Below are 54,786 nucleotides of genomic sequence, written 5' to 3'. Positions count from 1 at the left end.
GTTTTTTTGTGGGCAGGTAACAATCGGCGGGACTTGTCAGATAAATGTTCTCTCACGTAGCCGACCATATATTCAGCCGCCTTATTCAACCGCGGCATTCATCCCTGAGAGTCGGGCCTGCTGTTCACCACGCTTTTCCAGCGCCGAACTCATAGCGAGGGAGAGCGCCTCCAGCTGGCCGTCGAGGCTGGCGTCGATGATCCCCACCTCGGTCTCGAGAATGCAGCCTCCCTGATCGAGGCGGGCATCGGCGGAGATCTCGAGATAGCCAATTTCGGGGAAATCCTTGTGTACCCTGGCGATCTGGTCGCGCACCGCCTGCACCTGCTCGGGGTGAACCCGTATCGTCACCTGCTTCTGGTTGCTCACCAGCGAGAGCGCCTCTCGTACCACCTTGAGGGTGAGCGCTACCTGATCGTAATCGTGCAGGATCTTGCGTACCGCCTGCAGCACCACCTCGCTCATCTGCTGCTCCACGGTGCGATAGTACCCCTGGCACTGTAACTGGGTCTGGTGGATCAGCACCGCCTGTTCGCGCCGGGCCTCGTCCATCCCGGCTTGCCAGCCAAGGCTCTTCTGCTCTTCATAGACGGCGCGGGCCTCGGCCACGATATCGGCCGCCTGGGCACGAGCGGCCTCTACCAACTCCTGTGCGCTCAGGTAGGAGAGGTAATCCTGGCTACGCAAAATACGCTGGCTTGGCGCCAGTTGCAGATGGTTACTCTTTATTTCAACAAATGGCAGCATTGGGGAGTTACCTGTTTGGCAATCTTGAGACAAAGCGCCCGGGCCAGTGGCAGCTGGTCAGCCGCCAAAGGCCATGATGGCCCGGGTGGCGCTGGGGGAAGTCGCAGGGCGAGACGACGGGCCCAGTCGGGGTAGCCTTCCCCGGCCGCCGCCAACCAGAACTGCAAACCAGCCTCTTCCAGCACCCCCTCATCGAGCTGAGCGGGCAGAGGCTGCTGCCAGCCAGCGGGCCAAGGTCCAATCAACAAGTCGAGCTGGGAGAGTACGGCTCTGTGCCCCTCCTCCCCCAGCAAGGCGATGATCTGGCGCAGCATCGGTGCCAGCAGACAGCGACGGATCGACTCACCGTGCAGCACGGCCCCCAGACGGCGCAACAACAGCACCAACTCACTTTGGGGAAAGAGCGCCAATCCCCCCAGTGGCGCGGGCATCTCATAGCCAATTCCCAATGCCAGCGCCTCGAGCAGGGCGCCGTTACTGGCTGGCTGCGTCCGCCACTCGGGAAAAAGTTTCGGCACCTGCGCCCAGGATGAGGGCAGGTGCGCCTCATGGAGGTAACTGGCCGGGCAAAAGCGCAGCTGATAGGGGGTCAAACCGACCGTCATCCGCGACTCCGGCTCCGGTGCCACATGTATTGCGCCAGGTTGCTGGTCACCACCAACGCCAGCAACAGGGCAATCAAGCCGCCCAACCGCCACTTTGAACCTTCGCTCACTTCAATGGAGAAGAGCGAGGTATTGCGCGGCATCAGCGGGCTCTGGCGCACATCCGCCGAGGGCACCAGCACCACGCTGATCCGGTCGTAGGCGAGCCCCTCGATACTATTGTTGACCAGCTGTTTGATCTGCGGAATGTAAGTATCGAGCTGGATATCCGCCGCATGTTTGATAAAGACCGAGGCCGATGCGGGAGAGGGTTTCTTGCTGATCCCCTCATTGCCCTCCGGCAGCACCACATGGACACGAGCCACCAGCACGCCGTCTATTTCCGACAGAGTATTGGAGATCTCCTGCGCCTTGGCATAGGTGAGGCGAGCCCGCTCCTCGGTGGGCGAGGAGATGAGGCCATCCTTGGGAAACACATCCTGCAGAGTGGAGAAGCTCTCTTTTGGATAGCCCTTGCGTTTGAGGGTCTCGATGGCCTGCGCCACGTCGGACTCCTCCACCAGCAGCTTGATGCGGCCATCCTTGTCCGGCTGCTTGTCCGAGGCGATCCCCTCGGTTTGCAGCAACGCCAGCATCTCGTTGCCCTCTTTCTGAGTGACCCCGGTATAGAGCTCCACTTTGCAGCCACTGAGCAGCAACGAGGCGCCAAGCACCCCCATCAGCATCGATCTCTTCACACTACCTCACTGGGTCTTCAACAGGGTTTCTACGTTCTGGCTCATCTTGCCCACTGTCTTGGCAATCAGCTCCTCCTGCATGGTGATCCGCATCAGCGACCACTGCATCTGCATCAGGCTGTTGGGATCATCCCCCGGGGTCGCCAGCTCGGCTTGCAGGCTCTGTTTGGCCTCGACAAACTGCTGCTTCAACTCCCCCAGCTCCCCGAGCAGGGAGCTCCCCATCCCCTGGGATGTGCTCCCCATCGCCTGTTCAAAACTGGCGACATGGGGCGAGGAGAGATCCACCGCTTTCAACTCATCCAGGCTGGTGACCACCGCCTGGGCAGACTGTGTAATTTCCATCACGCCTCCAGATCAAGTTTGTGCGAATTGCGCATCAGATTGTCTACCATGCCGTTGAGCGGGATCAGGGTCATCAGCTCGCGCCGGGCCAGTGCATCGAGAAATTGATGCCCCGCAGGCACAGCGCCCTGCCCGTCTCTGAGCTCGCTCAACAAGTTCAGCAACACCTTCTCCCGCCGCGACGCCAGGGGATCAAACTCCCGCAGGGTGGCTCGCAACTCCGGCAGATCGATGGCATCCACCACCGGCGACTGGCGCTCGCCAAAACGCGCGATCAGCTTGTCGGTGACCGGGGCAAACAGCTGCTTGCCAATATCCGGCGCCAGTTTGTCGCCCTGTTGGTAGATCTGCCAGAGCAGTTCACGCTTGGCGGCTGGTGTTACACCAGCAAGCAACCCCTCAAGGGGGGCCCCCTGTTGCCAGCGTTCGAACAGATCCGGCTCGGGGGTCTTGGCCAGCAGTCGTTCGAACTGGCGTTGAGCCATGGATTCAGGCGGGAGGGGCTGATGCAGCGGCTGCACTCCCCCCAGCTGATCGCTACCTTCAATCTTCATGACGCCATCTGCTCGCGCAGGCCTGCAGCAAACTGTTGCAAGGCGGGCTGGCCGCTCTGTTCCAGCCGCAGCAGCCGTGCGGCCAGCGCATCCTGCTGGCCAAGCCGCCACTCGCACAGGGCCAGCCAGGGCTCGATATCCGGTGTGCAGTGCTCGCCACCAAGCTGCAAAGCGGCCTGGTAATCCCCCCGGTTCATCAGGGAGGAGAGGCGAATGAGCGTTACACACTCGGTCATCTCCGGCGCACCAGCCAGCCAGTCGGCAATAATAGCCGCCTCCTGGTGACAATGGTGGCCGGTACCAGCCAGCGCAAGTTCGGCCAGTTGTCGCTTTAGTTCAGGGTTCATCATCAAATCTTCTGCAAAATACCCTGCATCAGGTCTTTCATGGCCCGAGTCACGGTGGAGTTGATGTTGTAGATCACCGACCATTTGTTGATCTTGTGCTGCAGCTCGGCCAACAGCGCCGGGTTATCCGGATTGGTTTTCATCGCCTCAATGGCCTTGTTGACCTCGGTATTGGCGTCATTGGCCTGCCCGGAGAGGTTCGATGCCACCTGATCGAGGGTGTTAGTAGTACCGTCCGCATACTTAAAGTAATCAGCCATGGTTGTGCTCCTTTAACTTGCCAATGATCGTGAGCCCCGCCTCGATGGCGTCGGCCTGTTGTTGCCACTCCCGATACTGTTGCGGGGTTCCACCACGCAGCAGTTGCCGTTTCACTTCACCCTGCGCCTGAACAAGCTGCTCATGCAGCTCACGGGCAAAGGCGGGATCAGCGCCGGACAGTCGCGCTTCCAAACTGGTCATCATGCCGCTCGGCTCCTTTTAATTTGACGATGTATTGCTGCTTGCCCTTGCTCACCACCACCGCATCGGGGCGAATAGCCAGCACCCGCACCCCGCTGGAGGTTGCGCCCCCGACCGGATAGCGCTGGTTGTCCGCCAGTACCACATAAGGCACCCGGCCAAACGAGACGCTGCGCACGTCGAACTCCAGCTCATCCTGACGCGGCGTTCTGGTCTGATTGATCAGCTCCAGCGTCGGGTGTGTACCGAACTCCCGGCGAAACTGCTGATTGACCTGCTGAAACTGGCCAAGTTGGCGCTCATCCAGCTGGCCGGAGAGTTCGAGTCGCCCACCCGCCTCACGCACCCGTAATGCACCAGCCAGCCCCTGCTCCTGCAGCAAGGCATCGAGGCGCTTGCGATAAGCCCCGGCAATCTGTACCTGATTCTCAACCCCCAGCAGGCCGGGTACCTCCTGCTTGAGCAGAGATTCAATGGTGCTCCATTTGCCATCCTGCCCCTGAATTTCACCGCTGAGCTTGAGCCAGCCAGGCTCCTTGCCATTGCGGATCTGCAGCTGTTCATAACCCAGCTTCTGCAAGATAAAGCCGGCCCCCTGCCGCAGATCTTCCATGGTGCGCAGCTCCAGCCGGTAGTTGAAACCCTTGCTATCGAGATACTGCTGCAAGGCAAGACGCGCGCTGTTCTCATCGACGTAACCCGAGAGTTGCCACAGCTCCGGATCACTGCTGTTCAGCACCACCTGACGGTAGTTTGGTGCGGCCAGAAAGCGCTTCAATGCCTGCTCACTACGAGCGGATTCGTTCTCGTCGGCGCCATGCCACCAGCCCGTTCCGAGCAGCAAGACCACGGCGACCACCAGACTCAGGCAGAGGACCCCCATCCAGACATCGGCGCCCGCTGCCCGCCGCCGCGGCGCACGAGAAGGAGCAACCACCGCCGCCAGTACCTCCAGCTGTTCGGGTAGCGAACGACTGTTGTCACAGAAGCTCCAGAGCAGCGGGCCTGCCTCCAGGCGCGTCCCCGCCCTGAGCGTCTCTCCCGCGGTCAGGGCGACACCGTCCTGAGTCGGGGTAATACCGTCCGCCCAGGCTTGCAGAGTGATCCCTTCCCCATTCACCAGCAGTACCAGATGCTCGGGGGCCATCCCCTCATCCACCAGCACCAGATCAGCCTTGAGGGGATCGGAACCGATGACCAGACGCCCCTCCGGCAGAGGAACTTCTACCCCGCGGTTGAGCCCGCGATATACGCGGCACTTCCAGCTCATCGGGTCGCGCCCTCATTGCCCGCCTGCACACACCAGCTGGCGGCCGGTGTACATTTTTGATCCTTGTTCATTTCGACCAGACGCCACCCCAGCTCATTGCCCATCCGGCACTGAGTGAGGGACGAGCTCTTGCCCCCCTGACGCAGCAGTTGCTGCACATCACGGGCTGCAGCCAGCGGCTGGCATTGCGCGCCCCCCAGCACCTTGCCAAGGGAGAGACTCAGATTGGAGATCTCATCAGCCCCGAGCACCCCAGCTCGCAAATCCTGACCATTGCCGAGGGCCAGATAGTGGGCAATACCGTCATCAATCAGACGAGGCTCAATGATAAATAGCCGCACCGAACGACGAGTCTGGGTGTCCTTGCTACGGAACAGCGCCCCCAGATAGGGGATGTCACCAAGGAAGGGCACCTTGCTCAGGTTCTCGCTCATCTCGTCGCGGTAGATACCGCCTATCAGCAGACTCTGGCCATGGCCGACCCGGGCGATGGTATCGACCACGGTGCGACTGATGGTGGGAATGCCATCGGCCCCCGCACTGTTGGGTTTCTGGTTGCCATCCTCGATGTGGAGGCTCAGGCTGATCTCGGGTCTGTCACCCATCTGGATCACCCGGGGCGTCATCCGCAACATGGTGCCGTAAGTGATCCCCTGCAGCTCGGCCACCCGCTCGCCGCTGATCTTCACGTAATAGGTTTCGCTGTGGTCGATCACCGCCTGGGTGTTTTCCTGGGTCAGCAAGGTCGGGCGGGAGACCACCTGGGCATTGCCTTCATTTTCCAGCAAGTTGACCCGGGCCAGCAGATAGTCGAGTCCCTTGGAGTCCACCAAACTGCCGAGCGCGGCGCCCCCTTCAATTCCTTTGCGATCGCCGGTGGTCTTGATAATCACCTGCTGGTTGGAACCGGTGCGGATCCCCACTCGCCAATCCACCCCCAGCTGGGAGAGATCCTCGGCATTGATGTCAATAATGGAGAGCGCCACCTCAATGCGGGCCGCCGGTTTGTCGAGCGCGGCGATCAGCTTGCCGTACATCGCCATCCGCTCCGGGGCATCGCGCACGATCACTGCATTGAGGGAAGGATCGGCCTGCACGATGGCCTGACCGGAGGTGGCCGTCGCTGCCTTGCTACCCTCGCCGTTAACCATCTGCACGCCAGCATCGCTCAGCAGCTTGGCCAGAATGGTCGCCACACCGGGCGCCGCCACATCGGTATCGCGGTACTGGATGGAGCGATCGGTCGCCGAGGCATACTTGAGGGGGAAGATCTCGATGGCCAGCGGCCCGGTCTTCTCGCTGCGCAGCTGGGACTGTTGCTCCAATGCCAGCGCGGTCTGCTCGATCAGCTCAAGGTAACGGGGCGGGCCGGAGACATAGACCAGCCGGTTATCCGCATCGGGGCGCCAGCCAAAGCGGGGCTCCCAGATCCCGGCTCGTTGCAGCGCCTGCTTGAGTTCTGCTGCGCCAGTCTGCTCCAGATTGATGAGACGGGACTGCACTTCGCTGTTCTTGAAGACGTAGAGCACATTGCCGTCGTAGTACCAGACCAGGTTATAGAGGGAGGAGAGCTGCTGCAAAAAGGCGAGCGGCTCGTCATGCTCAAACTGACCGTTGACCTGATCGTTGACCTTGTCGCTGACCACCACCGAGACCTCGTAGTTGGCACCGAAGTTGACCAGCACGTCGCGCAGACTCTCCCCTTCTGCCACATAGCTGTAAGGCATGGGCACCCAGTCCAGCTCCTGTGCCATGGCGGGACGCTGCCACGCCATCACGGCGAGGCAGATCCACAACAGGGGACGCAGCAGGGGTTGCACACTCAAGGGTGCCATATCATCTGTCTCCATTGGGGGGCCAAGGCGGCCTCGGTCAATTGGGGTTCCAACCGCTCCAGCAGGGCGATGTGCTGGCTCAGGCGCTCCGCCAGCAGCGCCTCATCGAGCCACTCCAGTGCGAGCCGCGCCTCCAGCTGCAAATTGCCAAGATCGTCCAGCACCAGGGCATGGGGGGCATGACGGCCCCAGGCCACCACCTGTTGCAACAGACGCTTTAGCAGCGCCGGATCATGGGCCTCAGCATCATTCCTCTGGCTGCTTGCAAGCGGGGTACTCAGCAGCAATTCACCGTTTCTGGGGGTCAGAAAGAGGGGATAACCATCGATCCGCAGATGGTACTTTCCCTGTGCGTCGGCAATAAAAGGCCCTTGGCCAAGGTTTGCGGCCAATCGATTCAGTAGCGTTTGCATAGTTCCTCGGGCTATCTAGGGCGCAAGAGGCTGCCAGTAGAAGTGATCCTGAACCAGGGCTATGCCCCGGCCGGCCAGCCACTCATGCAGGGTTAGGGCTGCCTCGTCCTGATGGGGCAGAGCCTGCAGGGCATGCCAGAATGTGCCGAGCTCAAGCGGTACCGGCATCAGGTGAACCGGGTCCCCCTCCTTGCTCGTTTGCGCATACCAGGCAGGCCAGGCCAGCTGGAGACGTGTCTCACAATCAGTCTGCAGCCGGGTGAGCTCCTGCTCGCGCAGGTTCAACTGCTCAAGCTGATCGGTGATCCGGCTCTCCAGATCCGCCGGTACATCGACCACGGTCTGCCAGAACACAGCCTGGGCATTGAGCTGGCGGCGCATCACCTGCAACTGCTCCAGTTCGTTAAGCCAGGCGCCGTAAAGTGGTTCAAGACGCTGAACCCACCAGCGGTGCAAGGGATAGAGCACCCAGTGCCACAGCAAGGGACGATCCGCCAGATTGATGCGGTCCCCCAGCTGCTGCATCCAGTCACAACGCTCGCTGCCTGCCAGACGCAAGATCTGTTGCAGCTCCTCACGCGAGACGGCCAGCGCGGCATCGAGACGGCGCTGAAACCAGATGGAGCCCAACAGGCTCTCCAGTCGGGTTCTTGGCAACAGTCGTTGCAACAGGGCCATCTGCTGCGAGGTGATCACGCCGGCATCCTGATAACGGAGCACGGACAGCTGGCCGACCAGACGATCCCGACTCAGGGTATCTGGCTGGACAACGGTAACCCGACGACCTGCAAACAGGCCCTGGTTAGGTGAATGGTGATCTTGCTGACTCATGCTATGCCTTGCTCATCTTGCTGCGGGCAATAATGGAATGATGTTTCGATATGCTGGCTATTCTATCCATTGCCTCGCTCCGCGGCTTATAAAAAACGTCAGATTATTTTAGTCCGGCGTTAATCTGTGCCGTGTCGGGCACGGCTTGGCGTACAGCCAAAACGACGACGATAACTCTGGGTAAAATAGGATTGGCTGGAGAAACCGGCCTCCATCGCAATATCGACGATGCTCATTTCACTATTGAGTAATAACTGATGAGCGAAAAGGATCCGCCTTTCACTGATCCAGGCGCGTGGAGAAACACCATATATCGAGCCAAACAGCTCCTTGAAAGTGGTCAATCCCATACCGAACTCTTTGGCGAATTCGCTGAGCTTCCACTCCATCAGATAGTGCTTTTCCATAAACTGTTGCAACCGCTCGACCTGGCGATTGCTCAGCTGGCGCAAAATAGACATCAGTTGAGGCCCCTGTTCGCCAAAAGCGAGCAGAAACAGCAACTCTTCGGTGCGTAATTGGGCCAGTGCGGGGGGATGTTCATGTTCGGTCAACCCGCGCAGCCCCTGAATACATTGGGTCAGCAAGGGGGATGAGTGAAACGGCAGCAGCGTGGGGGCCATCCCCTCCAGCCGGGGGACTTCACTCAACAGTGAACCGAAACGTTGCAAGAAGCCTTGCAAAAAGGAGTTTGACAGAGGTAGCCAAAGCAGGCAGCAGGGGCCGTCACCGGTACAGACCGCGTAGTTGCCACGGCGCACGAACAGAAGTTCGTTGGGGGATAATTCATAGGTATCGGTACAGTCCTGCCACTTCATCGATCCTTCCAGGAGAATATAAATTCCCTCTTGCGGATGTTCGATAACGTTAAAAGCAGACATGCACCACTGGAGCAGGGCCATATCGCCCTTCTCTGTGGTAGTAATGCCCTTCATGTTTTATTTTCCTGAATCTGCGTGTAGTACCAGTAACACCTCCGGAAGCGGGTCGCTCTCGGGTGCTTTATTATTGCTGTTATTTTTATTTATTATTTTGTAATCAAGCCATTCGCTGGTGAATTCAAAAATTAATCACCATTGAAATGAGGGGGGATCCTACAACAGTCACAAGCAGAAAAACCAGCCTAAAATTAGAGCTAACACACTATTTATCCAGTGCAACGACTCATACTTAATGGTGTGCTTACAGCAAAAGATACTTCGTTACAAAAAGAAACCTTCAATCTTAACTGATAAATTAATAAATGATTGATTTGAGGCTTTTTATTTAAACACAATCATTACTGACATTGTGGATAACAAGCTTTTGGCTGCAATTGAATAACCATTTTTTTGTCATTAAAAATCTTAAAAACTTTCTGCTGACTCATAGCCTGTACCGCGGAGCCATCTATAAATCGCAAGCGGGCCCGCAGATAGATCTCCCCTTCCGCCAGTTGCAGAGGGGTCAAACGCAGATCAAACAGCAATGGCAGCATGGTCACCTCATAACGGGTGGCTGCCACTTGCAACGGACGCCCCCCGATCACACTGAGCACCGCCACCTCCACTGTCGCCGGACGTGGCAAGGCTTGCGGGAAGTGCACCTCGCCCTTGAGTTGCTGTTGCGATGGCTTCAGCTCCGGGGTGGTGACACAACCGGCCAGCATGGCCGACAACATCAGTGCCAGCAGACCTCTCATAACACCCGGATCCGCCGCTCACTCAGCGGTGTGTGCTCACCCTGCTGCAGTCGCTGCAGCGCCAGCTCCTGGACCTGATTAAGGGTAATGGAGCGTCGCAGCAGTGCCGACAGGGGAACCTGGCTCGTATTGGCTGACCGGGCACTCACGGTTCTGCCTGCAAATGCCCCTACCTTGCCCGCCTCTGCCCCATGCAGGGCCAGCGCACCTTGTGATTCCTGAATCTTCATGGCTATACCCGCACTCCCATCACCTGATCACTGCTGCCTGCCTCCCGCGTACTGGGTTGCAGCAACTCCTGCCAGAACTCGGCATGCTCAAGCATGCTGGCGAGACTCTCTTCAAGGTACGCCAGAGTCAACCGGCTTGCCGCCATCTGGCGATAGAGTTGCACCGTCAGACTCTCTTCATCGAAACCGAAGTGAAGATTGAACTGATACCAGTGACGATTGAAGCTGGCCAACTGACGGAAAATCCCCTCGCCCACCTGATGCAGCTCGGCCCACGTCAGCCTGCAACACCAGCTGATCCCGCTCCGGCACCAGGATAAGGCTGAGTTGCAACTGCTCGTCAAAGCAGAGCGCCGCAACCCCCTCCTGATTCAGAGCCAGGGATGGCAAACCATATTTGGTGGCAAATTCAGCGAGCAGTCGATTGATGATGACAGTTACATCCATGATTTCCTCCAGCAGAGAGGAAGAGATGTTAGCCTGCCACCGCCATGCGGGCTGTCACTCAAGGGCGGCACTTTTAAGAAAAATGGCCGGAAAAAACAAAAAGGCGCCCCAGTGGGCGCCTTGATTGCCATGACGTTTATGCAACGCCAAATGCCGCTTTCCAAGCCTGATTCTGGCTCTGGGAATACTGCTGCATCAGTTGCAGCAGATCTTTCATAAAGTTGGCATTGAAGGACATATTGTCCTCGGCCTTCTGCTTCTCGCTCTGACTGATGGTCGCCTCGACCTCGTCTTCTTTCGCATTGGCCTGGCTATCACCCTGCGCCACCTGCACCGCAGAGTTGCTCATTTGCCCCACAGACTGGGTTACAGTGTTGAACACCTGACCCCGTTCGGAAGTGCGAGCAAATTTCTTGTCCAACAATCGGCTCGCATTACTGTCTGCAACTTGGTCCTGTTTCCAGACTTTGCCCACATCAGCACGGTCAACCTGTTGGCCCTGCTTGCTCAAGCTATCAACCTTGGCGTCAATCAAGGCCTCGCGACCGGCAATCTTGCCATCAAGGGATTGTTGCTGCTTGATAGTCTTGGCACCCTTGCCCAGGCTGATCCCGCCCATAATGGCAGAGAACCCCGCCATCACGCCGGAGACCACCGCCATAGCGATCATCAGCTTGGCGCCGTGGCGCATCTCATCAACCTGTGCCTGCTGGTTGCTGATGACCAGCTTGTTCTCGATATCCCGAACCTGTAACCCCTCCTCACGGGCCTGACGGGCCAGTTTGAACAGCAAGGACATCATATCCATCGCACTGTCCAGCTGCGCAACCATCTGGGTCACCCCTTTGGTATCGAAGGGGATGGAGGGGCGTGGCAGAGTAGGAACGCTCTTGTTCTCTGCCCCTTGCGAACGGGTCGAAACGGCAGCCTCATGGGCAGTGGTCGCACTGCGAACCTGCTGCGCCTCACCGGCCTGCACCTCGGTCAGCGGGGCGGTACGGGTCACACCATTTGCATAATCACTGTTAATCATGGTCGGTACTCCTTAGATAGCAGCAGGTCTGCGGGCTAGGTTGTTCATCATGTCGCCCTTGGCATTGATCATCTGGAAGATCATCTCCATGGTCTGCTGGAACGCCTCGATCATCTGGGCTATCGCCTCCTTGAGCTTGTCGATGACCCCTTGCAGTTCGGTCATCTCGCTCTTGCTCAAGGCAAGATCAGCCTGGGCATCGAGCGACTCGGACTCTTTCGCTGACTGGACCGTTTTGGCCACGCCACTGCTCACATCAATGAGGATATCGGCACCCTGGGTGGCCAGTTTGGCCACTTTCGCCACCTTATCACTCACCTTCACCGCCTCAACGGTTGCTCTGGCACCAAATTTGGCGGCCATTTCACCCGCCTTGGCAACGATTTTGGCGGTAACATCCGCAACCTTGCCACCAATCTTGGCGCCCAGTTTGGCAATCGCACCGCCAATGGTCGCGCCGAAACTGACTGCGGCCGAAATCACTGCCAACGCAATCTCTATCCCCATCAGGGCTGGCCCCAGCTTCTCCATCACCTCCTTGGAGATAAGGCCATCAGCGGCAGCCTGCTGCACAGCCATGTTGACCACGCCAACGACGCCAGCTGCGATCATCAGGGCACCGGCGGCAGCGCCAATCCCGGTTGCCACCATGATGGCGCCGATCACCAGCGAGGCGATGGCACTGATCCAGCCGAAAATCTTGCCAAAGATACCGGCCTTCTTGGCCTCCTGGGCACTCTCTTCTGCCTCTTTGATCTTCGCCTGGTTCTCGCCGATCTTCTTCTCGTTCAGCGTGCGAGCTTGCCGGATATCATCAAGCTTCAGCTTGGTCTGGGTCTTCTCCAGATCGCTGGTGAGCTTGCCCAGCTCAATCTCGAACGCTTCGGGCGAGGTAAAGGCTGCGGTCACCAACCCGGTGGTGTGCGGCAGAATCAAGCGGGTGTTCTCTTTCACCGAAGCCACCAACTTGCCGATTTCACCAAGTTGCTGCGCACTGACCTGGCTATTGCTTACCGCCAGTGGTGGGTTCAGCGAGACCCCTGACTTGCGGGCCTGACCGGTGACTTGCACCGTTGCGGCATCGAGCCGTGTTTCACTGCGAGGTTGGGTTACGGGCGCCAGGCCCGCAACATCACCTGTGTTTCCCAGCGGGGAAACCTGTCTTTCATTGCTGATCGGGTTCATCTTGCAGATCCCTTCTGATTGCGATGGCTTCCAACATGACCTTGGCGCTTGCCGCCAGGTCTGCCTGCTGGGGATCTGTGTCCGCCAGCAGTCGGGCCGAGTGGAAGCCACTCTCGGCCCCGTTCAAATCACCTTGTTGCAGCCGGCACTCGGCAGCATGAAACGGGAAACGGGGATCTTTCAGGTCGAGCATGGCGCCAAAGCTGTAGCTTTGAACCGCCGTTTCAAACTCCCCCATCGCCTGACGGCAGGCACCCAGCCCAAGGAAATAGCGCGGCTCATAGTGATCCAGCATGCAGAGGGCCTGGAAGATCTTGTGAGCATCCTCCCACTTGCCAGCCTGATACTGGCCAAAGGCCAGGGCATAGAGCTGCTCCAGGGTGTCGCCCGAGATATCCTGCAGCATGGCCAGGGTGCCGCCGTCAGCCATAAAGGCTTCCAGCTCTGCTTCATATTCCGGGGTCAGGGTGGTGTCGGTCTGCATGATCTCTCCTCAAATTGCGCCAAGAATGTCGCGCATGATGCTGTCGTATTTCTGGATAAAGCGGTTGAGTGCCTCGATGGCGGCGTTATAGCGCGAGCTGACGTCGTTGAGGCGGGTGGTCTTTTCACTGACCTGATCGTTGAGCGGGCGAGAACGGTCGCTCACACTGGTGGAGAAGTTGCCAAGCTTGTTGTTGTCCTTGTCATAGCTGTAGCTGGCTTCGATATTTTTCATCGCGCCGCTCTTCTTCTGCTCACTTTCGAGGAACGTTTTAACTGTGATGACCTGCGTGGCTACGATCTTCTCAAAATTGGCTTTTTTACGCTCATAATCGGCCTTGGCCTCCCCCAGCGTTTTGGGGGCGAGGCTGGCAGACGTTACTTTTTCCAGCTCGTTTTTAGCGTTGGTGAAATCTTGCTGTGCTTTTTGCACCGACCCATCGGTAAACATTTTTGACAACAGTTTGAACTCTGAACCATCCATAAATTCGGCCAGAGACTGATAGCCATAGAGCTTGTAATCCAGCAGATTGAAATTGGTGTTGAAGGTCTGGCTGGATGCCGCAGAGAGCACCTTGTTGATCTCGGACTGGATCACCCCGTAGATCTTCAGCTCACCGGTCATCTCTGCCAGCTCGTCCCGCAGCCCTTTACGCTGGTTGTCCTGAAACGCCATCACCCCGGTAAAGGTCGTGATGAGATCGTCATCGATGCGATCCATGGTCAGCGCACTGAGGGAGAGCAGCATAAATTCAGGGACGGTCCAGTGGGTGACTGGCGGGGTTTGTTTTGCTCCCCGCTCGATCATTCCCTTGATGGCGGCAATGGCCGCATCTTGCCCCCCCTGGAACTGGCCCATCGCCCAACCCCCGTTGATCGAGGCGGGATCCGTCAGATAGGCAGCCAGCAACTTCTCCAGCTGCTCCTTGCTCAGCGCAGTCGATGAGTCAGCACTGATGGTGATCTTGCCCTTGAGCAGCTCGACCAGTTCGGTCAACTTGGGGTTTTTATGGCCCGGCAATGCGTCCAGCGCTTGCCCATCAAGCCAGCCGACGAACGCACCAGGGTTGGTGTTGTAGTCAGGGATAGTGCTCATCACGACTCCTTAAATCATCAGTCCGCGCATCATGGTGGGACGGCGACTCTTGCGGCCCTCTCCCGGCTGTGCCGGCAGTAACGCCTGTCTGCGCTGGATCTCAGCCAGCAACTCCTGCTCGGCCACGGCCACTTGCTCGGTCGGCGCATCGAATAGCAGCTGACAGGTCTGATCCGAGAGAGCGAGGCCAGCCAGCATCTCTTGCAACAGAGCGTTGCGGTGATCGCTGTCGGCAATGGCCTGCTCTGCCTGCGAAATGGTCTCGCTATGGTCGGCAAAACGCGGTTGTTTCATCTTGGCTCCTATTCTATGAGGCCCTTTTGGACATGCCTGTCACGCAAGGCCGTGCTTTTGTCGTTTTCGCATATCTCGCAGGGAACAGACCTGCTCGGCGGCCAGCATGAACCAGCCGGGCTCGGGTTCACTGGCTCCCGTCCAGCACAGGTAAAAGCGCCCGAGCCGCTCACTACTCAGGCTACTGCCACGAAAGACATCGACGTTGCCGTAGAGGTAATGGCCCGGCCCGAGCACTGTCAGAGTGGCTTCGGCCAGCAGATAGAGGGCGGCAAAGGGATTGGCCAGTCCGGCCCGCTCCCCCCCTCGGCGCACCAGCAGGATCCAGACCCGTCGGGTCGCAGGATCAAAGCGCCAGGCGAGATAAATTTGGCGATAGCAAAAACCGTGGCCGATCTGGATGGGAGTCGCCCCCAGATGGTGAGGGGCCACCGCCACACCCCTGGCTTGCAGCCAGGGGATCAGGGGGTCAGAGGTTAACGGGTCCCCGCTCACAGGCAGACCCTCCCGAGGGGCTGGATATTGATCTGCTGGGTCAGCTCCTGATAGGAGAGCACCGGCAGGGCGTGGTAATCCCCCTCGATGAGCTTGCGCACATAGCGGCGGATATCCATGGAGACGATGAGCACCGGTTTGTTCTGCATCTGGGCCAGATCACCGACGGTATGGCGCACCTGATCGAGAAAGCTCTGGGTAATGGTGGGGTCGAGCGCCAGATAGCTGCCGGCACTAGTCTGGCGAATGCCGCCGCGGATCTGCTCCTCCACCTGCTGATCGAGCAGATAGGCAGGCAAGATGTTGTTACCGTTGGCGTACTTGTAGCAAATGTAGCGCTTGAGGCTGCTGCGGATGTACTCGGTGAGCTGCACCACATCCTTCTCCTTCTGGCCCCACTCCACCATCGCCTCGAGGATGGCGCGCATGTTGCGGATGGAGATATCCTCCCCCACCAGCCGCTGCAAAATTTCGGTCATTCGCTGCAGCGGGATGATGCGTTGCGCCTCCTTGACCAGCTCGCCATAGCTCCCCTCCATCTGCTCCAGCAGGTAGCGGGTCTCCTGAATGCCGATAAAGTCCTCGGCATATTCCCGCAGCACATGGGATAGATGCCAGGTCACCACCTGATCAGTGGTGAGGCTGGCCAGCCGTGACTTCTCCAGCCGCTCCTGATGTTCATTAGCGACCCACAAAGTCGGTTGTCCCGGCAGTAACGGCGCCCCCTCTTCGTAGGGGATCCCCAGCAGATCGAGCTGGGAGGCGCTCTCCTGCACCAGCTGATGGCCCGGTCGCAGCAGACCGCGGGCGACCGGTACTTCCTGCAGTTGGATCAGGTATTCGCCGGGCCCCATCCCCTCGTTGAAACGCAGGTGAATACCCGGGAAGGGCACCCCGAGATCGAGATAGAGGGCGCGGCGCACCCGCACCAGTTCGTCGTTGAGGGCAATCGCCTCCAGCTCGGCCTGCAAAGCGGCATCCACATCGATCAGGAGCGGCACCGTCATGGCGAACTCCTCCTTCTCCCCCAGCTTGCCCCGAGGCTTGCTGCCCGGTTTTGGCTTGCTGCGGGCGGCGGGGGCTCCCGCCCCCTGCGCCAGGACGGCAGGAAGATCCTGACTGTTGCTGCTCTGCGCCTTGCGCTGACGCAAGCCGATAAAATAACCGCCTGCCGTGACGATGGCCGCCAGCGCAAAGAAGGTGATCATCGGGAAGCCCGGGATCAGACCAAACAGTACCAGCAGCAGACCGCCGATCAGCAGCGCCTTGGGCTGGGCCACCACCTGGGCACCGATATCGGTCCCCAGATCGGAGGACTCCTCGGAGGAGACCCGGGTCACGATGATCCCCGCAGTGATGGCGATCAGCAGGGCCGGCACCTGGGAGACCATGCCATCACCCACCGTCAGGATGGAGTAGAGCTGCAGCGCATCGGCGGCGGATAACCCCTTCTGGGTCACCCCGATGGTGACGCCGCCGAGGATGTTGACGAAGATGATGATGAGGCCCGCGATGGCGTCCCCTTTCACGAACTTCATGGCGCCATCCATGGAGCCGAACATCTGGCTCTCCTTCTCGATGACCCCGCGGCGATCCCGCGCCTCGTGCACGTCGATCACCCCGGCGCGCATGTCACCGTCGATACTCATCTGCTTGCCCGGCATGGCATCGAGGGAGAAGCGGGCACTCACCTCGGCGACCCGCTCCGAGCCCTTGGTGATCACCAGAAACTGGACGATGGTGATGATGAGGAAGATGACGATCCCCACCACCAGATTGCCCCCCACCACGAAGTTGCCGAAGGTGTAGACGATTTGCCCCGCATCGGCCTGCAGCAGGATCATCCGGGTGGTGCTCACCGACAAGGCAAGCCGGAACAGGGTGGTGATCAGCAGCACCGCCGGAAAGGCGGAGAACTGCAGCGGCGAATTGATATAAACCGCCATCATCAGCAGTACCACTGAGATGGTCATGTTGATGGCAATCAGAATATCGAGGGCCACCGGCGGCAGCGGCAAGACCATCATAAAGACGATGGCCAGCAGCAGGATCGCCAGCATGATGTCCTTGCGCTCGCCGATCCGGCGCAGCAGCTCAAGGGAGCGTTGATTCATTCTGCTCTTCCAGTTCGAGGTATTGTTGATAGGCAAAACGGGCTTCATCCAGCCGCCCTGCCAACTGGCAGGCCCGGCTGCGGCAGAGCCAGAGCGAGCCATCGGCCTTCCCTTGCTGCATCAGCTGATCGACATGGGCTAACGCAGCCTCCCCCTCCCCCTGTTTGAGCAGGGCCACCAGCAGGGTCCGTCGCCCTCCCTGATGGTCGGGGTGGATCTGCAACAGGGCGGCCAGCAGGACGCTCGCCTTGTCGGGGTGGCCATATTGCAGTTGCAACCAGCCGGTGAGCAGCAGCGCATCCTGCTGCTGTGACGTAAGCACCATGGTCATACCTTGTGCAGCAGATGAAGGGTCATCTGCATCAGTTGTTCATCGGCGTGCATCTGTTCGAGCAGCGCAGCGGCCGCTCGCAACTCTGGGCTCTGCCCTTCTGCCAGCACGCTGCGCAGACCCTGCATCGCCTGATTGAAATCGACCGGTCGCAGCAAGTCGTGAAAGCCGCGATCCGGGGTGGCGAAATCGAGCAGCACCCGATCCGCCAGCCGCTCGGGGTAGAGGCGGCTGATATGGGGTTCGATGGACTGGCCATCGGGCAACAGGGCATAACGCCCCGGCAGGCTGCGCTCCTGATCGTCGAGGGAGATGGCGCTAAGCTGCTCGATCCCGATATGCGCGGCAGTGATCCGGCTCATGACGCCAGCACCTCTCGCTGCAGCCGGGTCAGGGTGGTCACTGCCTGATGGAGCTGGGGCAGAGTCACGGCCCGCTCATCCAGGGTGACGAAGAGGATCAGCTGTTCCTCCCCCAACCAGCCGCTGCGCACCGGCAGGGCCGGGCCTTGCGCCGCGGCGGTCAAGGTCATGGCGCGGCGGATCGCCTCGCCACTCTGATGCCAGGGTACGGCGCGGGCCAACCAGAGGGTCAGTTGTCCCTGATGGCGCTCCAGTTGCAGAGTGCCGCTCTGCTCCAGTTCAAGCTGGATCAGCGAATGGGGGTTATCCCCTATGGTGATGCCCAGATCCTGGCAAAACTGCACCAGCAAGGGTTCAATCCAGTTCATGACGACTCTCCAGACAACTCATCCTCTTCCCGCTCGATGGCGTTATCGAGCGCACCCTGACAGCACTGCAACAGGTTCTGGCGCTGCTCCTCCTCACTGAACAGCTCCACCGGCAGCAGGCGGATCAGCCGCTTGAGCTCCTGATAAAGCAACACCTGCTGGCGACAATCTGACAGCTCAAGAGCCACACCGACCTGCTCCACATCACGCACGCTGGCCCAGCGTTTCTCCACCAGGGCGATCAGATCGCCCATCAGATCAGAAGGCCCGTATGCCATGGGCCGAGCCCTCCTTCACCCGTTGCCACAGCTCGTCCACTTGCGCCGAGAGAGTGTTGAGCAGCCGCAGCTTGTGCATGTCGCTCATCACCCGTTCCAGCTTGACCGGGTCGAGCCAGCGCTGCTGGCTGTCGAGATCGGCGCTCAGGGCCTTCATCATGAAGCCGGTCACCTTCTCCAGCGCACCGTTGCCAAAGCGGCTGTGAATATCGCGCCAGGCGGCAGAGAGGGCACGGTAGTCCTGCACCGCATCGCGATAGAGATCCCGTAGATCCTGCTCGGCTCCCACGCCCGCTTTGGCCGCTTCGGCCGCGGGGCCGGTAATGCGCGCCCCCAGCACGATGGCACTGCCCTGCTCGTCCGCCAGCTTGGCCAGCGCCTGTTCCACCAGCGCCAGGGTGCCCTGCATCTCCGGTCGTCCGGCGAGGGCCTTGCGCGCCTGACAGAGCGCCTCGAACTGCTCGCTCACCTCCCCCGAATAGCTCTCGAGGTAGGCCAGCAGCTGGGAGAGATTGGCCAGCCGACCGCTGCTGAGGTGGCTCACCATCTCCTTGATCTTCTGCTGGCGCTCCAGCTCCGGCACTTTGTCGAGGTAATCCCCCACCAGCGCCTCTATCTCGCTGATGCGGGCATGGCTGTCACTCAGCTTTCGCTTGGCGAGCGAAAGCTCAGCGCGCTCGGAAAAGACAAAAGTGAGCTCTTCGGCGGCATCGGCCAGCGACTGGGTGGCACTGGCCAGCACGACCCGCTCCCCCTGAAATTGCCCGCCCTGCAGGGGAGCCTGACGGGATGCGACCTCTGCTCCGCGCAGCTCGGGCTGGGCGGCAGGGGCATAGGGGTTGCTCTGGATAATGGCCATGGAAACTCCCGTGACGAATGGATTGACGAGGATGGCATTATAAAAATCGCCCTCGCCTCCCTATGCCAAAATCGGCCGTGAATTTTTAGCCCGCCCCCAACGGTTTTCTAAAAAGTCCCGACTCGCGCTGAAATCCCCGTAGCCCCCCATCCCCTATAGTGGCCACCAGTTTCAATAGCGCAGATTGTTATGACCCTCTCCCTTGACCACATCCCCGATCAGCTTCGTCACGCCATCGACGAGTGCCGCCTGATCCAGATCCGTGGCCGGGTCACCCAGGTGACCGGCACCCTGCTCAAGGCGGTCGTCCCAGGCGTGCGGATCGGTGAGCTCTGTCATCTGCGCAACCCGGACAACACTCTCTCCCTGCAGGCAGAGGTGATCGGCTTTGCCCAGCATCAGGCGCTGCTCACCCCCCTTGGCGAAATGTTTGGCATCTCCTCCAACACCGAGGTGAGCCCGACCGGCGCCATGCATCAGGTCGGGGTCGGCGAGCATCTGCTCGGTCAGGTGCTCGATGGCCTCGGCAACCCCTTTGGCGGTGGCCATCTGCCGGAGCCCGAGACCTGGTACCCGGTCTATCGGGATGCGCCGGCCCCCATGAGCCGCAAGCGCATCGCCGAGCCCATTTCGCTCGGTATTCGCGCCATCGACGGCCTGCTCACCTGCGGTGAGGGGCAACGGATGGGGATCTTCGCGGCCGCCGGTGGTGGCAAGAGCACCCTGCTGGCATCGCTTATTCGCAGCGCCGAGGTAGATGTCACCGTGCTGGCGCTGATCGGTGAGCGTGGCCGTGAGGTGCGCGAATTTATCGAAGCGGATCTGGGAGAGGAGGGTTTAAAAAAGGCCGTGCTGGTAGTGGCCACCTCGGATCGCCCCGCCATGGAACGGGCCAAGGCAGGCTTTGTCGCCACCTCCATCGCCGAGTATTTCCGCGATCAGGGCAAGCGGGTGCTGCTGCTGATGGACTCCGTCACCCGTTTTGCTCGTGCCCAGCGGGAGATTGGTCTGGCCGCTGGCGAGCCACCAACCCGACGGGGCTATCCACCGTCGGTGTTTGCCGCACTGCCCCGCCTGATGGAGCGCGCCGGTCAGTCAGACAAGGGCTCCATCACTGCCCTCTATACCGTGCTGGTAGAGGGGGATGACATGACAGAGCCGGTCGCTGACGAGACCCGCTCCATCCTCGATGGTCACATCATCCTGTCGCGCAAACTGGCGGCGGCCAACCACTATCCGGCCATCGACGTGCTGCGCTCCGCCAGCCGGGTGATGAACCAGATCATCGCGCCCGAGCATCAGGCTCAGGCAGGTCGACTGCGCAGCTGGCTGGCGAAATATGAAGAGGTGGAGCTGTTGCTGCAGATCGGCGAATACCAGAAAGGGCAGGACAAGGTAGCCGACGAGGCGATCGCCCGCATCGAGACTATTCGCCAGTGGCTCAGGCAAGGCACCCATGAACCCAGCTCACTGCCGGAAGCCCTCTCGACTCTGGAGGCGCTGACCCGATGATTGGCCGCCTGCAACGAATAAAAGACCTACGGCTGGATCGGGCCGAGCAGCAGCTCGCCGCCCAGCAGGCTCGGGTGCAACTCGCCCGCGTTCGCCAACGCGAAGCGGAGCAGGAGAGTCTCGACTATCGCCAGTGGCGCCTTGCCGAAGAAGAGCGGCTATTTGCCATCTGTCAGGCGGAGCAACTCGATCGCAAGGGGCTCAAGGCGTGGCAACAGCAAGTGGCGCTGCTGCGGGAGAAAGAGGCCCAGCTTGAACAAACTGCCGCCGAGCAGGCCGAGCGGGTCGCCGAAGAGCGCATCCGCTTGCAGGAGCGCCAGCAGGCGGTACACCGCGCTCGCCAGCAGCAACAGAAATTTGCCGAACTACACCGTCAGGAGCAGGCCTCACAGCAAGCCCTGCGTGACTACAACGAAGAGCAGGAACAGGAAGAGTTCCGCCAGCAGATCAGGATGTAACGAGTCATGAACCGAATCCTCCCGATACAGGGCACAGTGACAGCCCGGGGTGATACCCAGATGGCTGAAGCCAATCGGTCGCAACAGCAGCGTTTCGAGCAGGCAATGCGGCTTGAATCGGACCAAAAGGCACCCGACAAGTACAGGGCGAATGGCCAGAGCAAGACCCAGGAGCCTCGGCCTCAGCAACTATTACAGACGCAGCAGCAAAAAAAACAGGCAGCCGATACTGTCCGGCAGTCTGATATTGCTGCTTCTCACAGCCAGCCAAAGCATTTACAGACACAACAGCTCATCACAAGAAAGGCACCCGGTTTATCCACCTTCCCGGAGGTGACCGAACGTGACCAGAAGGAAATCGAGAGCAAAAGATCGCAGCAAGTGCTGGATGCACAAGACAACGTGCACGAGGGCGGAACCGGAGATGTGGCGCTACCCGCCCCGGAAAACGCCTGTTCAGTGCCTTCATCAATGTTGAATACACCGGCCCCTCGCCCCCTCCTCGAGGGAGCTGGAGATTGGGCACCAGAGAGCGCTCTGTCAGCGATACCATCTTTGATGAAAGAGCCATTGCACCACCCCGAGCAAAGAGAGAGTGACTCGCGACAACATGATCTACAAACAATCTGGATCGCAGCCGGTATGGAGCTGCCGCAGAGCTCAGATCAAGCCCCCCTTCAACAAGGTGAAGCCTCTCTTGCCCAAGTCTTCGAATTCGCCGAACGAAAGGTCTCCAACAGCGACACTGACATCAATGCGCTCACTCTGAACGACGAGATACCCGAAGCCAGTGGTCAACCGATCCCCCCGCAGGTGAAAACCCCCGGGGATCTGCAGCTCGCACGGCTGGCACCTGCCGAAAGTAATCGGGAACTGGGTCAGCTGCTGGAGCGACTGGCGGTGGATATCTATCAGGAGCTGGGCCGCTCGGAGCGTCCGCCACTGCTGCGCCTGACTTTGCCACAGCTGGGCGATCTCTCCATTCGCATCGCTCACCACCATGGCGAGCTGCAGATCGAGATCCTCGCCACGGCGCAAGGTGAGCTGCTGCTCAATCAGGGGCGCAGCGATCTGGTCGACCGCCTGCAACGGCTCTATCCCGGCGAGCGGGTCGCCCTCGATCTCTTCGGCCAGCCCGACAGTGAACAGGGCTCGCGCCATAAACGATCCATCTACGAAGAGTGGGATGCCGACGCATGACACCGATTGCCCTCACCTCCGCCTCGCTGGCGGAGTTGACTTTACAGCAGACCCTGAGCCAATACCGCCAGCACTTTGGCTGGAGTGGCGGCGAGCTTCTCCTCGCCATCGGTTTGCCGCCTGCGACACTCGATACCCGGCTGCAACTGCAGTGGCAGGGGCTCTCTTTGCCGCTGTTGTGCAACGGCGCAGAGCTGGCGCACTGGCTCGCACCAGATCTACAACAGGCGGCACTGTTCAGCCTGCCCGAGCAGCTGCAAATGGCACTGATCGAACGGCTGGGACAACCCCTCGGTGGCATCACCTGTTCGGCGCTGACCCGACCAGAGAGTAACGCTCAGACCGGCGAGCCAGCCCTGCAACTGCTGTTGCAACGGGAGGGGGCAAGTCTCGCTCTCTGGCTGCCGCAGCCCGAGCCCTTGCTGAGCAAGTTGCCACCACGACCACAGCAGCAGCGGCTGCCGTTGCCCCTCACCCTCTCCCTGCAGTGGGGCGAGATGGGGCTGACCATGGATGAGCTCGCCACTCTCGCCATCGGCGATGTGCTGCTGCCGCCGCCCCATCCGCAGCTCGGCCAGCAACTGCTGATCTGCGTGGAGGGTCGCCCCTTTGCCTACTGCCAACCCCATCAACAACATCTGGAACTGACTGCCATGCATAATGCTGCCTCCGCTGAACCCTTCGGCCCGACCGAACTGGATCAACTGCCGATCAAGGTGAGCTTCGAAGTGGGCCGCCAGACGCTGGACTGGCATACCCTCACCAGCCTGCAACCGGGCGCCCTGATCGATCTTGGCACGCCCCTCGATGGCGAAGTGCGCATCACCAGCAACGGCCATTCGCTGGGAGTGGGGCGACTGGTGGAGATCCAGGGGCGCCTGGGGGTACGGGTCGAACGCCTCGACAACGAGTCACAGTCATGATCCAGTTGCCAGACGAGCTAAACCTTATCGTCGGGCTGGCGCTGCTGGCTCTGCTCCCCTTTATCGCCGTGATGGCCACCTCCTTCGTCAAGCTGGCGGTGGTCTTCTCGCTGCTGCGCAACGCCCTCGGGGTGCAGCAGATCCCCCCCAACATGGCGATGTACGGGCTGGCGATCATCCTCAGCATCTATGTGATGGCGCCGGTCGGTTTTGCCACCCAGGATTACCTGCGCCAGAACGAGGTGTCACTGGCGAAAGCCGAATCGGTGGAGAAGTTCCTCGATGAGGGGATTGCCCCCTACCGCGACTTTTTGAAAAAGCAGATCAAACCGCGAGAGCACGCCTTCTTTATCGACAGCACCAAGCAACTCTGGCCCAGCAAATATGCCGATCGGCTGGAGCCCGACAGCCTGCTGATCCTGCTGCCCGCCTTTACCGTGAGCGAGCTGAGCCGCGCCTTCGAGATAGGCTTTCTGATCTACCTGCCCTTTATCGCCATCGACCTCATCATCTCCAACATCTTGCTGGCGATGGGGATGATGATGGTCTCCCCCATGACCATCTCGCTGCCCTTCAAGCTGCTGCTGTTTGTGCTGCTCGATGGCTGGGCCCGCCTGACCCACGGGCTGGTCATCAGTTACGGAGGCTAGCATGAGTCACGCCGATATCCTTCACTTCACCAGCCAGGCGCTCTGGCTGGTGCTGATCCTCTCGATGCCACCGGTACTGGTGGCGGCGCTGGTGGGCACCCTTGTCTCTTTGCTGCAGGCGTTGACCCAGATCCAGGAGCAGACCCTGGGCTTTGTCGCCAAGCTGATCGCCGTGGTGATCACCCTGTTTGCCACCACCGCCTGGCTGGGGAACGAGCTCTACAGCTTTGCCGATATGGTGCTGTTCAAGGTACCGCAGATCCAATGACGCTGGAGAGCCTGCAGGCCCAGATGCTGGCCTATACCCTGCTGCTGCCGCGCTTTATCAGCTGCTTCGTGATGCTGCCGGTGCTGAGCAAACAGATGCTGGGGGGGGCGATGATCCGCAACGGCGTGGTCTGCTCGCTGGCGCTCTACGCCTACCCCACAGTCGCCGACACCTTGCCGGATCAGATCGACGGCATGGCGCTGGCCATGCTGATCACCAAGGAGGTGCTGCTCGGCCTGCTGATCGGCTTTGTCGCCGCCATCCCCTTCTGGGCCATCGAGGCGAGCGGTTTTCTGATCGACAACCAGCGCGGTGCCGCCATGGGTTCCCTGTTCAACCCGAGTCTCGGCAGCCAGACCAGTCCCACCGGCCTGCTGCTGACCCAGACCCTGATCACCCTCTTCTTTGCCAGCGGCGCCTTTCTCGCCCTGCTGGCCGCCCTGTTCCAGAGCTACATCAGCTGGCCGGTGGCGCACTTTTTCCCCACCATCGACGAGCAGTGGGTCAACTTTTTCTACAGCCAGTTCAGCCATATGTTGCTGCTCTGCGCTTTGCTGGCGGCGCCGCTCTTGATCGCCATGTTTCTGGCCGAATTCGGGCTGGCGCTGATCAGCCGCTTCGCCCCCTCCCTCAACGTCTTCGTGCTGGCGATGCCGATAAAAAGCGCCGTCGCCAGCCTGTTGCTGGTCATCTATATCAAGCTGATGATGGATCACGCCTATCAACAGGTGCTGGCGGTGATGGATCCGCTGCAACTGCTGATCCCCATTCTGGAGGCGCGATGAGCGGCGAGAAGACCGAACAACCCACCCCAAAAAAGTTGCGGGATGCACGCCAGAAGGGGCAGGTGGTCAAGAGCAAGGAGGTGGTCTCCACCGCCATCATTCTCAGCTTGGTGGGCATGCTGATGGCGATGTCCGACTACTACCTCGAACATCTGGGCAAGCTGATGATGATCCCGGAATCCCACATCAACCTCCCCTTTACCCAGGCGCTCAACCATGTGGTGGAGAACCTGATGCAGGAGATGGCCTATCTCTGCATTCCGCTCCTCGCGGTCGCGGTGCTGGTGGTACTCGCATCCCATTTCGCCCAGTACGGTTTTCTGCTAAGCGGTGAGTCCATCAAGCCCGACATCAAGAAGATCAATCCGGTGGAGGGGGCCAAGAAGATCTTCTCCATCAAGAGCCTGATGGAGTTCGTCAAATCCCTGCTCAAGGTGAGTCTCCTGAGCCTCTTGGTGTGGGTCACCATAAAGGGCAATCTGCAAGCGATGCTCCAGTTACCCGGCTGCGGCATGAGTTGCATCACTCCGGTGCTGGGGGGCATGCTGGGCCAGCTGATGGCGGTCTGCGCCATGGGCTTTGTGGTGATCGCCATCGCTGACTACGCCTTCGAACACTACCAGCACATCAAGCAGCTCAAGATGAGCAAGGACGAGGTGAAGCGGGAGTACAAGGAAATGGAGGGGAGCCCGGAGATCAAGAGCAAGCGCCGCCAGTTCCATCAGGAGTTGCAGTCGAGCAACATGCGCGCCGACGTCAAGCGCTCCTCGGTCATCGTCGCCAACCCGACCCATATCGCCATCGGTATCCGCTACGAGCGGGGAGAAACCCCGCTGCCGGTGGTGACCCTCAAATTCACCGATGCCCAGGCGCTACAGGTGCGCAAGATTGCCGAAGAGGAGGGGATCCCTGTGCTGCAACGCATTCCACTGGCCCGTGCCCTCTATCGGGATGCCCAACTCAACAACTACATTCCCGCCGACCAGATTGAGGCGACTGCCGAGGTTCTGCGCTGGCTGGAGCAGTGGCGCCAGAGCGAAGGGTCACAGTGGTAGGGCTGCACGCTGCCCGAATGGCCAAACAAACTGCGCAATACGCGAAAAACTGACAAATCCCCGACCGCTCCCTGATATAGCGCGCCATCACGGCTCGGTATCATCTCCTTATCGTCAACCCTGTCGGGAATCACATCATGGCCTTACCAGCAATCGGTGGACACATTCACCTCAACCGCCCAGCATCGCCCCAGCAGACAGAGGCCAGCCCGCTGCTGGCAAAGGGTAACAAGCTGTTCGAGCAATCCGTCAAGCGCGGCATCGGCCACTTCCAGAGCAGCGATCTCAAGCAGGTCATCAGCGCCCTGCGCCAGTTGCAAAGCGCTCCTGATAGCGGCAAAGCACAGCGGGTGCAGGATGCAATCCAGCACTGGGAGCAGCACCACCCCAAAGAGGTGGCTGCACGTGGAGCTCGTCTGACTGAACTGAAACAGGCGCTGGCAGAACAGGGGGCCATCACCAGAGCCGCCCCGCGACATGAACCGAAAGTGATGGCGGGTGGCACCCAGGCCCTGCTGCAAAAGAGCATGGCCGGACTGGAAAAACTGGGCAGCTACGCCTGTACCGACGCCCAGACCTTTGTCCAGCCCAACAATCCGAGCTATCAGAAGATCATCGGCAAACTCAACGCCTTCGGGCAGGATCCCCAGCGCCTGGCAGCCAACCAGCGCGCCAACAACAGCGCCAATATGGCCGCCATCCAGATAACCAGAAACAAGCAGCCACTCTCCTTGCGCACCATGGAAAACATCGCCAAGGCGGTGGATGACGCCAAGGCCGGTTGCTGCTCAACCCTGGCCTATTCAGCGGCGGCCGAACTGCTGCGCCACAACAGTGACCAGCGGATCGAAGTGCTGGCCCATCGTGGCGCACAGGGTCACGCCCAAACCCACTGCTTTGTGGTCATTGGCCGTGCTGAGGGGAGCGAACTTACCAAGCCGGAAAGCTGGGGGCCACACGCCAAGGTAGTCGACCCCTGGGCCGCCACCATAGGGGCGCCACTGGTCGGTACCCCCGCCCGCCCCCCTATCGCCAACCTGTGGCCGCCCACAGAGTCGGTCTTTGATAACACCCATCGGGAGGATTAATGATGTTCCATGCCATGCTATCAACCCTCGTTCGCCAGCTATCCCTGCCGCAGGAGTGCCTGCACGAAGAGGGGCTGGATCTGCAGGCGGGCCCCTTCAGCCTCCATATTCGCGAGCGGGATCAACTGGTGACCCTGTTTATTCCGCTGGGGGATATTCAGACCCCCTCCCTCGCCACCATGGCTGACTGGCCTGTGCTGCAGCTCAGTCGCGGCAGCGAGCAGAGCACCCTGCTCTGGAGCCGTGAATGGCTGGACAAGCTGGATGTGGAACTTCTGATCGACCTTGTCAGCCGTATGCTGCATCAGGCCGAAGCCCTGACTCAAGGCACGTCTCCGGCAGCCATCGTGGTCAGCGAGTCCGCGATCGAACAGACCGTATCACGCCCGAATTACGGTATCCCGAATCCCATCCCGAAGACCATTCGAGCCTGATATCAGCGTCTGCTCATAAGGGAAAACAGCTCAACCAAAACGGGGCCATCACTGATGGCCCCGTTCTATTTCTCACGTTGAATGGATTTACCCTTACCCCACCTCCCCCAGCGCGCCGATCAGGGCGTCGAGTCCTTGATCTACTTTCGAGCGCGGGCAGCCGACGTTGAGGCGGATATAACCTGTGCCTTCCGGGCCGTAGGTGTCGCCACGCATGATGGCGACCCGGTATTTCTCCACCAGCAAGGTTTGCAGCGCATCCATCCGTTCGGTGGAGTCGATGCCAAGACCGTTCAAGTCAATCCAGGCGAGATAGGTTCCCTCGGGCACCCGATAGTCGATGGCGGGGAAAGCCGCGTTGAGCCGCGCCGCCACATGGGCGAGATTGCCGTGCAGGTAGGATTTGAGCGCATCAAGCCAGGCAGCGCCATCCCGATAGGCGCTGATATGGGCCAGCACCCCGAGAATGGGCGGCGATGAGAGGCCGTGGGCCGCCTTGAGCCGTTGCAGATAAGCGGCCCGCGCCGCTGCGTTGGCAATAAAGGCGTAGGCGCCGCCAAGGGCGGGAATATTGAAGGATTTGGAGCCCGAGCTCACCAGCGCCCAGTGATCGTCCGGCGCCACCTCGCTCCACGGCAGGTAGCGGGCAAAACTCACATCCATATGGATGTCGTCCGAGATGACCTTGACCCCGTGGTGCTGGCAGATGGCGGCCATCCGGCCGAGTTCATCCCGCGTCCAGACCCGGCCGGTGGGGTTGTGGGGGCTGCAGAGCAGCAAAATCCGGCAATCGGGGCGGGCAGCCTGTTGCTCGAAGCAGGCCCAGTCGATCTGGTAGCTCCCCTCTGTTTTTTTGAGCGGGCAGGGCAGCAGCACCCTGTCGTTGGCAGCCAACATATTGCCGAAGGCGTCGTAGGCGGGGGTATGCAGCAGCACACCTTCACCCGGCGCCGACCAGAGGCTCACCAGCTGGGCAATCATATAGATGACCGAGGGGCCGTAGACCAGCGTCTCGGGGTCGATGCTCGCCCCGTAGCGGTGGGCAAACCAGTGGCTCACAGCCCCCTTGAAGTCGTCGTGATTCCAGCGGCTGTAGCCAAATACCCCGTGCTCAAGGCGGGTTGCCAGCGTCTGGCGAATGCAGGGGGCGGTCTCGACATCCATGTCAGAGATGGTAAAGGGGAGCAGATCGGCATGGCCAAAACGGTCGGCCACATAGTCCCACTGGGTGCAGTAGGTGCCGTGGCGGTCGACCACGCGGTCGAAGTCATAAATATCGTGCATGAAGTTTCTCCCTCCATAAACAGGAGACATATTGGGAGAGGCAAACAAGGGGGGCTTGCGCCCCCCGTTCGGATCTTATTGGCCGGTTCAGGCCCCCATCAGGCTCTGCAGCTGGTTTTTTACCAGATGCACCTGCGGGCCAATCACCACCTGCAGGTTGTGCTCGTCGAGCTTGATCACCCCGATAGCGCCGTTCGCTTTCAGTACCTTGTCATCGACCCGGCTCATGTCCTGCACCGACATCCGCAGGCGGGTGATGCAGTTATCGAGCGCGAGGATGTTATCAGCGCCGCCCAGCGCATTGAGGATGATTTCACCGTTGTAACCGCTGTTGCCGGCCTTCTTGCTCGCGGGCTGGGCAGTCTCGCTGGTTTCAATCTCACGGCCCGGGGTTTTCAGGTTAAAGCGCACGATGGCGAAGCGGAACACGCTGTAGTAGATGGCAAACCAGATGGCGGCCGCGACCGGCACCAGATACCACTTGGTGGCGGTGCCCTGCAGCACGCCGAACACCAGAAAATCGATGAGGTTACCGTCGGTGTTGCCGATGGTAACGCCGAGCAGCCCCATGGTCATAAAGCCCAGACCGGTCAGGATGGCGTGAATAACGTAGAGTACCGGTGCCACGAACAGGAACAGGAACTCCAGCGGCTCGGTGATGCCACCGATGACGCAGGCCACCACGCCAGAAACCAGCAGCGCCTTGATCTTGCCACGATTTTCAGGGCGAGCGCAGTGATACATGGCGAGCGCCGCACCCGGCAGGCCGCCGAGGAAGGCTGGCATCTTGCCCTGCGAGAGGAACGAAGTGGCAGAGACCGAGAAGCCGGAAGTGTCGGCGCAGGATAGCTCGGCGTAGAAGATATTGAGGGCGCCGCTCACCTCGTGACCGCATACCAGCTGGGAGCCGCCCGCTTCAGTAAAGCGGATCAGCGCCACCAGAATGTGGTGCAGGCCGAGCGGCAGCAGCAGGCGCTCACCGGTACCGAACAGGAAGGGGCCGAAGGGACCGGCGTGGGAGATGAGCGCTCCGATACCGTTGATGCCGGCGGCAAACCAGGGCCAGGCGAACGGCACGACCAGACCGACTACACCCAGCACCAATACAGTGATGATGGGCACGAAGCGGGCACCGCCGAAGAAGGCGAGCGCATCGGGCATCTTGTAGGTGTAGAAACGGGCGTGGAGCTTCGCGACGATCACCCCGACGATGATGGCCCCCAGAATCCCGGTGTCGATGGAGCTGATGCCGAGGATGGATTTCACCCCGTAGGCCTTCTCCGCCGCCGCGTCACCGATGACGTTGGCCACGGTGAGGTAGAAGTTGATGGAGAGGTTGAGCGCCGCATAGCCGACGAAACCGGCAAAGGCCGCAACCCCCTTCTCTTCCCGCGCCAGCCCCAGCGGAATGGCCACCGCAAACATCACCGGCAGGTAGATAAAGGCCACCAGCCCCACCTTGGTCATCCAGAGGAACAGCAGTTGCAGCACGGTATTGTCGAGGAAGGGCATGCTCTGCTTGACCGCATCGCTGGTGAGCGAGCTGCCGACACCGAGCAGGATGCCCGAGAAGGCCAGCAGGGCGACCGGCAGCATAAAGGTCTTGCCGAGGCTCTGCAGGAACTCCCAGATGGTGGATTTGGCTTGAGGCTTGGCCATGAAACGGCTCCTTGTGAATAGACAGCAATATCTGCGGCTGCCCTCCCCCGCTCGAGGCAATCTCGAAGCAATCTCGAAGCAAAAGGCGCGGGTCAGCATCAGGTTTTGCTGGATGATAAAACGTTTTATCAATTTGCAAGTGCCGACAGGATCACAGAATCAGGGGGCTGGCTGGCGGGAGTATCCAAATTTGTGAGCCGGATCGGCCCAATGGTGATGTAACGTTTCACTTGAGCATCTGAGCAGGTATGCTGGGGCCTCGCTCTCAACTGTCCGTCGTCCGTTCGCCCTATGCCGCCCAAATCCCTCTCTGCCAAAGCCACCAAGATTACCGATGTCGCCCAGCGGGCGGGAGTGTCGGTCACCACCGTCTCCATGGTGCTCAACGGCAAGGGGCGCATCTCGCCAGCCACCGCCGAGCGGGTGCAGCAGGCGATAAAAGAGCTCGACTACGTGCCCAACAGCGCCGCCGCCAACCTGCGCAGCCAGCAATCCAATCTGGTGGGGCTGATCCTGCGCGACATCACCGACCCCTTCTATACCGAGGTGACCGCCGGGGTGAGCGAGGTGCTGGAGCAGCAGGGCTATCTGCTGTTTCTGACCCAGTGCGGCCACAGCCCGGAGCGGCTGCAGCAGAGCATCCACTCCCTGTCACGGCAGGGGGTGGCGGGCATCATCTTCAATCCGGTGCGCGGCGCGGCGGCCAAAACCCTGGAGACCCTGCTCGACTCCGAACTGCCGGTGGTGTGCGCCGCCCGCTCCTACTATCGGGATGACGTGGACTTTATCGGCCCCGACAACACCCACGCCGCCAAGCAGGCCACCACCTACCTGATCGAACAGGGCCACCGCCATATCGCCTACGTCGGCGGGCGAGCCGACTCCCTCACCCGCGCAGAGCGGATCGGCGGCTACTGCGCCAGCCTGCTGCAATATGGCCTCCCCTTCAAACCGGAGTGGGTACTGGAGTGCGAACGCACCCAGCGCAGCGCCGCCGACACCATCGCCCAGCTGCTGCACCAGCACCCCAAGGTGACCGCCGTGCTCTGCCACTACCCCGAGGTGGCGCTCGGCGCCATCTATGGCGTCGAGGCAAGTGGGCGCACCGTGGGCAAGGACAACTACATCGGTCAGCAGGTGGCCCTGCTCGGCTTTGACGATGTGGCGGAGGCCGAACTCACCTCCCCCGCCCTCACCTTCGTCAGCTCACCGGCCCGCGAAATCGGCCGTCAGGCGGCAAAGCGACTGCTGACCCGGATGCAGCAACCCGAGCTCGCCCCCAACCGCCATATCATCACCCCCAATCTGCAGAAGCGGGAGTCAGCTTGAGTTGGCAAGGCTGGCCCGTCTGCAGCAACCCGAGCTCGCCCCCAACCGCCATATCATCACCCCCAGTCTGCAGAAGCGGGAGTCGGCTTGAGCTGGCAAGGCTGGCCCGTCTGCAGCAGCCCGAGCTCGCCTTAGCCGCCATATCATCACCGCTCACCAGCAAACCGCAGAAGCGGGCATCGGCCTAAGCTGGCCTGGCTGGCTCGTGCGCCTGCGAACCGCTCTCTCTTCACTTTTCCTGCGCCTTGATCCAGCGCCGATAGCGGGCGTTGCCAAGCAGGGTTTGCCACTGCTGGCAAGCCAGCGCCAGCGATGGCGCAACCTTGGGGTGGCTCGGCTGACCACGGCCCAGCCGCCGCAGCTGGTATTTCACCATCGCCATATAACCTACCGAAGCCAACACCTTGTTGCGCCAGGGGATGGGCCTGAGCTCGGCGCTTGCCGCCTGCTCACGGCGCCATCTGGCGGGCAGATCCGGGGCGATGGCAAGCGCGGTGGCCATGCCAACGACCGCCACTCCGCTGCCGAGCACTTGTTCCACCACTGGATAACGGCGGATCCCCCCGGTCACCATCACGGGCATATGAGCGGCACTCACTATCTCTTCGGCAAACGTCAGAAAATAGGCTTCCCGCGCCAGAGTGCGGCCATCGCGGGCCTGACCGTGCATGGCGGGCGCCTCGTAACTGCCACCGGAGAGCTCCACCAGATCCACCCCGAGCGGGTTGAGCATGTCGACCACAGCCTTGGCATCTTCGGTACTGAAGCCGCCACGCTGAAAGTCGGCGGAGTTGAGTTTGACCGACAGTGAGAAGCGCTCCCCCACCTGCTCACGGATCCCCTGCACTATCTCCAGCAGCAAGCGGGCACGATTCTCAAGGCTGCCGCCCCAACGATCGTGGCGCTGGTTGGTGAGCGGCGAGAGGAACTGGCTTAGCAGATAACCGTGCGCAGCGTGGATCTGCACTCCGTCAAAGCCGAGACGCTGTGCCAACAGCGCCGTATTGATAAAGCGTGCTTTCACCTCGGCAATATCGGCTTCGCTCATGGCCCTGGGCGGAGAGAACTGTTTGGAGAAACTGCCGAGCGCCATGGGCACGGCGGAAGGTGCCAGGGTAGGTTGCCCCAGCGCCGCCGGCATCTGGCGACCGGGGTGGTTGATCTGCATCCAGATCTGGGCGCCCCCGCTTTTGGCCGCTTCGGCCCAGGCCCTGAAACGCCCGGCCAGCTGTGGGGATAGCGCCGGGGTGTCGAGCACCACGCCCCCCGCTCCCGTCATGGCGTGCCCATCCACCATCACATTGCCAGTGATGATAAGGCCAGCGCCACCCTCAGCCCAGGTACGATAGAGGCGGATCAGCGCCTCGGAGGGGGCATGGTCACGGTCAGCCATGTTCTCTTCCATGGCTGCCTTGGCGAGGCGGTTGATAAGCTGGCTGCCATTTGGCAGGGTCAGGGGAGTAAATGGGTTCATGGCGATCTCCTCGGTAGTGAGGACCCCACCATAAGTTTGAAGCTGACTTGAAGGTCAAGCCCTTTGTCGAGATGCCGCTACGACCAAGGAAAGGCTATCCACCCACCCCTTGCTTGCTCAGGGCCGTTGACATTCAAGCGGGCTTTAACCCTAGAATCTCCCGGCACCGCCCCTCAGCCTTAACGTCAGGGGCCATCAACCCGCAGCCCAGGAGGCAAGATGAAGATCGGTGAACTGGCCAGACAGACCGGCATGGCGGCATCGGCTATCCGCTTTTACGAAGCCAGGGGCCTGCTCAACAAGGTGCAACGGGGGGCCAACGGCTATCGCGACTACCCGCCCGAGACTGTGCCGTTGCTGACCATCATCAGCCAGGCACAGCAGGCAGGCTTCTCCCTCGACGAGATCAAGCAGCTGGTACCGGCGGATATCAGCACCTGGCAACACGCACCGCTGCTGGCGGCCCTCAAGGCCAAGGTGAGCGACATAGAGGCGCTGGAGGCCAGGCTTGCCCACAGCAAGCAGCAGTTGCAGACCCTGATCCGGCTGGTGGAGTCCAAACCCGACGAGATGCCCTGTGAAGAGAACGCAGCCCGGGTATTGGCCAGCATGGGCATTCCATCCCCCAAGCACGTCGCAAAGGCTGCCACCACGGCCAAGTCTGCGTTACGCCACAAAAGGTGATCCTGTTCACAACCGGCACACGCCCTCGACCAGAGAGGTTGAGAGCCAAGTGGAGAGGAATATGATGGGAGCCCCCTCTCTGCACGAGCCCATTTATGAGCAACCCGCACGACCAGAACCCGCCGAGTGAAATCCATCGCTGTGACAAATGTGGCGAGCGTACCCGCCATATCGTGGTGCTGGTCGCCCGCGATCACAGCCAGGACATCATGCCCAAGGATCCGCGCAAAGCCTTCTGGCAAGCCTTTACTTCCAGCAGCATCACCAACTGGGCGTTTGGTGAAACACTGGCCTACCAGACCACCCATGTAAAACATCTGATCTGCGAACGCTGCGGGGAGAAGTTTCTGGAGTATTGAGTGGCGGTAGCACCCAGCAAGAAATGAAGCTCTGCTTGCGCTCAGAGCGCCAAGCGGACAAATAACACCCACTTAATGAGCAATTTATTGATCTTTGGCAGGTTTTTGCCCGACGGCGGTTTTACCCTGCCTCTCTCTCGATTAATATGCCCCACTTGGCAACCACTCTTGCAGAGATAACCCTGTGCAGCCGTTTCGCCATCCACCACATCGCCGGATAACCGCAGCAGGCTGGAGGCTGTAATCCACGGGCGGTAGCGTGGAATTTTCCCTACTTGATGCGGCTAAATTAGCTAGATGTCCCTGTCCTAAAACTGACGCAGACACACAGTGGTATCCCGCCCCTCCTTTTCAGAAAAAAATGAATGGTATTAATATGGATGATATTTACCTCAATTTTCAGCGCCGAATAAATTATATGTAAGAAGTGGATAATAACTAAAAATTAGTGTTGTCATGAACTGAATTCCATCCCCCCGAACGTTCGTCAACGCTTTGCTAAAAAACACCTTAAAATAAGTATTATCTAATCCAAGTAATCTCAAACAGTAGATTTTGAATATAAAGCTTTACTACATGACATAACTATCTATAGAATACAGAAAATATCACATCAACTATATTGGCACTTTTTATGAATGAAAAAACTTTAAATTTATATCCAATAGATTATCCATTCGAAACACTTCTTTCCAGAATTGATTCTGATGACCCCAAATTAATATTAGATCCTGACTTTCAGCGTGAATACAAGTGGGATAAAGAGGGATGGGAAAGAGCATCAAAATTTATAGAATCATGCCTAATGAGAATCCCCCTCCCATCTTGTTATTTTGCTGAGGATGATAATGGTAAACACATTGTTATAGATGGCGTTCAACGCTTAACAACCATTGTTAAATTCATGAAAAACGAGTTTAAACTAGAAGGTATGAGCGTTTATAAAAATCTAGAGGGAAAATACTTTAGTGACCTTGAGGATTTCAGAACGGATATTGAGACAACTACTATTCGCTGTATTATTTTACGTAAAGACAACCCTAAAGGATTGGTCCAAGAAATATTCTCAAGATTGAACCAGGGGGCCGTACAACTATCTCATCAAGAAATAAGGCATGCAATTTACCCTGGCAGCTTCGATAAACTTTTATCCGATTTATCTAAAATTGAGTTTATCAAAAACTTTAAAAAAGGAGCATCAACTGACAACCACTATAATTCAAGAGAGCCTGAAGAATTAGTTTTAAGATTTTTTGCATTACAAGATGACCTAGGTGATTATGATGACAACTTAAAAAAGTTGCTTGATGACACAATGATTAAAAATCAGAATCTACCAGAAAAAGATATCAACAGGCATAAGGAGTTATTCTTAGAAACACTGAAAAAATGCCTTGATGTTTTTGGAAATGATGCGTTTATTGATACAAATAAAAAGAGAAGAAAACAAAGCACCGTATATTATGACCTTATTATGTACTGCTTCAGTAAGTACGACTACCAAAGGCTCATAGACAATAAAATAAATATAAACACAGCTTTTAAAGCTCTTTGTAATGTTCCCCAGTTTCAAAAAACTTTATCCGGTGGGCTACAAAATAAATCATCTATTGAAATCAGAAGAACTATGTTTATTCATGCTTTAACCGAGGTGTTCGGTGGATGATATTTTTGCAAAATACAAGTTGCTATATGTAAATTTGTCATCAATCATTGATGAAATTAACAGCAGATTAATTTCAGGTGATGATGAATTAATATCTAATCATTGTAATTTTTTTACAAAGTCATTTGTAATATCTATCTGTACCTACTTAGAGAGTTGTCTGAAAGAACTTGCATTTCAAGCAATTCAGAATAAAAAGGCCTTTATAATAAATGCTGGTCTTCCAAAAAACTTAATACTATGGGAGATTAAAAAGAAAACGGAAATAAAACAAGCTGAATGGGAATTCGCAAACTTTGATATAACAATAACATTAGAGGATATCGATGACTATATCTCAGGTAACCCCGGGAAAACGATAGATTTATTTCGTCGTGTAGGATTTGACATCACTGCATGTACAGAGTTTAAAACTAATAAAGATTTTGTCGCTGCACTGGTGACTAAAAGAAATTCAATTATACATCATAACGATGATGCTTTAGATGTAACTCTTCAAGATCTTAAGTCATATATAACAAACATAATTGAATACATCAATGGCATTAAGAATCATATTTCTTAATCAATGCGAAATTAATTTTATATTTTTCAACACTAATCTATCGACTGGGTAGATTAGTGTTAAACACGTCGAAAACAACCAATAACAAACCTCTTGTTAGTGCTAATAACATACCTCGTATGTTGGGCTTCGCAAGCTCAGCGCCAACCTACCGAACCTGTAGGTTGGTGCTGAACAAAGTGAAGCCCAACGTTTACCATGAAATAGCAAACAGATGACTCCTGTTTTCTCACGTCATCACCTCTACCCTCCAACCGCCACATTTTCTGTCACCAAACAAGCGGTGCAATTCACTTCGTTTATTGCACCCTATGGCACTTGATACGCACATCGAGATTAACAAGGACGTTATGTTCCAGCTTGAGACCCAACACCTGATTCTGCGTGATATGCAGCCAGCGGATGAAGCGGCTTTTGTCGCCATCTCGCAAGAGAGCAAGTATCAGCGGTTTTACAGCGAATCAGATTGCGCCCCGGATAAATATCGGCAGCTCACCAAGCTGTTTATCGAGCAGGCAAATGAACACCCTCGCACCGCCTATCAATTGGCCATCGAGTACAAGGCAACCGGGAAATTTATTGGCACTGTCTGCCTGCGTCTTGAAGCAAATAATCAGGCATCGATGGGCTGCGGCATGTCCCGGGAGTATCAGGGTCATGGCTTAATCAATGAAGCAGCGCATGCCTTGCTGGATTTTGGTTTCCGGACCTTGGCGGTACACCGGGTCTATGCAGAAACCATCAGCCAGAATCGCGCGGCGATTCGGTTATGCAAGGCGTTGGGTATGAGACAAGAGGGGTATTTTCGCGAACACCGTTTCTTCAAAGATCAGTGGTGGGATACCGTGGTATTGGCCATCCTCCAGAGCGAGTGGCACTGATGTTACGCCGACCAAACGAGGATTCTCGCTGATGAAGCGAATTCTGATTATTGGCAACTCGGGATCGGGCAAAAGCTGGTTGGCGGCTCGATTGGCTGAACAGTTAACTATCCGCGAGGTCAATCTCGATACCATCGTCTGGCAACCGGGCGGCTTTAACCAAAAACGGCCCCAGCATGAGATTGATCATGCCATTCAAACACTTGCTCAAGAGCCATCATGGGTGGTCGAAGGGGTATTTGGCGCCCTGGCAGAGCAACTGCTTGATGCCGCCGATACTCTGCTTTTCCTGGATCTCGACTGGTCGGTCTGCCGTGATTCACTGCTATCTCGCGGATCACAAAGTGCCAGGCAACGGGATGCAGTGGCAGCCGAAGAGAACTTTCAACAACTGCTGGTGTGGGCATCGGAATATGGGCAGCGAGCCGGCAAAAGCTCCCGCCAATTCCATCGCGAGCTGTTTGATCGATTCCCAAACGACAAGCACCATTTCACGACTCGTGAAGCGGTAAATAGCTATCTCACTCAACTGACCACTCATAGCTAACGGGGTAGAGGATGACGCAAGAGGAGTTGGCGAAAATGGGGGGCGCTTCGGTAAATATCCAGCTGCTGGATGGCAAACCCTGTATCAGAAAAAGCGGCGCATCGCCTGTCGAGCGCCATTTCTACCAACGCGCCGCACTGCATTTAAGCGGGCTCAACACTCCTGCCCTGCTCAAGGTCGAAGGGGAGACCCTGTTCCTTGAGCAGATCCCTCATCCGGTCACGCTCACGCAGCTGCACCACAACGAACAGACCTTTGCTCAGCTGGCCAACCTTCATAACGCCAACTATCAGCCCGACTTTGCGGTGAAAACTCACGGCTGGTCGCTCGTCGACACCAACGAGGCGCTCTCTGTACTCTGCTTGCCGGAAGCGGTAAACGAGAAGATCCGCCATATCCAGCAAGTTGGTCACGAACTATTCGAGGAGTCATGCCTGATTTCGGGAGATAGCAATGAAGGCAACTGGGGCACCCGCAACAATGGTGAGCTGGTGTTATTTGACTGGGAACGATTTGGTTATGGCAGCCCGGCCATCGATCTGGCCCCGCTGGTGCCGCGGATGGGTTCACGGGCTGAGTATGAAACCATCATTGAACGCTATCAGCGCCACAGTTCGCTGCACTCTGGCGACCGGTTGCTGCGCCATCTCGTCATGGCCAAGTGCTGGCTAATTATTGAAGTCACCAATCTGCTGACCAGAAGGGAGAAGCCGCAGGCACAGCAATATCTGGAGTGGTATCGACAACAAGTACCCCACTGGCTGGAGTCGGTAGCGCATATTGTGTAATCACCAGCAACATCTCGCAGGTTGACGCCAAAGGCAGTGAAGCCCAACAGTCACTACAAAAAACATGATATTTCAATATCTTATAAAAATCACTTACCTATATAACATGACCCAATACAAACAGACGCCAAAACCTGACCATATGTTTTTCAGAAAATTTATATCCTATCTGGCTATTACCTTGCCTATCGGCCTGATCCCGGAATTTATTCGGCAGGACTTTCATCTGGATTTGCTCTCATGGCAGGAGGGCGGCCGCCTCACTCTGATCATGATTGGCGTCGCGGCGGCAATGGCGGGAATTGACTGGCTCGTGCATCGCTATCGAACCAAACGACAGCAGCCAAAGGGCCCGGTTGGACCAAACAGGTAAGGGAGGATCGGGCTGCCACAGAATATGGCAGCCCCGTGCCATCAAGAGAGCATGCTTCTTAGCATCCAGGCGGTTTTTTCATGAATATCGATGCGCTGGGTCAGCACATCGGCAGTGGGCTGGTCATTGACGGCATCGACCAGATCGAACAGTTTTCTGGCGGTTCTCGCCGTAGCTTCTTGCGCCAACACCAGATGTTTGAGCATTTCACTGGCACAGGGCACCCCTTCGACCTCCTCAATGGAGGAGAGACGGACAAACTCCTTATATGTGCCGGGTGCGGGGAAGCCCAATGCGCGGATCCGCTCGGCGATAACATCCAGCGCATTCCACTGCTCGGTGTATTGATCCATAAACATATTGTGCAGGCTGTTGAACTGCGGGCCGGTTACGTTCCAGTGAAAATTGTGGGTCATCAAATAAAGGGTGTAACTATCGGCAAGCAGTGCCGACAATCCATCTGCAATTTTCTTGCGATCGGCGGCTGAAATACCGATATCCATTTCTGGTAAAACCACACTCTCTTTTTTCATCACGCTAACTCCTGTTATTGGCTTTCGGCTTGATAAATTTGGCCGATGCTTTTGCAACAATCATCCCGCCGACCGACGCTACGGCATTCAGGCGATAGATACCGTGACGCTGGTCGACTATTCTGGCCGAGAGCGCTACTTTGCTGCCGATATCGATGGGAGCAATAAAACGAACGGTCAGCTCCGCTGTTAATCCTCTTATTCCCCGTTGCAGCAACGCATGTGTCATCACCGCATCGAGCAGGGTGCTGGTCATGCCGCCATGCAAAATATCGCTGTAACCCTGATGGCGCTGGTCGGCAATAAACAGCCCTTCCGTCGTCCCGCCCTCCCCCTGATAAAAGCGAATTCCCAGTGAATCCGGGTTATGAGTGCCACACACCATGCAACGGGCGTGGGACATCATGGTCTGTTGATAGTTCTCTGATTGATATTCATCCACTTGATCTGTTCACTCGCTATTTGGCCACTCGCATGTTGAGAACAGAGTGCCAGGAGAGCAACTCTTCGATGGCGGCATGTGCCTGGGTGCCATAGATGATGGAGGGGCCGCCTCCCATCAATACCGCGACATCCACGGTGGCAATCAGCTCCGCTCGCGAAGCACCGGCCTTCACGGCCCCGGCAACATGGGCGGCAATGCAGCCATCGCAGCGGGAAGCGATACCAATACCGAGGGCGATCATTTCCCGATATTTCAACGCCAACGCCTCGTCCTCTTTCATAACGGCTTTGTGCAGCGCAATAAACGCATTCATGGTATCCGGGCTGCTCTTGCGATAAGCAGAGCCAAGCTGGTGTTGTTCTTTATTGATCTCTCGATAATTTTTCATCACGTTATTTCTCCGGTGTGAAAATCTCACCTTTATAGAATGACTGCACTGTCATGCTGATTAACCAGATGATCAATACAATCAGGGCACACACCACTATTTTGGCCAGATAAAATGAAATGATATTCCCGGTTGCGTCGGCAAACATGGCCGAGGCTGCGGAAAATGCCGCCAGTGGAAATGAGTACGCCCACGAAGAGAGAAAAAATTTCAATTTCAAAAAAGTGAGGGTGTTGTACATCAGCAAGATAAATACAAACAGCGCAAAATAATAAATGACATGGGCAAACAGGTCGCTGGAGCTGGTTATTTCGCTATACGAGATAAATCCGATGGAAGGTGGTGCCAGCAGAATAAACATGGTGGGCATCAGCTTCTCGGGCAGACTCTCATGAAAGAACAGCCGATAGAGCACTATGGTCAGCAGAGAGAACCAGAAAATAAGGCCAATGCTGAAGAAGAACAGGCTGATCTCGTGAAAGCCAAGCGGCATGCCACCCAGGGGCACCACGATATTGCCGACAATCGGTATAAACCATGCCGGGTTGGTGTGGGTGATTGTGAAATGGTCGCGATGGATCCAGTTGCTCATGATGTAGAGGGTGAAGAGCAGCTGCAAGCTGGCTCCCACCGACCAGAGGGCCAGCGCCGCATCATGCCAGCTGGCCCAGTAGGCGGATTGCAGCAGCAAGCTGATTGAGATGGTCGGGAAGAAATTGATCCTGACCGGGTGTTTCAGCTCATGCCGGAACTCGTCATTGTGTCTGAGGATTTTCCAGCCATACATCACCAGAAACGTCGCCAGTAGCAGGGATGACAAGACCCCGAACAGGAACCCTGCCGACTGCAACAGCAGCAAATCCGGAAATGCCTTGCGACAGGCAATCGCCGCCCCCGTCAGCCCCATGATGATTGAAAAGAGTGTGACAGGCATGTGTGCAATCTTGGTTATGGAGGGGATTTGCTTACCCTCTTGATTCAGGTTTTCCATCAACGTTCCCCTCCAGTTCGACTTAGCGGTTGTGCTTACTCTTCACAACATTTCTTGTGGTTGCGCTGACGGTTGCCCTGACAGCCCTGCTGTTGTCCGGAGGCTGACTTGCAGCAACCCCCTTTGCCAAGGCGGCCACGGGGAGCGCATTGACGGCTTCCCTTGCCGTGATGGCCAGCCCCCTCGGCGCAGCGCGATGCACTGCCCTGTTCAGCGGATGTCAGCTCGGTCAGATTGCCCGACTCATTGCTCAGCATGTCGGCCATAGCGAGACGCCCCTGACTGGCCTGATAGACGGCAAGCCCACTGCCCAGCAGCTTGCCAAGCATCTTGCTACCTATATTTTTCAGCACGATACGACGGGCTCCATGCGCCTGAAGCAGCTCCGCCAACGCACTTTTGCACTCGTTGCCAGCCACCGGATTGGCGATTTCTGCCAAGGTGCTCCCCTGTTCATCTACGAATACAAAGCGCTCTGCCTTGGCAAAATGTCCTGCGATATGGTCGTCATTCATCGGAATGGCTGTGATGATGGTCATTTGACCTCCTGCTATCACTGTTGATATTCCGGCCCTGCCCCTTGCCACTCAGCATTCGTCCCCTTGTTCAGGATCTTCCTGCAGGCTTGCCGGTTGGCATGGCCATGTTCCCAGCCTCTTGCAGCAACCAGATGAAGAGCCGTACGCATCAACTTTTACTGGTTTAGTCACGCATCATTCGGCTCGATAAGCGTCTGATCATGATGCCGCCGTAATTGGCATATGCCATGTATACGCTCAGTTTATGGCATATGCAACAAACTATTTTTTCCAACGAAGAGGTTTAGGGACTCGTTAAAGCTCGCCCTGGCATCATTCCAGGGCGCGCCTATCCGCTATTCGCGAGGGCAAAAGGCAGGGGGAGAAATGGCGCATAAAAATCCTAATCCGCCCGGCGAAATGGCGACTTTTTGTGAGAATGGTCACATCTGATGGCGCCGTTTAACCACATATAAATCCAGACCCTGCTGATGATTAATTTATTGATATGGCGCATTACAAACCTGGCGGTGAGCCTGATATCAATTCATTTATCTGTTTTTAAAGAAAAAATTGATGAGCAGCTGAAAATGACGAGTCCTGCCTGAAAACGGGATCTTCATCACATCCCGTTTTGCTGCGCACAAAAATCCAGTGATTAGCACATTTGTCCGATAGGGAGGGTGCGGGCGAGCCGCGATAATGATCAGGTCATTTTTATCCAGTACGTAGATACGTACTCACGCATAGCTTCCGTCACCGGAAGCGGGGAGAGCGCAATGATCACCACCTTGATCAATGAACATCTGATCAACCTCGATTTGAAAGCGACGCGTAAGGAAGAGGTCTTCACCGAGATGGCCCGCCTGCTGGCGTCGCAAGGCAAGGTCAGCGACGAGCAGGCCTTTATCAAGGATCTGTGGGCCCGCGAAGAGCTGGGCAACACCGGCTTTGAAGAGGGCGTAGCCCTGCCCCACGCCAAGAGTGCAGCGGTATGCAACCCGGCGGTCGCCATCGGCATCAGCCGCAACGGCATCGAGTACGGCGCCGAAGATGGCAAGCCGTCCCATATTTTCTTTATGATCGCCTCCCCCGATGGCGGCGCCAACCACCATATCGAGGTGCTGGCCGAGCTCTCCGGCAAGCTGATCGAAGAGGGCTTTATCGCCAAGCTGCTGGCGGCGAAAACTCCGGCCGATGCGCTGGCGCTGCTGCTGGCCAAGAAAGAGGAGCAGAGCGCGGCCCCGACCACCAACAAGGGCTTTATCATCGGTGTCACCGGCTGCCCGGCCGGTATCGCCCACACCTATCTGGCTGCCGAGTCGCTGGAGCGCGCCGCCAAGGAGCTGGGTTATGAGGTGAAGGTGGAGACCAACGGCTCCATCGGCGTCAAGAACAGCCCGACCGCGGACGAGATCGCCCGCGCCACCGCCATCGTGGTGGCTTGTGACAAGCAGGTGGACATGGCCCGTTTCGCTGGCAAGCCGCTGATCAAGACCGGTGTGAAGGCACCCATCAAGGATGGCAAGGGTCTGATCGAGCAAGCCCTGAAAGCCCCCGCCTATGTGGCTGGCAAAGAAGATAAAAAAGGTGAAGAGAAGAGCGCGGGTGGCAGTTCCGATCTCTATCGCTACCTGATGAACGGCGTCTCTCACATGATCCCGTTCGTGGTAACCGGCGGTCTGTTGATTGCGCTGGCACTGGCCATCGGCGGCAACCCGACTCCGAGCGGCATGCAGATCCCGGAAGGGAGCATGTGGAACCAGATCCTCAACGTGGGCGTAGCCGCCTTCACCCTGATGATCCCCATTCTGGCGGGCTATATCGCCTACGCCATCGGTGATCGTCCGGCGCTGGCACCGGGCTTTATCGGTGGCTGGATCGCCAACAACGGCAGTTTCTACGGCGCGGATGCCGGTACCGGCTTTATCGGTGCCATCATTGCGGGCCTGCTGGTCGGCTATCTGGTGCGCTGGATTGCCACTCGCCAGTACCACAAGATGGTGCAGCCGCTGGTGCCGATCCTGATCGCCCCCATCGTCGGTTCCCTGTTTATCGCTGCGGTATTCATCTTCATTATCGGCGCCCCGATTGCCGACATGATGACCGGCCTCAACGCCATGCTGCTCTCCATGAGCGGTGGCAGTCTGGTGCTGCTGGGTATCGTGCTGGGTGGTATGGCGGGCTTTGATATGGGTGGCCCGGTCAACAAGGTGGCTTTCCTCTTCTCCGTCGGCATGATCGCCTCCGGTCAGACCCAGTTTATGGGCGCCATGGCTTGCGCCATCCCGGCAGCGCCCCTTGGCATGTCGCTGGCGACCGTGCTCGGTCGCAAGCTGGGAATCTTCGATGCTTCTGAGATCGAAGCGGGCAAAGCCGCTGGCGCCATGGGTCTGGTGGGTATCTCCGAAGGTGCGATTCCGTTCGCCGCCCGTGACCCGCTGGCCGTCATTCCGGCCAACGTGCTGGGCAGCATGACCGCCGCTGTGATGGCCTTCCTGTTCGGCATCACCAACAGCGTTGCCCACGGTGGCCCTATCGTGGCTCTGCTGGGTGCCGTCAACAAGCCGCTGCTGGCCCTGCTCTGCATGATCTGCGGTGCTATCGTCACCGGCGTGGTGGCGGTTGCCCTGAAAAAACTGCGGGTCAAAAAGAGTGATGAGGTAACTCTGGCCAAGGCGGCCTGAGGCCTCCATCGCCATGTCGGCTCGTAGAGCATAAAAAGAGGCCACCCCACGGGGTGGCCTCTTGTTTTTTGGGATGGCTGGCGGGCCGTATTTCCCAATATCGCCCCCGAGAAATAGTGGTCGATAAGCACTCTTCCCTTATCTCTGCCTTCACCTCTCCCCTTGCCTTTCCCTGGCTCCCTTCTGGCCTATCCATCCCACCAGCCCAGCACTCACACAGAGTGCCAAACTGGCTGAAATGGCAGCAATCTGGCGTCAGCGGTGTGATGTTTCTCACGCTTTGTCCGCGAAAGCGCAAAAACTAGGAAAATTTCCTAGCCCCACTAGGGATGGCTCTCAAGCCATTTTTTGCCCCTCTTATTAGAGTCACTTCACCTGATGTCGTGACCCGCACCGCGATGGGCAATGTGCCCCGTCATCCCGTGCCGGGCCCGGGTTTATATGGATGGAGCGTCGAGCGCAGCAACGGCTGACAGCCCCGACGTTCCGTTCCCCCTTCCGTGGCGTGACCTCGAACAACCTATCTACAAATGAGGGGCGCGGCGGAAATACCGTCTATCTCGCAGAGGATGAACGAAGATGTTGAAATTGCTCCAACAGGTCCGGGTCCCCACCCTCGACCTGCCGGTCGAAGCCCGGCGCAAGCTCTGGTTCAAGCCGTTTATGCAATCTTATCTGGTTGTATTTATTGGCTATTTGACCATGTATCTGATCCGCAAGAACTTCAACATTGCGCAAAATGACATGATCCAGGAGTACGGTCTCTCCATGACCGAGCTCGGCATGATCGGCCTTGGCTTCTCCATCACCTACGGGGTGGGCAAGACCATCGTCTCCTACTACGCCGATGGCAAGAACACCAAGCAGTTCCTGCCGCTGATGCTGATCCTCTCCGCGCTCTGCATGCTGGGCTTCAGTGCCAGCATGGGCGGCACCGGTTTCAGCCTCTACTTCATGATCTTCTTCTATGCGCTGAGCGGTTTCTTCCAGAGCTGTGGCGGTTCGTGCAGCTACTCCACCATCACCAAGTGGACCCCTCGCAACAAGCGCGGCACCTATCTGGGCATGTGGAACCTCTCCCACAACGTGGGCGGTGCCGGTGCAGCCGGTGTGGCGCTGTTCGGTGCCAACTACCTGTTTGATGGCAACGTGCTCGGCATGTTTATCTTCCCCTCCATCATCGCGCTGATCGTCGGCTTTATCGGCCTGCGCTTTGGTAGCGATTCGCCGGAAGCCTATGGCCTGGGCAAGGTGGAAGAGCTGTTTGACGAAGTAGCGAGCGAAGAAGATATCGCCACCGAGGAGCAGAAGCTGACCAAGTGGCAGATCTTCGTGAAGTACGTGCTGCTCAACAAGGTGATCTGGCTGCTCTGCTTTGCCAACATCTTCCTATACGTGGTGCGTATCGGTATCGACCAGTGGTCCACCGTCTATGCCCACCAGGAGCTGGGCTTCTCCAAAGACGTGGCTATTCAGGGCTTTACCTTCTTCGAAGTGGGCGCACTGGTCGGCACCCTGATGTGGGGTTACCTCTCCGATCTGGCCAATGGCCGTCGTGGTCTGGTTGCCTGCGTGGCACTGGCGCTGATCATCGCGACCCTGGGTCTCTACCAGCATGCGACCACCCAGTTTATGTTCCTGGGCTCCCTGTTCACTTTGGGCTTCCTGGTGTTTGGTCCGCAACTGCTGATCGGCGTCGCCGCCGTGGGCTTCGTCCCCAAGCAGGGCATCAGTGTGGCCGATGGCGTCAAGGGCACCTTTGCTTACCTGATTGGTGACAGCTTCGCCAAACTGGGTCTGGGCATGATCGCCGATGGCACCCCCATCTTCGGTCTGACCGGCTGGACCGGCACCTTCGCGGCGCTGGATATCGCAGCCGCCGCCTGTCTGGTACTGATGGGTTGTGTCGCGGTCGCCGAAGAGCGCAAGATCCGCCGCATCAAGCGAGAACTGAAAGCCGCCGAGCTGGCCGCCCAGACCGCCTGATAGCCATAACAACAGACGCAGATTGTTCAGGGCCACCCACAGGGGTGGCCCTTGTTGTTTGGGAAAATCCCAATCCCGACTGGCCCGGCATGAGCCTGCACAGCCGTTCAAGGGACGGGCATATCCCCATCAAGATCCCACTTTTCACATGGACTTTTGGTAAAAGCCCCCCGCTGGCGCTATCTTGTTGCTCCCCCTTGTCAGCATCACAGAGAGCAGATGAAGATCGTCGCCGTCACCGCTTGCCCGACCGGTATTGCCCATACCTATATGGCTGCCGATGCCCTGCAAAAAGCCGCCACTGGGCTGGGACTCAAGATCAAGGTCGAGACTCAGGGCGCCATGGGCATGGAAAACATGCTGACCGCCCGCGATATTGCCAGCGCCGACCTGGTACTGATTGCCTCCGATATCGAGATTGAGCAGAAAGAGCGCTTCCTCGGCTGCACCATCCATCAGGTGAGACTGGAAACCGTGCTGCTGGATGCCAACGCCGTACTCAAGGCCCTGCCGATCCCGGCCTGATGCTGACCCGCGAAATCACCTTCTACTGTCAGCAGGGGTTGAGCATCACCCAGGCCAAGCAGTTGAACCGGCTGGCGGGGATGTTCAAATCCACCATCCGCTGCGCCAACCTCACCCGGCGTCAGACCGTTGCCGCCAGCAACCTGCTCTCCCTGTTGACCCTCGCCACCCAACCCGGCGATCTCTGCCAGTTGCAGATCGAAGGGTGCGATGCCGAGCTTGCCCACATGGCCTTCACCTGCTGGTGCGGCGAACTGGGTCAACCGCTGGTGCGCCCGCGCACCGCCGCGCTGGCGGAGTTGCGACTGGCCAACGCCCTGCCCGACTACCATTTTGCCCTGCGCCAGCTGGCCCACAGCCCAGAGCCGCTGACCAAGGCCGAAGCGCTCGAGCATCTGATCGATCTGCTGCCCGCCGAGCTGATCACCGACCGCGCCACACTGACCGCCGCGGTGGAGCGGCGCGAGCAGGTCTCGGCCACCATCATCCGCCCCGGCCTTGCCATGCCTCATGTATTGAGCGAAGGGATCAGCCAGCCAGCGCTGACCCTGCTCAATTGCAAGGAGCCCATCGAGTGGGGCTCTCAAATCGGGCCGGTGCAGACCGTTATTCTGCTGGCGGTGCCGGTTGGTAGCGGACGGGAGACCCTGCGCCCCCTTACCCGACTGGCGCAAGCGATGATCGATGATGTGGTCAGCCACGCCCTGCTGTTGGCGGGCTCGGCCCCCGCCCGTCAGGCTATCGTCATCGAGAGCCTGCTGAGCTAGGCGAATTGGCTCTGGGCGCTGCTTGCTGTAACGCCAGCCATTCATCCTGCCCTCAGCACCCTGTGGTACACTCGCTGCCATCGTCTGTCTGAAGTGTGTATCCGATGAAATCTCCCCGCTCCCGTCTCTCTGTCAACCGTACGCCGCGCGATAACGCCCCGCGCACGGCGGCCAAACCAGCCGCCCCCCGCCATGCATCCCCCCGCAAACCGGAGCTGGCCCCAGCGGATCGCAAATTGCTGCTTTTGAACAAGCCCTACATGGTGCTCTGCCAGTTCACCGACGAGGGGGGGCGCGAGACTCTCAAGGATTACATCAAAGAGCCCGGCATCTATGCCGCAGGGCGGCTTGACCGCGACAGCGAGGGGCTGCTGCTGCTCACCAACGATGGCAAGCTGCAGGCACGCCTCACCCAGCCCGGGGAGAAGACCCCCAAGACCTACTGGGTGCAGGTGGAAGGCATTCCGAGCGAGGAGAAACTGGCTGCCCTTCGCGCCGGTGTGGAGCTCAATGACGGCATGACCCTGCCCGCTGGGGCGCGCATCATGGATGAACCTGCGGTGTGGCCGCGCAATCCGCCCATTCGCGAGCGCAAGGAGATCCCCACCAGCTGGCTGGAGATCAAGATTATCGAGGGGCGCAACCGGCAGGTGCGGCGGATGACCGCCCATATCGGCCACCCCACCTTGCGCCTTATTCGCTACGCCATCGGTGACTGGACGCTAGATGGTCTGGCTCCCGGCGAGAGCCGCAGCCTGCCCGCCCCCGAGCTGGCGCCGAGCTCCAGCAGTCGCCCGCGACCCTCATCATCCCGTTTAGGCGCTCATACCGCCAAACCGGCCAAACCGGCAGGGGATGCGCCACGGCGGCCCAGCCAGCCGAGACGGGACGAACGCCCCCGCAGCACTCACCCAACCGAGCGTTCAACTTCAAACCCGACCAGCGGCAAACCCCGCAGCAGCGGGCGAGGAACGGCACGCAGACCCGCCCGTGCGGGCAATCCCGATAGCAGCGACAAGGAGTCATGATGAGCAATCAGGCAGAGCAATCGACCACCAGCCACGCCCGCATGGAGGCGCGCCTGACGGTCGCCGCCCTGGTGCAGTGGCAGGGGCGCTTTCTGGTGGTGGAAGAGGAGATAAAAGGCCAGCGCCGTTTCAACCAACCCGCCGGCCATGTGGAGCCGGGGGAAAACCTGCTTGAAGCGGCCTGTCGTGAGCTGAAAGAGGAGACGGGTCTGACCGCCACACCGACCGCCTGGCTTGGTACCTATCTGTTCAAACCGGCCGACAGCGAGGCCACCTATGTGCGCACCGCCATCATCTTCGACCTTGAAAAAGCGCCGGGTCAGCACCATCCAGAGGATCCTGACGGTGATGTGCTGGCTTGCCACTGGCTCACTCTTGAAGAAATAGCGGAATGCAAACCGGCCCTGCGCAGCCCCTTGGTGTGGCAGTGCATTCAGGATTATCTGGCGGGTACACGGCTGCCGCTGTCGGCCCTCAAGGCCTTTATCTGAGAACCTGTCCACGCTCTTACTGCGAGGCCGTGATCAAGGCTCATGTGCTGCTCGCTTGTTTGCAATCAGGAAAGCTCACGTATATCTATACGTTCCGGTTCCTGCGCTGCTCTTTACCTTGCTGACGGCCTCTCGTGACAGATCGTGAACAGGCTATCCGATATCGTTTGGCACCATTTTTTCATCATGGTGCTGACAAACAGAAAAACGATTTCCTGCTATCAGGCTCCTGATGGGAACTGCGGCATGGATATGTGACCGGGGGCGCAAAACTCTGGTAGAATACGCCCCGTTTAAACGAACTGGTAACTTCGACTAATGACAGACAACAGCCAAATCAAGGTGATCGTCGGCATGTCCGGCGGCGTGGATTCTTCCGTCTCGGCCTACCTGCTCCAGCAGCAGGGCTATCAGGTCGAAGGCTTGTTCATGAAGAACTGGGAAGAAGACGACACGGACGAGTACTGCTCTGCCGCCCAGGATTTGGCTGATGCCAAGGCCGTCTGCGACAAGCTGGGGATGAAACTCCACACTATCAACTTCGCGGCCGAGTACTGGGACAATGTGTTCGAGCACTTCCTCGAAGAGTACAAGGCTGGCCGCACGCCAAACCCCGATATCCTTTGCAACAAGGAGATCAAGTTCAAGGCGTTCCTCGAATTTGCCGCCGAAGAGCTGGGTGCCACCTACATCGCCACCGGCCACTATGTGCGCCGTGACGACAGCACCGGCCGCCCGCGCCTGCTGCGCGGTCTCGATACCAACAAGGATCAGAGCTACTTCCTCTATACCCTGAGCGAGAAGCAAGTGGGTCAGAGCCTGTTCCCGGTTGGCGATCTGGAGAAGCCCGAGGTGCGCCGCATCGCCGAGCAGCTGGATCTCATCACCGCCAAGAAGAAAGACTCCACCGGCATCTGCTTTATCGGCGAGCGCAAGTTCAAGGACTTCCTGGCCAAGTTCCTGCCCGCCCAGCCCGGCAAAATCGAGACCGTGGATGGCAAGGTGATCGGCGAGCATCAGGGTCTGATGTATCACACCCTGGGCCAGCGCAAGGGGCTCGGCATCGGTGGTCGCAAAGATGCCACCGAAGAGGCCTGGTATGTGGTCGACAAAGAGGTCGAACGCAACGTGCTGGTGGTGGCGCAGGGCGAGCATCCCCGTCTCTACTCCGATGGTTTGATTGCCAGCCAGTTGCACTGGGTGGATCGCACTCCGATCCGCGAGCCGCGTCGCTGCACCGTCAAGACCCGCTACCGTCAGCAGGATATCCCCTGCCTGATCCAGCCCATCGACGACGAGACCATCCGGGTCATCTTCGACGAAAAGCAGGCTGCGGTCACCCCGGGCCAATCCGCCGTCTTCTACGACGGGGAAGTGTGTCTGGGCGGCGGCATCATCGAACAACGTTTCAGCCATCCGGTTTGAATCCTTAACAGAAGGCAGCAGACGTGAGCGATAAATTCCAAGACAGAACAATGGCCTTTGCCGGCATCTGCCAAGCCGCGTATCTGGTGCAGAAGGTGGCCCGAGACGGCAGCTGTGACGAGGCCGCCCTGCGCGAGAGCCTCTCCAGCATTCTGGTGACCAACCCGAGCCAGCCGCTCGAGGTGTTCAACAACACCCATCTGGCCATTCGCGACGGCTACCGTGCGCTGGTCGAGCAGCTGGGTGCCGACGGCAGCCAGAAGAATGCCGAGCTGACCCGCTACGTGGTAAGCCTGATTGCGCTGGAGCGCAAGCTGGCCAAGCGCAAGGACATCCTCAACATGCTGGGTGAGCGGATCAGCCAGATTGGCCGCCAGCAACAGCACTTCGATCTGCTCGACGAGCAGATTTTGGCCAACATGGCGAGCATCTACAGCGATCTTATCAGCCCCATCGGGCCGCGCATCCAGGTGGCCGGCACCCCGCTGTTCCTGCAGCAGCCGCTGGTGCAGCACAAGGTGCGCGCCCTGCTGCTGGCGGGCATCCGCGCCGTGGTGCTGTGGCGCCAGCTCGGTGGCAGCCGCACCCAGATCATCTTCGCTCGCAAGAAGATGGTGGAACTGGCCAAGCGTTACTAATCATTGGCTTGCGCGCAGGCAGAGGGAGGACAAGGTGAACAGCCGCACATCAGCCTTGATACACCCCGACCGGCGCGCAAGTGAATACGGATCCCCCACACAAATCATCAGGAGTTCACCCCATGGAGCTGTCCGCGCTGACTGCTGTTTCCCCGATTGACGGTCGTTATGGCGACAAGGCCGATGCCCTGCGCCCTATCTTCTCCGAATTCGGCCTGCTGCGTTTTCGCGTTGAAGTCGAGGTTCGCTGGTTGCAGAAACTGGCCAGCCACGCCGGGATCCCGGAAGTCCCTGCCCTGAGCGCGGCCGCCAACGCCCTGCTCGACGGCATCGTCAGCAACTTCAACGAGAGCGACGCCGCCCGCATCAAACAGATCGAGCGCACCACCAACCATGATGTGAAAGCGGTGGAGTACTTCCTCAAAGAGAAAGTCGAAGTGAACCCGGAGCTGGCGGCTGTCAGCGAGTTCATCCACTTCGCCTGCACCTCGGAAGACATCAACAACAACTCCCACGGTCTGATGCTGAAAACCGCCCGCGAAGAGGTCATCAAGCCTTATTGCGAGAAGCTGATCGGCGAGCTCAAGCGCCTGGCTCATGAGTATCGTGACATGCCGCTGCTCTCCCGCACCCACGGCCAGCCGGCGACCCCAAGCACCATGGGCAAGGAGATGGCCAACGTCGCCTACCGTCTTGAGCGCCAGTTCAAGCAGATCATGGCGGTGGAGATCCTCGGCAAGATCAACGGTGCGGTCGGCAACTACAACGCCCACCTCAGCGCCTACCCGGATGTGGACTGGCACCAGTTCTCCGAGGAGTTTGTTACCTCCCTGGGTCTGACATGGAACCCCTACACCACTCAGATCGAGCCGCACGACTATATCGCCGAGCTGTTCGACGCCATGGCCCGCTTCAACACCATCCTGATCGACTTCGACCGCGATGTGTGGGGTTACATCTCCCTGGGCCACTTCAAGCAGCGCACCATCGCCGGTGAAATTGGCTCCTCCACCATGCCGCACAAGGTCAACCCCATCGACTTCGAGAACTCCGAAGGCAATCTGGGTCTGGCCAACGCCGTGTTCCAGCATCTGGCGAGCAAGCTGCCTATCTCCCGCTGGCAGCGTGATCTGACCGACTCTACCGTGCTGCGCAACCTGGGTGTGGCGGTGGGTTACTCCCTGATTGCCTATCAGGCGACCCTCAAGGGTATCTCCAAGCTGGAAGCCAACGACGCCGCCATGGCCGCCGATCTGGATGCCAACTGGGAAGTGCTGGCCGAACCGATCCAGACCGTGATGCGCCGCTACGGTATCGAGAAGCCTTACGAGAAGCTCAAGGAGCTGACCCGTGGCCGCCGCGTCGATGCCGAAGGGATGCGTACCTTTATCGACACCCTGGAGCTGCCGGAAGCTGTCAAGGTTGAGCTGAAGAAGCTGACCCCGGCCAACTACATCGGTGACGCCCAGCGTCTGGTTGATCTGCTGAAGTAAGCCAACCGGCAGTGACGAAGGGGCCCTGTGCACGATACGCCACAGGGCCCCTGTTATTTTCCCTGCCACGGCAGGATCCCGAGTGGCTTTTCCCAAGCCCGCCTTGGGCAAAACCTCTTTGCGAGACACGAGAAACAGCATGTACGAACTCAATCTGGATATCGCTCACTTCCTTGAGCACTACTGGCAGAAGCGCCCGCTCCTTATCAAGGGTGGCTTCAAGGACTTTCAGGATCCCATCAGCCCGGACGAGCTGGCGGGTCTGGCCATGGAAGAGGTGGTAGAGTCCCGCCTCGTCACCCGTTTCGACGGCAAGTGGGATGCTGCCCACGGCCCCTTCGAATCCTACGACCATCTGGGCGAAGAGAACTGGACCATTCTGGTACAGGCTTGCAACCACTGGGCCCCCGAGGTGAACGAGCTGGCGGTGCCGTTCCAGTTCATTCCGGGCTGGCGCTTTGACGATGTGATGGTGAGCTTCTCCACCCCCCATGCGGGTGTCGGCCCCCACATCGACAATTACGATGTGTTTATCACCCAGGGTCTGGGCAAACGCCACTGGCGGGTTGGCGATGCCAAGCCGCTCAACGAGTTCGCCGCCCATGCCGCCCTGCTGCACTGCGAGCCGTTCGAGGCGATCATCGACGTCATCATGGAGCCGGGCGACATCCTCTACATTCCGCCCGGATTCCCCCACGAAGGCTACGCCATCGAGCCCTCCATGAACTTCTCGGTGGGTTTCCGCGCACCAGATGCCAAGGCGCTTATCTCCTCCTTTGCCGATCACCTGATCGACAACGAGGTGCGTACCGAGCGTTACGGCGATGCCGATCTCAAGCCCCGCGCCCGTCACGGCGAGATCCAGCCACACGAGCTGCACCGTCTGCGCGAGCTGATGCAGCAGGCTCTCGATGACGAGACCCTGTTCAAGGAGTGGTTCGGCACCATGATCTCCGAGGCCAAGCACGATCTGGACGTCAATCCGGTCGAGCCGGACTATAGCGCCGAGGAAGTGGCCGACCTGCTGACCCAGGGCGAACCCGCCATCAAGGTGCCGGGTCTGCGCACCGTCTGGTTTAGCGGCGAGAGCCAGCAGTGTTTCATCGACGGCGAAGCCTGGACTCTGCAGAGCGAAGACGCGGCAGCCATTTCGCTCTTGTGTGACAAAGACATCATCACCCAGGCCGACATGGTGGAGCTGGCCGATCAGGCCGGTTTCCTGCAATTGCTGACCCGTCTGGTCAACCGCGGTTACTGGTTCTTCAACTGATCCGGCGGTAACTGAAGGATAAAAAGGCGCCTTATGGCGTAAGGCCAGTCAGTTAAGCACTTCTATGACTAAATATTCGAGATATTGAATATCAAAAGTAGCTCCATGATTAAAGAGTCAATTTGGCTCCAACCCTTGCCCTGACTGGCATGCAATAAAAAGAGGGAGGCATCATGCCTCCCTCACTCGTTAGCCCTTATTGTAGTGGTCAACTAAA

General features: G+C 58.4%; 64 protein-coding genes and 2 pseudogenes. 30 read left to right on the top strand and 36 right to left on the bottom strand.

What is annotated here, in order from left to right; all coding sequences use genetic code 11:
* Positions 1-81 precede the first annotated feature (81 nt).
* From ascL to AACT07_RS13500, 16 genes and pseudogenes are all read right to left on the bottom strand, one after another.
* Entirely contained in the window at positions 82-747 is a 666-nt protein-coding gene (gene ascL / locus AACT07_RS13575) for a SctL family type III secretion system stator protein AscL (protein WP_069528276.1), read from the bottom strand.
* Complete coding sequence (locus AACT07_RS13570) at positions 726-1,352, bottom strand: SctK family type III secretion system sorting platform protein (protein WP_069528274.1); 627 nt, start codon at positions 1,350-1,352, stop codon at positions 726-728. The genes ascL and AACT07_RS13570 overlap by 22 nt, the downstream gene beginning before the upstream one ends.
* Positions 1,349-2,089, bottom strand: coding sequence for a SctJ family type III secretion inner membrane ring lipoprotein AscJ (gene ascJ, locus AACT07_RS13565; RefSeq protein WP_179831119.1), 741 nt, complete (start codon positions 2,087-2,089; stop codon positions 1,349-1,351). The genes AACT07_RS13570 and ascJ overlap by 4 nt, the downstream gene beginning before the upstream one ends.
* Before the next feature lie 6 nt (positions 2,090-2,095).
* Positions 2,096-2,434: a SctI family type III secretion system inner rod subunit AscI gene (ascI, locus tag AACT07_RS13560; RefSeq protein ID WP_005334527.1), complete on the bottom strand. Its 339-nt coding sequence runs from the start codon at positions 2,432-2,434 to the stop codon at positions 2,096-2,098.
* Entirely contained in the window at positions 2,434-2,988 is a 555-nt protein-coding gene (locus AACT07_RS13555; protein WP_069528271.1) for a YopR family T3SS polymerization control protein, read from the bottom strand. The genes ascI and AACT07_RS13555 overlap by 1 nt, the downstream gene beginning before the upstream one ends.
* Entirely contained in the window at positions 2,985-3,338 is a 354-nt protein-coding gene (locus AACT07_RS13550; protein WP_069528270.1) for a YscG family type III secretion system chaperone, read from the bottom strand. The genes AACT07_RS13555 and AACT07_RS13550 overlap by 4 nt, the downstream gene beginning before the upstream one ends.
* On the bottom strand, positions 3,338-3,595 hold the full coding sequence (gene ascF / locus AACT07_RS13545) for a type III secretion system needle filament protein AscF (RefSeq protein WP_040065226.1): 258 nt from the start codon (positions 3,593-3,595) through the stop codon (positions 3,338-3,340). The genes AACT07_RS13550 and ascF overlap by 1 nt, the downstream gene beginning before the upstream one ends.
* Positions 3,588-3,800, bottom strand: coding sequence for an EscE/YscE/SsaE family type III secretion system needle protein co-chaperone (locus AACT07_RS13540; RefSeq protein WP_040065228.1), 213 nt, complete (start codon positions 3,798-3,800; stop codon positions 3,588-3,590). The genes ascF and AACT07_RS13540 overlap by 8 nt, the downstream gene beginning before the upstream one ends.
* The gene (gene ascD, locus AACT07_RS13535; protein WP_040065230.1) at positions 3,763-5,067 is read right to left on the bottom strand and encodes a SctD family type III secretion system inner membrane ring subunit AscD; all 1,305 of its coding nucleotides are present in this window, start codon (positions 5,065-5,067) and stop codon (positions 3,763-3,765) included. Before ascD ends, AACT07_RS13540 begins: the two co-directional genes overlap by 38 nt.
* Positions 5,064-6,917 carry a SctC family type III secretion system outer membrane ring subunit AscC gene (ascC, locus tag AACT07_RS13530; protein ID WP_171902780.1) on the bottom strand — a complete coding sequence of 618 codons (1,854 nt, stop codon included), beginning with the start codon at positions 6,915-6,917 and terminating at the stop codon, positions 5,064-5,066. The genes ascD and ascC overlap by 4 nt, the downstream gene beginning before the upstream one ends.
* Complete coding sequence (gene ascB / locus AACT07_RS13525) at positions 6,890-7,315, bottom strand: YscB family type III secretion system chaperone AscB (RefSeq protein WP_017411838.1); 426 nt, start codon at positions 7,313-7,315, stop codon at positions 6,890-6,892. Before ascB ends, ascC begins: the two co-directional genes overlap by 28 nt.
* A 15-nt stretch (positions 7,316-7,330) precedes the next feature.
* On the bottom strand, positions 7,331-8,146 hold the full coding sequence (gene exsD / locus AACT07_RS13520; protein WP_069528267.1) for a type III secretion system negative regulator ExsD: 816 nt from the start codon (positions 8,144-8,146) through the stop codon (positions 7,331-7,333).
* Between the two features lie 119 nt (positions 8,147-8,265).
* Complete coding sequence (locus tag AACT07_RS13515; protein WP_021229949.1) at positions 8,266-9,081, bottom strand: helix-turn-helix transcriptional regulator; 816 nt, start codon at positions 9,079-9,081, stop codon at positions 8,266-8,268.
* A gap of 344 nt (positions 9,082-9,425) precedes the next feature.
* Positions 9,426-9,827 carry a YscW family type III secretion system pilotin gene (locus AACT07_RS13510; RefSeq protein ID WP_069528265.1) on the bottom strand — a complete coding sequence of 134 codons (402 nt, stop codon included), beginning with the start codon at positions 9,825-9,827 and terminating at the stop codon, positions 9,426-9,428.
* Positions 9,824-10,057 (bottom strand): T3SS regulon translocated regulator ExsE family protein, encoded by a 234-nt coding sequence (locus AACT07_RS13505; protein ID WP_069528263.1) that lies wholly within the window; start codon positions 10,055-10,057, stop codon positions 9,824-9,826. Before AACT07_RS13505 ends, AACT07_RS13510 begins: the two co-directional genes overlap by 4 nt.
* A gap of 2 nt (positions 10,058-10,059) precedes the next feature.
* Positions 10,060-10,504 (bottom strand): annotated as a pseudogene (locus AACT07_RS13500) (type III secretion system chaperone).
* Here AACT07_RS13500 and AACT07_RS13495 point away from each other — a divergent pair.
* Entirely contained in the window at positions 10,385-10,723 is a 339-nt protein-coding gene (locus tag AACT07_RS13495) for a hypothetical protein (RefSeq protein ID WP_171902778.1), read from the top strand. The pseudogene AACT07_RS13500 and the gene AACT07_RS13495 sit on opposite strands and share 120 nt — an antisense overlap.
* Here the strand turns inward: AACT07_RS13495 and aopD are convergent.
* Genes aopD through aopN form a run of 12 tightly spaced genes read right to left on the bottom strand, consistent with a single transcriptional unit; the run spans position 10,641 to position 19,402 of the window.
* Entirely contained in the window at positions 10,641-11,537 is an 897-nt protein-coding gene (gene aopD / locus AACT07_RS13490; protein ID WP_005334550.1) for a type III secretion system translocon subunit AopD, read from the bottom strand. The genes AACT07_RS13495 and aopD overlap by 83 nt on opposite strands.
* A 12-nt stretch (positions 11,538-11,549) precedes the next feature.
* Positions 11,550-12,722 (bottom strand): type III secretion system translocon subunit AopB, encoded by a 1,173-nt coding sequence (gene aopB, locus AACT07_RS13485; RefSeq protein WP_005334552.1) that lies wholly within the window; start codon positions 12,720-12,722, stop codon positions 11,550-11,552.
* Positions 12,703-13,206 (bottom strand): SycD/LcrH family type III secretion system chaperone AcrH, encoded by a 504-nt coding sequence (gene acrH / locus AACT07_RS13480; protein WP_017411833.1) that lies wholly within the window; start codon positions 13,204-13,206, stop codon positions 12,703-12,705. The genes aopB and acrH overlap by 20 nt, the downstream gene beginning before the upstream one ends.
* A 9-nt stretch (positions 13,207-13,215) precedes the next feature.
* Positions 13,216-14,301, bottom strand: coding sequence for a virulence-associated V antigen (locus AACT07_RS13475; protein WP_069528261.1), 1,086 nt, complete (start codon positions 14,299-14,301; stop codon positions 13,216-13,218).
* Between the two features lie 9 nt (positions 14,302-14,310).
* Entirely contained in the window at positions 14,311-14,595 is a 285-nt protein-coding gene (gene acrG / locus AACT07_RS13470) for an LcrG family type III secretion system chaperone AcrG (protein WP_005334559.1), read from the bottom strand.
* 39 nt (positions 14,596-14,634) lie between these two features.
* Positions 14,635-15,090: an LcrR family type III secretion system chaperone gene (locus AACT07_RS13465; protein WP_069528259.1), complete on the bottom strand. Its 456-nt coding sequence runs from the start codon at positions 15,088-15,090 to the stop codon at positions 14,635-14,637.
* Positions 15,087-17,252 carry a SctV family type III secretion system export apparatus subunit AscV gene (gene ascV, locus AACT07_RS13460; protein WP_269719424.1) on the bottom strand — a complete coding sequence of 722 codons (2,166 nt, stop codon included), beginning with the start codon at positions 17,250-17,252 and terminating at the stop codon, positions 15,087-15,089. Before ascV ends, AACT07_RS13465 begins: the two co-directional genes overlap by 4 nt.
* Positions 17,185-17,535: a type III secretion system chaperone AscY gene (gene ascY, locus AACT07_RS13455; protein ID WP_171902779.1), complete on the bottom strand. Its 351-nt coding sequence runs from the start codon at positions 17,533-17,535 to the stop codon at positions 17,185-17,187. Before ascY ends, ascV begins: the two co-directional genes overlap by 68 nt.
* A complete protein-coding gene (ascX, locus tag AACT07_RS13450) occupies positions 17,532-17,897 on the bottom strand; it encodes a type III secretion system protein AscX (RefSeq protein ID WP_005320766.1) in 366 nt (121 codons plus the stop codon). Before ascX ends, ascY begins: the two co-directional genes overlap by 4 nt.
* The gene (acr2, locus tag AACT07_RS13445) at positions 17,894-18,265 is read right to left on the bottom strand and encodes a SycN family type III secretion system chaperone Acr2 (RefSeq protein ID WP_069528254.1); all 372 of its coding nucleotides are present in this window, start codon (positions 18,263-18,265) and stop codon (positions 17,894-17,896) included. The genes ascX and acr2 overlap by 4 nt, the downstream gene beginning before the upstream one ends.
* Positions 18,262-18,543: a type III secretion system gatekeeper subunit Acr1 gene (acr1, locus tag AACT07_RS13440; protein WP_005334576.1), complete on the bottom strand. Its 282-nt coding sequence runs from the start codon at positions 18,541-18,543 to the stop codon at positions 18,262-18,264. Before acr1 ends, acr2 begins: the two co-directional genes overlap by 4 nt.
* A complete protein-coding gene (gene aopN / locus AACT07_RS13435) occupies positions 18,524-19,402 on the bottom strand; it encodes a SctW family type III secretion system gatekeeper subunit AopN (protein ID WP_069528252.1) in 879 nt (292 codons plus the stop codon). The genes acr1 and aopN overlap by 20 nt, the downstream gene beginning before the upstream one ends.
* Positions 19,403-19,591: 189 nt before the next feature.
* Here aopN and ascN point away from each other — a divergent pair, with 189 nt between their 5' ends.
* The 10 genes and pseudogenes from ascN to AACT07_RS13385 all read left to right on the top strand — a co-directional run bounded on the left by ascN (position 19,592) and on the right by AACT07_RS13385 (position 27,775).
* Positions 19,592-20,914, top strand: coding sequence for a SctN family type III secretion system ATPase AscN (ascN, locus tag AACT07_RS13430; RefSeq protein ID WP_069528250.1), 1,323 nt, complete (start codon positions 19,592-19,594; stop codon positions 20,912-20,914).
* Entirely contained in the window at positions 20,911-21,372 is a 462-nt protein-coding gene (gene ascO, locus AACT07_RS13425; RefSeq protein WP_058055778.1) for a type III secretion system central stalk protein AscO, read from the top strand. The genes ascN and ascO overlap by 4 nt, the downstream gene beginning before the upstream one ends.
* An 813-nt stretch (positions 21,373-22,185) precedes the next feature.
* A pseudogene (gene ascP / locus AACT07_RS13420) lies at positions 22,186-22,572 on the top strand (type III secretion system needle length determinant AscP); the annotation flags it as partial.
* Positions 22,569-23,495, top strand: coding sequence for a SctQ family type III secretion system cytoplasmic ring protein AscQ (gene ascQ, locus AACT07_RS13415; RefSeq protein ID WP_069528245.1), 927 nt, complete (start codon positions 22,569-22,571; stop codon positions 23,493-23,495). The pseudogene ascP and the gene ascQ, both read left to right, overlap by 4 nt.
* Entirely contained in the window at positions 23,492-24,145 is a 654-nt protein-coding gene (ascR, locus tag AACT07_RS13410) for a SctR family type III secretion system export apparatus subunit AscR (protein WP_005334585.1), read from the top strand. The genes ascQ and ascR overlap by 4 nt, the downstream gene beginning before the upstream one ends.
* A gap of 1 nt (position 24,146) precedes the next feature.
* Positions 24,147-24,413, top strand: a complete 267-nt coding sequence (ascS, locus tag AACT07_RS13405) for a SctS family type III secretion system export apparatus subunit AscS (RefSeq protein WP_005334586.1) — start codon at positions 24,147-24,149, stop codon at positions 24,411-24,413.
* Positions 24,410-25,198: a SctT family type III secretion system export apparatus subunit AscT gene (gene ascT, locus AACT07_RS13400; RefSeq protein WP_069528243.1), complete on the top strand. Its 789-nt coding sequence runs from the start codon at positions 24,410-24,412 to the stop codon at positions 25,196-25,198. Before ascS ends, ascT begins: the two co-directional genes overlap by 4 nt.
* Positions 25,195-26,253, top strand: a complete 1,059-nt coding sequence (gene ascU, locus AACT07_RS13395; protein WP_069528242.1) for a SctU family type III secretion system export apparatus subunit AscU — start codon at positions 25,195-25,197, stop codon at positions 26,251-26,253. The genes ascT and ascU overlap by 4 nt, the downstream gene beginning before the upstream one ends.
* Positions 26,254-26,390: 137 nt before the next feature.
* Positions 26,391-27,341, top strand: a complete 951-nt coding sequence (locus AACT07_RS13390) for a hypothetical protein (RefSeq protein WP_058055773.1) — start codon at positions 26,391-26,393, stop codon at positions 27,339-27,341.
* Entirely contained in the window at positions 27,341-27,775 is a 435-nt protein-coding gene (locus AACT07_RS13385) for a hypothetical protein (RefSeq protein WP_069528240.1), read from the top strand. Before AACT07_RS13390 ends, AACT07_RS13385 begins: the two co-directional genes overlap by 1 nt.
* 93 nt (positions 27,776-27,868) lie before the next feature.
* Here the strand turns inward: AACT07_RS13385 and AACT07_RS13380 are convergent, their stop codons facing one another.
* Both AACT07_RS13380 and malX read right to left on the bottom strand, forming a co-directional pair.
* On the bottom strand, positions 27,869-29,059 hold the full coding sequence (locus tag AACT07_RS13380; protein WP_069528238.1) for a MalY/PatB family protein: 1,191 nt from the start codon (positions 29,057-29,059) through the stop codon (positions 27,869-27,871).
* A gap of 87 nt (positions 29,060-29,146) precedes the next feature.
* Positions 29,147-30,718, bottom strand: coding sequence for a maltose/glucose-specific PTS transporter subunit IIBC (gene malX / locus AACT07_RS13375; protein ID WP_069528236.1), 1,572 nt, complete (start codon positions 30,716-30,718; stop codon positions 29,147-29,149).
* Between the two features lie 291 nt (positions 30,719-31,009).
* Between malX and AACT07_RS13370 the strand changes: the two genes are divergently transcribed.
* Positions 31,010-32,047, top strand: a complete 1,038-nt coding sequence (locus AACT07_RS13370; RefSeq protein WP_069528232.1) for a Mal regulon transcriptional regulator MalI — start codon at positions 31,010-31,012, stop codon at positions 32,045-32,047.
* Positions 32,048-32,276: 229 nt separating this feature from the next.
* Here the strand turns inward: AACT07_RS13370 and AACT07_RS13365 are convergent, their stop codons facing one another.
* Positions 32,277-33,521, bottom strand: a complete 1,245-nt coding sequence (locus tag AACT07_RS13365) for an NADH:flavin oxidoreductase/NADH oxidase family protein (RefSeq protein ID WP_069528230.1) — start codon at positions 33,519-33,521, stop codon at positions 32,277-32,279.
* 219 nt (positions 33,522-33,740) lie between these two features.
* On the opposite strand from AACT07_RS13365, the gene AACT07_RS13360 reads away from it, so the two are divergent.
* The 8 genes from AACT07_RS13360 (at position 33,741) to AACT07_RS13325 (ending at position 39,384) form a co-directional block, all read left to right on the top strand.
* Positions 33,741-34,205: a MerR family transcriptional regulator gene (locus AACT07_RS13360; protein ID WP_042082436.1), complete on the top strand. Its 465-nt coding sequence runs from the start codon at positions 33,741-33,743 to the stop codon at positions 34,203-34,205.
* Between the two features lie 95 nt (positions 34,206-34,300).
* Positions 34,301-34,564: a hypothetical protein gene (locus tag AACT07_RS13355; RefSeq protein WP_033113193.1), complete on the top strand. Its 264-nt coding sequence runs from the start codon at positions 34,301-34,303 to the stop codon at positions 34,562-34,564.
* 634 nt (positions 34,565-35,198) lie between these two features.
* Positions 35,199-36,230: a DUF262 domain-containing protein gene (locus tag AACT07_RS13350; RefSeq protein WP_083249976.1), complete on the top strand. Its 1,032-nt coding sequence runs from the start codon at positions 35,199-35,201 to the stop codon at positions 36,228-36,230.
* Positions 36,223-36,795 (top strand): HEPN domain-containing protein, encoded by a 573-nt coding sequence (locus AACT07_RS13345; RefSeq protein WP_069528226.1) that lies wholly within the window; start codon positions 36,223-36,225, stop codon positions 36,793-36,795. Before AACT07_RS13350 ends, AACT07_RS13345 begins: the two co-directional genes overlap by 8 nt.
* Before the next feature lie 350 nt (positions 36,796-37,145).
* Entirely contained in the window at positions 37,146-37,676 is a 531-nt protein-coding gene (locus tag AACT07_RS13340; RefSeq protein WP_069528224.1) for a GNAT family N-acetyltransferase, read from the top strand.
* Positions 37,677-37,707: 31 nt separating this feature from the next.
* Positions 37,708-38,223 (top strand): AAA family ATPase, encoded by a 516-nt coding sequence (locus tag AACT07_RS13335; protein ID WP_069528222.1) that lies wholly within the window; start codon positions 37,708-37,710, stop codon positions 38,221-38,223.
* An 11-nt stretch (positions 38,224-38,234) separates the two neighbouring features.
* Positions 38,235-39,011: a phosphotransferase family protein gene (locus tag AACT07_RS13330; RefSeq protein WP_234916333.1), complete on the top strand. Its 777-nt coding sequence runs from the start codon at positions 38,235-38,237 to the stop codon at positions 39,009-39,011.
* Positions 39,012-39,117: 106 nt separating this feature from the next.
* Positions 39,118-39,384, top strand: a complete 267-nt coding sequence (locus AACT07_RS13325; RefSeq protein WP_069528320.1) for a hypothetical protein — start codon at positions 39,118-39,120, stop codon at positions 39,382-39,384.
* 41 nt (positions 39,385-39,425) lie between these two features.
* On the opposite strand, the gene AACT07_RS13320 is transcribed toward AACT07_RS13325, so the two are convergent.
* Genes AACT07_RS13320 through AACT07_RS13300 form a run of 5 tightly spaced genes read right to left on the bottom strand, consistent with a single transcriptional unit; the run spans position 39,426 to position 42,280 of the window.
* Positions 39,426-39,917, bottom strand: coding sequence for a Dps family protein (locus tag AACT07_RS13320; protein WP_005334596.1), 492 nt, complete (start codon positions 39,915-39,917; stop codon positions 39,426-39,428).
* Positions 39,918-39,921: 4 nt separating this feature from the next.
* Positions 39,922-40,359, bottom strand: coding sequence for a PaaI family thioesterase (locus tag AACT07_RS13315; protein WP_253182263.1), 438 nt, complete (start codon positions 40,357-40,359; stop codon positions 39,922-39,924).
* Between the two features lie 16 nt (positions 40,360-40,375).
* Complete coding sequence (locus tag AACT07_RS13310) at positions 40,376-40,750, bottom strand: carboxymuconolactone decarboxylase family protein (protein WP_005334600.1); 375 nt, start codon at positions 40,748-40,750, stop codon at positions 40,376-40,378.
* 4 nt (positions 40,751-40,754) lie between these two features.
* Positions 40,755-41,741 carry an SLAC1 anion channel family protein gene (locus AACT07_RS13305; protein WP_069528218.1) on the bottom strand — a complete coding sequence of 329 codons (987 nt, stop codon included), beginning with the start codon at positions 41,739-41,741 and terminating at the stop codon, positions 40,755-40,757.
* A 35-nt stretch (positions 41,742-41,776) separates the two neighbouring features.
* A complete protein-coding gene (locus tag AACT07_RS13300; protein WP_069528215.1) occupies positions 41,777-42,280 on the bottom strand; it encodes a NifB/NifX family molybdenum-iron cluster-binding protein in 504 nt (167 codons plus the stop codon).
* Between the two features lie 758 nt (positions 42,281-43,038).
* Here AACT07_RS13300 and AACT07_RS13295 point away from each other — a divergent pair.
* The 10 genes from AACT07_RS13295 (at position 43,039) to AACT07_RS13250 (ending at position 54,569) form a co-directional block, all read left to right on the top strand.
* Positions 43,039-44,946 carry a PTS fructose transporter subunit IIABC gene (locus tag AACT07_RS13295; RefSeq protein ID WP_069528213.1) on the top strand — a complete coding sequence of 636 codons (1,908 nt, stop codon included), beginning with the start codon at positions 43,039-43,041 and terminating at the stop codon, positions 44,944-44,946.
* A gap of 579 nt (positions 44,947-45,525) precedes the next feature.
* A complete protein-coding gene (gene uhpT / locus AACT07_RS13290) occupies positions 45,526-46,932 on the top strand; it encodes a hexose-6-phosphate:phosphate antiporter (RefSeq protein WP_005334609.1) in 1,407 nt (468 codons plus the stop codon).
* A gap of 219 nt (positions 46,933-47,151) precedes the next feature.
* Positions 47,152-47,457, top strand: a complete 306-nt coding sequence (locus AACT07_RS13285; protein WP_005334611.1) for a PTS fructose transporter subunit IIB — start codon at positions 47,152-47,154, stop codon at positions 47,455-47,457.
* A complete protein-coding gene (locus tag AACT07_RS13280) occupies positions 47,457-48,224 on the top strand; it encodes a PTS sugar transporter subunit IIA (RefSeq protein WP_069528211.1) in 768 nt (255 codons plus the stop codon). Before AACT07_RS13285 ends, AACT07_RS13280 begins: the two co-directional genes overlap by 1 nt.
* A 104-nt stretch (positions 48,225-48,328) precedes the next feature.
* Entirely contained in the window at positions 48,329-49,252 is a 924-nt protein-coding gene (gene rluE, locus AACT07_RS13275; RefSeq protein ID WP_069528209.1) for a 23S rRNA pseudouridine(2457) synthase RluE, read from the top strand.
* On the top strand, positions 49,252-49,743 hold the full coding sequence (locus tag AACT07_RS13270) for an NUDIX hydrolase (protein ID WP_042082454.1): 492 nt from the start codon (positions 49,252-49,254) through the stop codon (positions 49,741-49,743). Before rluE ends, AACT07_RS13270 begins: the two co-directional genes overlap by 1 nt.
* A 318-nt stretch (positions 49,744-50,061) precedes the next feature.
* On the top strand, positions 50,062-51,168 hold the full coding sequence (gene mnmA, locus AACT07_RS13265; protein ID WP_005353619.1) for a tRNA 2-thiouridine(34) synthase MnmA: 1,107 nt from the start codon (positions 50,062-50,064) through the stop codon (positions 51,166-51,168).
* A 23-nt stretch (positions 51,169-51,191) separates the two neighbouring features.
* A complete protein-coding gene (gene hflD, locus AACT07_RS13260; protein ID WP_069528207.1) occupies positions 51,192-51,806 on the top strand; it encodes a high frequency lysogenization protein HflD in 615 nt (204 codons plus the stop codon).
* 122 nt (positions 51,807-51,928) lie between these two features.
* Positions 51,929-53,299: an adenylosuccinate lyase gene (purB, locus tag AACT07_RS13255; protein ID WP_064340945.1), complete on the top strand. Its 1,371-nt coding sequence runs from the start codon at positions 51,929-51,931 to the stop codon at positions 53,297-53,299.
* Positions 53,300-53,438: 139 nt separating this feature from the next.
* Positions 53,439-54,569 carry a ribosomal protein uL16 3-hydroxylase gene (locus tag AACT07_RS13250; RefSeq protein WP_005353621.1) on the top strand — a complete coding sequence of 377 codons (1,131 nt, stop codon included), beginning with the start codon at positions 53,439-53,441 and terminating at the stop codon, positions 54,567-54,569.
* Positions 54,570-54,786: the final 217 nt, after the last annotated feature.

This window comes from Aeromonas sp. ANP5 (genome assembly GCF_963870295.1).
In the GTDB taxonomy this organism is placed as follows: Bacteria; Pseudomonadota; Gammaproteobacteria; order Enterobacterales; family Aeromonadaceae; genus Aeromonas; species Aeromonas veronii.
The sequence above is the reverse complement of the archived record's forward strand: the minus strand, read 5'-3'. Positions and strand labels throughout refer to the sequence as shown.

Coding starts and splice junctions, on each gene's coding strand:
- ascL (WP_069528276.1), bottom strand. CDS start 747: ATGCTGCCATTTGTTGAAATAAAGAGTAACCATCTGCAACTGGCGCCA.
- AACT07_RS13570 (WP_069528274.1), bottom strand. CDS start 1,352: ATGACGGTCGGTTTGACCCCCTATCAGCTGCGCTTTTGCCCGGCCAGT.
- ascI (WP_005334527.1), bottom strand. CDS start 2,434: ATGGAAATTACACAGTCTGCCCAGGCGGTGGTCACCAGCCTGGATGAG.
- AACT07_RS13555 (WP_069528271.1), bottom strand. CDS start 2,988: ATGAAGATTGAAGGTAGCGATCAGCTGGGGGGAGTGCAGCCGCTGCAT.
- AACT07_RS13550 (WP_069528270.1), bottom strand. CDS start 3,338: ATGATGAACCCTGAACTAAAGCGACAACTGGCCGAACTTGCGCTGGCT.
- ascF (WP_040065226.1), bottom strand. CDS start 3,595: ATGGCTGATTACTTTAAGTATGCGGACGGTACTACTAACACCCTCGAT.
- AACT07_RS13540 (WP_040065228.1), bottom strand. CDS start 3,800: ATGATGACCAGTTTGGAAGCGCGACTGTCCGGCGCTGATCCCGCCTTT.
- ascD (WP_040065230.1), bottom strand. CDS start 5,067: ATGAGCTGGAAGTGCCGCGTATATCGCGGGCTCAACCGCGGGGTAGAA.
- ascC (WP_171902780.1), bottom strand. CDS start 6,917: ATGGAGACAGATGATATGGCACCCTTGAGTGTGCAACCCCTGCTGCGT.
- ascB (WP_017411838.1), bottom strand. CDS start 7,315: ATGCAAACGCTACTGAATCGATTGGCCGCAAACCTTGGCCAAGGGCCT.
- exsD (WP_069528267.1), bottom strand. CDS start 8,146: ATGAGTCAGCAAGATCACCATTCACCTAACCAGGGCCTGTTTGCAGGT.
- AACT07_RS13515 (WP_021229949.1), bottom strand. CDS start 9,081: ATGAAGGGCATTACTACCACAGAGAAGGGCGATATGGCCCTGCTCCAG.
- AACT07_RS13510 (WP_069528265.1), bottom strand. CDS start 9,827: ATGAGAGGTCTGCTGGCACTGATGTTGTCGGCCATGCTGGCCGGTTGT.
- AACT07_RS13505 (WP_069528263.1), bottom strand. CDS start 10,057: ATGAAGATTCAGGAATCACAAGGTGCGCTGGCCCTGCATGGGGCAGAG.
- aopD (WP_005334550.1), bottom strand. CDS start 11,537: ATGATTAACAGTGATTATGCAAATGGTGTGACCCGTACCGCCCCGCTG.
- aopB (WP_005334552.1), bottom strand. CDS start 12,722: ATGAACCCGATCAGCAATGAAAGACAGGTTTCCCCGCTGGGAAACACA.
- acrH (WP_017411833.1), bottom strand. CDS start 13,206: ATGCAGACCGACACCACCCTGACCCCGGAATATGAAGCAGAGCTGGAA.
- AACT07_RS13475 (WP_069528261.1), bottom strand. CDS start 14,301: ATGAGCACTATCCCTGACTACAACACCAACCCTGGTGCGTTCGTCGGC.
- acrG (WP_005334559.1), bottom strand. CDS start 14,595: ATGAAACAACCGCGTTTTGCCGACCATAGCGAGACCATTTCGCAGGCA.
- ascV (WP_269719424.1), bottom strand. CDS start 17,252: ATGAAGCCCGTTTTGCCTATCAACAATACCTCGAACTGGAAGAGCAGA.
- ascY (WP_171902779.1), bottom strand. CDS start 17,535: ATGACCATGGTGCTTACGTCACAGCAGCAGGATGCGCTGCTGCTCACC.
- ascX (WP_005320766.1), bottom strand. CDS start 17,897: ATGAGCCGGATCACTGCCGCGCATATCGGGATCGAGCAGCTTAGCGCC.
- acr2 (WP_069528254.1), bottom strand. CDS start 18,265: ATGAACTGGATTGAACCCTTGCTGGTGCAGTTTTGCCAGGATCTGGGC.
- acr1 (WP_005334576.1), bottom strand. CDS start 18,543: ATGGCATACGGGCCTTCTGATCTGATGGGCGATCTGATCGCCCTGGTG.
- aopN (WP_069528252.1), bottom strand. CDS start 19,402: ATGGCCATTATCCAGAGCAACCCCTATGCCCCTGCCGCCCAGCCCGAG.
- ascN (WP_069528250.1), top strand. CDS start 19,592: ATGACCCTCTCCCTTGACCACATCCCCGATCAGCTTCGTCACGCCATC.
- ascO (WP_058055778.1), top strand. CDS start 20,911: ATGATTGGCCGCCTGCAACGAATAAAAGACCTACGGCTGGATCGGGCC.
- ascQ (WP_069528245.1), top strand. CDS start 22,569: ATGACACCGATTGCCCTCACCTCCGCCTCGCTGGCGGAGTTGACTTTA.
- ascR (WP_005334585.1), top strand. CDS start 23,492: ATGATCCAGTTGCCAGACGAGCTAAACCTTATCGTCGGGCTGGCGCTG.
- ascS (WP_005334586.1), top strand. CDS start 24,147: ATGAGTCACGCCGATATCCTTCACTTCACCAGCCAGGCGCTCTGGCTG.
- ascT (WP_069528243.1), top strand. CDS start 24,410: ATGACGCTGGAGAGCCTGCAGGCCCAGATGCTGGCCTATACCCTGCTG.
- ascU (WP_069528242.1), top strand. CDS start 25,195: ATGAGCGGCGAGAAGACCGAACAACCCACCCCAAAAAAGTTGCGGGAT.
- AACT07_RS13390 (WP_058055773.1), top strand. CDS start 26,391: ATGGCCTTACCAGCAATCGGTGGACACATTCACCTCAACCGCCCAGCA.
- AACT07_RS13385 (WP_069528240.1), top strand. CDS start 27,341: ATGATGTTCCATGCCATGCTATCAACCCTCGTTCGCCAGCTATCCCTG.
- AACT07_RS13380 (WP_069528238.1), bottom strand. CDS start 29,059: ATGCACGATATTTATGACTTCGACCGCGTGGTCGACCGCCACGGCACC.
- malX (WP_069528236.1), bottom strand. CDS start 30,718: ATGGCCAAGCCTCAAGCCAAATCCACCATCTGGGAGTTCCTGCAGAGC.
- AACT07_RS13370 (WP_069528232.1), top strand. CDS start 31,010: ATGCCGCCCAAATCCCTCTCTGCCAAAGCCACCAAGATTACCGATGTC.
- AACT07_RS13365 (WP_069528230.1), bottom strand. CDS start 33,521: ATGAACCCATTTACTCCCCTGACCCTGCCAAATGGCAGCCAGCTTATC.
- AACT07_RS13360 (WP_042082436.1), top strand. CDS start 33,741: ATGAAGATCGGTGAACTGGCCAGACAGACCGGCATGGCGGCATCGGCT.
- AACT07_RS13355 (WP_033113193.1), top strand. CDS start 34,301: ATGAGCAACCCGCACGACCAGAACCCGCCGAGTGAAATCCATCGCTGT.
- AACT07_RS13350 (WP_083249976.1), top strand. CDS start 35,199: ATGAATGAAAAAACTTTAAATTTATATCCAATAGATTATCCATTCGAA.
- AACT07_RS13340 (WP_069528224.1), top strand. CDS start 37,146: ATGTTCCAGCTTGAGACCCAACACCTGATTCTGCGTGATATGCAGCCA.
- AACT07_RS13335 (WP_069528222.1), top strand. CDS start 37,708: ATGAAGCGAATTCTGATTATTGGCAACTCGGGATCGGGCAAAAGCTGG.
- AACT07_RS13330 (WP_234916333.1), top strand. CDS start 38,235: ATGACGCAAGAGGAGTTGGCGAAAATGGGGGGCGCTTCGGTAAATATC.
- AACT07_RS13325 (WP_069528320.1), top strand. CDS start 39,118: ATGACCCAATACAAACAGACGCCAAAACCTGACCATATGTTTTTCAGA.
- AACT07_RS13320 (WP_005334596.1), bottom strand. CDS start 39,917: ATGAAAAAAGAGAGTGTGGTTTTACCAGAAATGGATATCGGTATTTCA.
- AACT07_RS13310 (WP_005334600.1), bottom strand. CDS start 40,750: ATGAAAAATTATCGAGAGATCAATAAAGAACAACACCAGCTTGGCTCT.
- AACT07_RS13305 (WP_069528218.1), bottom strand. CDS start 41,741: ATGGAAAACCTGAATCAAGAGGGTAAGCAAATCCCCTCCATAACCAAG.
- AACT07_RS13300 (WP_069528215.1), bottom strand. CDS start 42,280: ATGACCATCATCACAGCCATTCCGATGAATGACGACCATATCGCAGGA.
- AACT07_RS13295 (WP_069528213.1), top strand. CDS start 43,039: ATGATCACCACCTTGATCAATGAACATCTGATCAACCTCGATTTGAAA.
- uhpT (WP_005334609.1), top strand. CDS start 45,526: ATGTTGAAATTGCTCCAACAGGTCCGGGTCCCCACCCTCGACCTGCCG.
- AACT07_RS13285 (WP_005334611.1), top strand. CDS start 47,152: ATGAAGATCGTCGCCGTCACCGCTTGCCCGACCGGTATTGCCCATACC.
- AACT07_RS13280 (WP_069528211.1), top strand. CDS start 47,457: ATGCTGACCCGCGAAATCACCTTCTACTGTCAGCAGGGGTTGAGCATC.
- rluE (WP_069528209.1), top strand. CDS start 48,329: ATGAAATCTCCCCGCTCCCGTCTCTCTGTCAACCGTACGCCGCGCGAT.
- AACT07_RS13270 (WP_042082454.1), top strand. CDS start 49,252: ATGAGCAATCAGGCAGAGCAATCGACCACCAGCCACGCCCGCATGGAG.
- mnmA (WP_005353619.1), top strand. CDS start 50,062: ATGACAGACAACAGCCAAATCAAGGTGATCGTCGGCATGTCCGGCGGC.
- purB (WP_064340945.1), top strand. CDS start 51,929: ATGGAGCTGTCCGCGCTGACTGCTGTTTCCCCGATTGACGGTCGTTAT.
- AACT07_RS13250 (WP_005353621.1), top strand. CDS start 53,439: ATGTACGAACTCAATCTGGATATCGCTCACTTCCTTGAGCACTACTGG.